This window comes from Luteimonas sp. RC10 (genome assembly GCF_014192745.1).
Taxonomy (GTDB): Bacteria; Pseudomonadota; Gammaproteobacteria; order Xanthomonadales; family Xanthomonadaceae; genus Luteimonas.
In genome coordinates this window covers 55,058-105,249 of record NZ_JACHYJ010000010.1, presented here as the reverse complement: position 1 = coordinate 105,249, position 50,192 = coordinate 55,058, and the positions used below count along the sequence as shown (strand labels likewise).

At 69.7% G+C, this 50,192-nt stretch carries 54 protein-coding genes (1 of these 54 cut by a window edge); 27 read left to right on the top strand and 27 right to left on the bottom strand.

Annotated elements, in window-relative coordinates; translation table 11 throughout:
* The first annotated feature begins 312 nt into the window (after positions 1 to 312).
* Entirely contained in the window at positions 313 to 1,662 is a 1,350-nt protein-coding gene (locus tag FHW73_RS16615; protein ID WP_183427873.1) for an NAD(P)/FAD-dependent oxidoreductase, read from the top strand.
* A 23-nt stretch (positions 1,663 to 1,685) separates the two neighbouring features.
* The gene (gene zupT / locus FHW73_RS16610; RefSeq protein WP_183427872.1) at positions 1,686 to 2,495 is read left to right on the top strand and encodes a zinc transporter ZupT; all 810 of its coding nucleotides are present in this window, start codon (positions 1,686 to 1,688) and stop codon (positions 2,493 to 2,495) included.
* 6 nt (positions 2,496 to 2,501) lie between these two features.
* On the opposite strand, the gene FHW73_RS16605 is transcribed toward zupT, so the two are convergent.
* The 4 genes from FHW73_RS16605 to FHW73_RS16590 all read right to left on the bottom strand — a co-directional run bounded on the left by FHW73_RS16605 (position 2,502) and on the right by FHW73_RS16590 (position 8,797).
* A complete protein-coding gene (locus FHW73_RS16605) occupies positions 2,502 to 3,155 on the bottom strand; it encodes a hypothetical protein (protein ID WP_183427871.1) in 654 nt (217 codons plus the stop codon).
* A gap of 93 nt (positions 3,156 to 3,248) precedes the next feature.
* Positions 3,249 to 4,127, bottom strand: a complete 879-nt coding sequence (gene rpoH / locus FHW73_RS16600) for an RNA polymerase sigma factor RpoH (protein ID WP_183427870.1) — start codon at positions 4,125 to 4,127, stop codon at positions 3,249 to 3,251.
* 187 nt (positions 4,128 to 4,314) lie between these two features.
* Positions 4,315 to 7,089, bottom strand: coding sequence for a bifunctional [glutamate--ammonia ligase]-adenylyl-L-tyrosine phosphorylase/[glutamate--ammonia-ligase] adenylyltransferase (gene glnE, locus FHW73_RS16595; RefSeq protein WP_183427869.1), 2,775 nt, complete (start codon positions 7,087 to 7,089; stop codon positions 4,315 to 4,317).
* A 553-nt stretch (positions 7,090 to 7,642) separates the two neighbouring features.
* Positions 7,643 to 8,797: a UDP-N-acetylglucosamine--N-acetylmuramyl-(pentapeptide) pyrophosphoryl-undecaprenol N-acetylglucosamine transferase gene (locus FHW73_RS16590; RefSeq protein ID WP_183427868.1), complete on the bottom strand. Its 1,155-nt coding sequence runs from the start codon at positions 8,795 to 8,797 to the stop codon at positions 7,643 to 7,645.
* Between the two features lie 118 nt (positions 8,798 to 8,915).
* Here FHW73_RS16590 and FHW73_RS16585 point away from each other — a divergent pair, with 118 nt between their 5' ends.
* A complete protein-coding gene (locus tag FHW73_RS16585; protein ID WP_183427867.1) occupies positions 8,916 to 10,436 on the top strand; it encodes an acetyl-CoA hydrolase/transferase family protein in 1,521 nt (506 codons plus the stop codon).
* Between the two features lie 55 nt (positions 10,437 to 10,491).
* Here the strand turns inward: FHW73_RS16585 and FHW73_RS16580 are convergent, their stop codons facing one another.
* Complete coding sequence (locus FHW73_RS16580) at positions 10,492 to 10,758, bottom strand: GIY-YIG nuclease family protein (protein WP_183427866.1); 267 nt, start codon at positions 10,756 to 10,758, stop codon at positions 10,492 to 10,494.
* Positions 10,759 to 10,803: 45 nt separating this feature from the next.
* On the bottom strand, positions 10,804 to 12,018 hold the full coding sequence (locus FHW73_RS16575; RefSeq protein WP_183427865.1) for an FAD-dependent oxidoreductase: 1,215 nt from the start codon (positions 12,016 to 12,018) through the stop codon (positions 10,804 to 10,806).
* 139 nt (positions 12,019 to 12,157) lie between these two features.
* On the opposite strand from FHW73_RS16575, the gene FHW73_RS16570 reads away from it, so the two are divergent.
* Positions 12,158 to 13,366, top strand: a complete 1,209-nt coding sequence (locus FHW73_RS16570; protein ID WP_183427864.1) for an NAD(P)/FAD-dependent oxidoreductase — start codon at positions 12,158 to 12,160, stop codon at positions 13,364 to 13,366.
* Positions 13,367 to 13,406: 40 nt separating this feature from the next.
* Here the strand turns inward: FHW73_RS16570 and FHW73_RS16565 are convergent, their stop codons facing one another.
* The 5 genes from FHW73_RS16565 to FHW73_RS16545 all read right to left on the bottom strand — a co-directional run bounded on the left by FHW73_RS16565 (position 13,407) and on the right by FHW73_RS16545 (position 19,928).
* Positions 13,407 to 14,480, bottom strand: coding sequence for a 3-deoxy-7-phosphoheptulonate synthase (locus tag FHW73_RS16565; RefSeq protein ID WP_183427863.1), 1,074 nt, complete (start codon positions 14,478 to 14,480; stop codon positions 13,407 to 13,409).
* Between the two features lie 229 nt (positions 14,481 to 14,709).
* Positions 14,710 to 16,911, bottom strand: a complete 2,202-nt coding sequence (locus FHW73_RS16560; RefSeq protein WP_183427862.1) for a hypothetical protein — start codon at positions 16,909 to 16,911, stop codon at positions 14,710 to 14,712.
* A 279-nt stretch (positions 16,912 to 17,190) separates the two neighbouring features.
* Entirely contained in the window at positions 17,191 to 18,831 is a 1,641-nt protein-coding gene (groL, locus tag FHW73_RS16555; protein ID WP_183427861.1) for a chaperonin GroEL, read from the bottom strand.
* Between the two features lie 133 nt (positions 18,832 to 18,964).
* Complete coding sequence (groES, locus tag FHW73_RS16550; RefSeq protein WP_183427860.1) at positions 18,965 to 19,255, bottom strand: co-chaperone GroES; 291 nt, start codon at positions 19,253 to 19,255, stop codon at positions 18,965 to 18,967.
* A gap of 226 nt (positions 19,256 to 19,481) precedes the next feature.
* Positions 19,482 to 19,928 (bottom strand): acyloxyacyl hydrolase, encoded by a 447-nt coding sequence (locus tag FHW73_RS16545; RefSeq protein WP_221187615.1) that lies wholly within the window; start codon positions 19,926 to 19,928, stop codon positions 19,482 to 19,484.
* Positions 19,929 to 20,145: 217 nt separating this feature from the next.
* On the opposite strand from FHW73_RS16545, the gene cutA reads away from it, so the two are divergent.
* From cutA to accC, 7 genes are all read left to right on the top strand, one after another.
* Positions 20,146 to 20,484, top strand: coding sequence for a divalent-cation tolerance protein CutA (gene cutA / locus FHW73_RS16540; RefSeq protein ID WP_183427858.1), 339 nt, complete (start codon positions 20,146 to 20,148; stop codon positions 20,482 to 20,484).
* 45 nt (positions 20,485 to 20,529) lie between these two features.
* Positions 20,530 to 22,935 carry a protein-disulfide reductase DsbD gene (locus FHW73_RS16535; RefSeq protein WP_183427857.1) on the top strand — a complete coding sequence of 802 codons (2,406 nt, stop codon included), beginning with the start codon at positions 20,530 to 20,532 and terminating at the stop codon, positions 22,933 to 22,935.
* Positions 22,932 to 23,537: a TlpA disulfide reductase family protein gene (locus tag FHW73_RS16530; protein ID WP_345776206.1), complete on the top strand. Its 606-nt coding sequence runs from the start codon at positions 22,932 to 22,934 to the stop codon at positions 23,535 to 23,537. Before FHW73_RS16535 ends, FHW73_RS16530 begins: the two co-directional genes overlap by 4 nt.
* A 102-nt stretch (positions 23,538 to 23,639) precedes the next feature.
* Positions 23,640 to 24,086: a type II 3-dehydroquinate dehydratase gene (gene aroQ, locus FHW73_RS16525; protein WP_183427856.1), complete on the top strand. Its 447-nt coding sequence runs from the start codon at positions 23,640 to 23,642 to the stop codon at positions 24,084 to 24,086.
* Positions 24,083 to 24,499, top strand: a complete 417-nt coding sequence (locus FHW73_RS16520) for a lysozyme inhibitor LprI family protein (protein ID WP_183427855.1) — start codon at positions 24,083 to 24,085, stop codon at positions 24,497 to 24,499. The genes aroQ and FHW73_RS16520 overlap by 4 nt, the downstream gene beginning before the upstream one ends.
* Before the next feature lie 38 nt (positions 24,500 to 24,537).
* A complete protein-coding gene (accB, locus tag FHW73_RS16515; RefSeq protein WP_183427854.1) occupies positions 24,538 to 25,014 on the top strand; it encodes an acetyl-CoA carboxylase biotin carboxyl carrier protein in 477 nt (158 codons plus the stop codon).
* Between the two features lie 10 nt (positions 25,015 to 25,024).
* Positions 25,025 to 26,392, top strand: coding sequence for an acetyl-CoA carboxylase biotin carboxylase subunit (gene accC, locus FHW73_RS16510; RefSeq protein ID WP_183427853.1), 1,368 nt, complete (start codon positions 25,025 to 25,027; stop codon positions 26,390 to 26,392).
* A 39-nt stretch (positions 26,393 to 26,431) separates the two neighbouring features.
* Here accC and FHW73_RS16505 read toward each other — a convergent pair whose 3' ends face one another.
* Positions 26,432 to 26,878: a hypothetical protein gene (locus tag FHW73_RS16505; protein ID WP_183427852.1), complete on the bottom strand. Its 447-nt coding sequence runs from the start codon at positions 26,876 to 26,878 to the stop codon at positions 26,432 to 26,434.
* 194 nt (positions 26,879 to 27,072) lie between these two features.
* Here FHW73_RS16505 and FHW73_RS16500 point away from each other — a divergent pair, with 194 nt between their 5' ends.
* A complete protein-coding gene (locus tag FHW73_RS16500) occupies positions 27,073 to 27,264 on the top strand; it encodes a hypothetical protein (RefSeq protein WP_183427851.1) in 192 nt (63 codons plus the stop codon).
* A 127-nt stretch (positions 27,265 to 27,391) separates the two neighbouring features.
* Here the strand turns inward: FHW73_RS16500 and FHW73_RS16495 are convergent, their stop codons facing one another.
* The 3 genes from FHW73_RS16495 to FHW73_RS16485 form a co-directional block, all read right to left on the bottom strand.
* The gene (locus FHW73_RS16495; protein ID WP_183427850.1) at positions 27,392 to 27,802 is read right to left on the bottom strand and encodes a hypothetical protein; all 411 of its coding nucleotides are present in this window, start codon (positions 27,800 to 27,802) and stop codon (positions 27,392 to 27,394) included.
* 169 nt (positions 27,803 to 27,971) lie between these two features.
* Positions 27,972 to 28,703, bottom strand: a complete 732-nt coding sequence (locus tag FHW73_RS16490) for an HAD family hydrolase (protein ID WP_183427849.1) — start codon at positions 28,701 to 28,703, stop codon at positions 27,972 to 27,974.
* 497 nt (positions 28,704 to 29,200) lie between these two features.
* Positions 29,201 to 29,563, bottom strand: coding sequence for an EF-hand domain-containing protein (locus tag FHW73_RS16485; RefSeq protein ID WP_255493067.1), 363 nt, complete (start codon positions 29,561 to 29,563; stop codon positions 29,201 to 29,203).
* Positions 29,564 to 29,943: 380 nt separating this feature from the next.
* Between FHW73_RS16485 and FHW73_RS16480 the strand changes: the two genes are divergently transcribed.
* Positions 29,944 to 31,128, top strand: coding sequence for a PQQ-dependent sugar dehydrogenase (locus FHW73_RS16480; RefSeq protein ID WP_183427847.1), 1,185 nt, complete (start codon positions 29,944 to 29,946; stop codon positions 31,126 to 31,128).
* Between the two features lie 76 nt (positions 31,129 to 31,204).
* On the opposite strand, the gene FHW73_RS16475 is transcribed toward FHW73_RS16480, so the two are convergent.
* Positions 31,205 to 31,939, bottom strand: a complete 735-nt coding sequence (locus tag FHW73_RS16475; protein ID WP_183427882.1) for a lytic transglycosylase domain-containing protein — start codon at positions 31,937 to 31,939, stop codon at positions 31,205 to 31,207.
* A 155-nt stretch (positions 31,940 to 32,094) separates the two neighbouring features.
* Here FHW73_RS16475 and FHW73_RS16470 point away from each other — a divergent pair, with 155 nt between their 5' ends.
* Positions 32,095 to 32,613 (top strand): adenine phosphoribosyltransferase, encoded by a 519-nt coding sequence (locus FHW73_RS16470; RefSeq protein WP_183427846.1) that lies wholly within the window; start codon positions 32,095 to 32,097, stop codon positions 32,611 to 32,613.
* Between the two features lie 76 nt (positions 32,614 to 32,689).
* On the top strand, positions 32,690 to 33,169 hold the full coding sequence (locus FHW73_RS16465) for a cupin (RefSeq protein ID WP_183427845.1): 480 nt from the start codon (positions 32,690 to 32,692) through the stop codon (positions 33,167 to 33,169).
* A 31-nt stretch (positions 33,170 to 33,200) separates the two neighbouring features.
* Here the strand turns inward: FHW73_RS16465 and FHW73_RS16460 are convergent, their stop codons facing one another.
* Positions 33,201 to 33,926 carry an SOS response-associated peptidase family protein gene (locus tag FHW73_RS16460; protein ID WP_183427844.1) on the bottom strand — a complete coding sequence of 242 codons (726 nt, stop codon included), beginning with the start codon at positions 33,924 to 33,926 and terminating at the stop codon, positions 33,201 to 33,203.
* 146 nt (positions 33,927 to 34,072) lie between these two features.
* On the opposite strand from FHW73_RS16460, the gene FHW73_RS16455 reads away from it, so the two are divergent.
* Complete coding sequence (locus FHW73_RS16455) at positions 34,073 to 34,276, top strand: hypothetical protein (protein WP_183427843.1); 204 nt, start codon at positions 34,073 to 34,075, stop codon at positions 34,274 to 34,276.
* A gap of 35 nt (positions 34,277 to 34,311) precedes the next feature.
* On the opposite strand, the gene FHW73_RS16450 is transcribed toward FHW73_RS16455, so the two are convergent.
* Positions 34,312 to 34,599 (bottom strand): DUF2188 domain-containing protein, encoded by a 288-nt coding sequence (locus FHW73_RS16450; RefSeq protein WP_183427842.1) that lies wholly within the window; start codon positions 34,597 to 34,599, stop codon positions 34,312 to 34,314.
* A 266-nt stretch (positions 34,600 to 34,865) separates the two neighbouring features.
* Between FHW73_RS16450 and rnk the strand changes: the two genes are divergently transcribed.
* Positions 34,866 to 35,291: a nucleoside diphosphate kinase regulator gene (gene rnk, locus FHW73_RS16445; protein WP_183427841.1), complete on the top strand. Its 426-nt coding sequence runs from the start codon at positions 34,866 to 34,868 to the stop codon at positions 35,289 to 35,291.
* A gap of 49 nt (positions 35,292 to 35,340) precedes the next feature.
* Positions 35,341 to 35,943 carry a DNA-3-methyladenine glycosylase gene (locus tag FHW73_RS16440; protein ID WP_183427840.1) on the top strand — a complete coding sequence of 201 codons (603 nt, stop codon included), beginning with the start codon at positions 35,341 to 35,343 and terminating at the stop codon, positions 35,941 to 35,943.
* A gap of 9 nt (positions 35,944 to 35,952) precedes the next feature.
* Here FHW73_RS16440 and FHW73_RS16435 read toward each other — a convergent pair whose 3' ends face one another.
* From FHW73_RS16435 to FHW73_RS16420, 4 genes are all read right to left on the bottom strand, one after another.
* Positions 35,953 to 36,276 (bottom strand): thioredoxin family protein, encoded by a 324-nt coding sequence (locus FHW73_RS16435; protein ID WP_183427839.1) that lies wholly within the window; start codon positions 36,274 to 36,276, stop codon positions 35,953 to 35,955.
* A 16-nt stretch (positions 36,277 to 36,292) separates the two neighbouring features.
* A complete protein-coding gene (locus FHW73_RS16430; protein ID WP_183427838.1) occupies positions 36,293 to 36,691 on the bottom strand; it encodes a host attachment family protein in 399 nt (132 codons plus the stop codon).
* A gap of 103 nt (positions 36,692 to 36,794) precedes the next feature.
* Positions 36,795 to 37,346 (bottom strand): hypothetical protein, encoded by a 552-nt coding sequence (locus FHW73_RS16425; protein ID WP_183427837.1) that lies wholly within the window; start codon positions 37,344 to 37,346, stop codon positions 36,795 to 36,797.
* An 86-nt stretch (positions 37,347 to 37,432) separates the two neighbouring features.
* The gene (locus tag FHW73_RS16420) at positions 37,433 to 37,753 is read right to left on the bottom strand and encodes a DUF6122 family protein (protein WP_183427836.1); all 321 of its coding nucleotides are present in this window, start codon (positions 37,751 to 37,753) and stop codon (positions 37,433 to 37,435) included.
* Positions 37,754 to 37,887: 134 nt separating this feature from the next.
* On the opposite strand from FHW73_RS16420, the gene FHW73_RS16415 reads away from it, so the two are divergent.
* A complete protein-coding gene (locus FHW73_RS16415; RefSeq protein ID WP_183427835.1) occupies positions 37,888 to 39,522 on the top strand; it encodes a diguanylate cyclase in 1,635 nt (544 codons plus the stop codon).
* Positions 39,523 to 39,624: 102 nt separating this feature from the next.
* Positions 39,625 to 40,335 (top strand): response regulator transcription factor, encoded by a 711-nt coding sequence (locus tag FHW73_RS16410; protein WP_183427834.1) that lies wholly within the window; start codon positions 39,625 to 39,627, stop codon positions 40,333 to 40,335.
* A 100-nt stretch (positions 40,336 to 40,435) separates the two neighbouring features.
* Here the strand turns inward: FHW73_RS16410 and FHW73_RS16405 are convergent, their stop codons facing one another.
* On the bottom strand, positions 40,436 to 41,068 hold the full coding sequence (locus FHW73_RS16405) for a hypothetical protein (protein WP_183427833.1): 633 nt from the start codon (positions 41,066 to 41,068) through the stop codon (positions 40,436 to 40,438).
* 303 nt (positions 41,069 to 41,371) lie between these two features.
* On the opposite strand from FHW73_RS16405, the gene FHW73_RS16400 reads away from it, so the two are divergent.
* From FHW73_RS16400 to FHW73_RS16370, 7 genes are read left to right on the top strand one after another with little or no spacing between them, the layout of a single operon-like run.
* Positions 41,372 to 42,796 (top strand): Do family serine endopeptidase, encoded by a 1,425-nt coding sequence (locus tag FHW73_RS16400; RefSeq protein ID WP_183427832.1) that lies wholly within the window; start codon positions 41,372 to 41,374, stop codon positions 42,794 to 42,796.
* Between the two features lie 55 nt (positions 42,797 to 42,851).
* On the top strand, positions 42,852 to 43,208 hold the full coding sequence (locus FHW73_RS16395) for a hypothetical protein (protein WP_183427831.1): 357 nt from the start codon (positions 42,852 to 42,854) through the stop codon (positions 43,206 to 43,208).
* 12 nt (positions 43,209 to 43,220) lie between these two features.
* On the top strand, positions 43,221 to 43,742 hold the full coding sequence (locus tag FHW73_RS16390) for a phage holin family protein (RefSeq protein ID WP_255493066.1): 522 nt from the start codon (positions 43,221 to 43,223) through the stop codon (positions 43,740 to 43,742).
* Positions 43,739 to 44,299, top strand: a complete 561-nt coding sequence (locus tag FHW73_RS16385; RefSeq protein ID WP_183427830.1) for a protein sip-5 — start codon at positions 43,739 to 43,741, stop codon at positions 44,297 to 44,299. The genes FHW73_RS16390 and FHW73_RS16385 overlap by 4 nt, the downstream gene beginning before the upstream one ends.
* A gap of 28 nt (positions 44,300 to 44,327) precedes the next feature.
* Positions 44,328 to 45,449 (top strand): AI-2E family transporter, encoded by a 1,122-nt coding sequence (locus FHW73_RS16380; RefSeq protein WP_183427829.1) that lies wholly within the window; start codon positions 44,328 to 44,330, stop codon positions 45,447 to 45,449.
* 22 nt (positions 45,450 to 45,471) lie between these two features.
* Positions 45,472 to 46,185: an HAD-IA family hydrolase gene (locus FHW73_RS16375; protein WP_183427828.1), complete on the top strand. Its 714-nt coding sequence runs from the start codon at positions 45,472 to 45,474 to the stop codon at positions 46,183 to 46,185.
* 12 nt (positions 46,186 to 46,197) lie between these two features.
* Positions 46,198 to 47,559 carry a leucyl aminopeptidase family protein gene (locus FHW73_RS16370; RefSeq protein WP_183427827.1) on the top strand — a complete coding sequence of 454 codons (1,362 nt, stop codon included), beginning with the start codon at positions 46,198 to 46,200 and terminating at the stop codon, positions 47,557 to 47,559.
* A 40-nt stretch (positions 47,560 to 47,599) separates the two neighbouring features.
* Here the strand turns inward: FHW73_RS16370 and FHW73_RS16365 are convergent, their stop codons facing one another.
* The 4 genes from FHW73_RS16365 to FHW73_RS16350 form a co-directional block, all read right to left on the bottom strand.
* Positions 47,600 to 47,998 carry a hypothetical protein gene (locus FHW73_RS16365; RefSeq protein ID WP_183427826.1) on the bottom strand — a complete coding sequence of 133 codons (399 nt, stop codon included), beginning with the start codon at positions 47,996 to 47,998 and terminating at the stop codon, positions 47,600 to 47,602.
* Between the two features lie 88 nt (positions 47,999 to 48,086).
* Entirely contained in the window at positions 48,087 to 48,707 is a 621-nt protein-coding gene (locus FHW73_RS16360) for a response regulator transcription factor (RefSeq protein ID WP_183427880.1), read from the bottom strand.
* An 18-nt stretch (positions 48,708 to 48,725) separates the two neighbouring features.
* Positions 48,726 to 49,913, bottom strand: a complete 1,188-nt coding sequence (locus FHW73_RS16355) for a sensor histidine kinase (RefSeq protein ID WP_183427879.1) — start codon at positions 49,911 to 49,913, stop codon at positions 48,726 to 48,728.
* A 76-nt stretch (positions 49,914 to 49,989) separates the two neighbouring features.
* Positions 49,990 to 50,192, bottom strand: the 3' portion of a protein-coding gene (locus FHW73_RS16350) for an ABC transporter permease (protein WP_183427825.1). The gene runs 580 nt beyond the window's last position; 203 of the gene's 783 nt are visible here — the last part of the coding sequence; the start codon falls outside the window, past its right edge — the gene reads right to left on this strand; it ends in the stop codon at positions 49,990 to 49,992.

The window sequence follows — 50,192 nt, the reverse complement described above, 5'->3', positions numbered from 1 at the left end:
GGTTCATCCGGGGCTCCTGGAGCATGGGTTGGCTTGGTAACCCCCATCTTCCAGAGATGCCCCGGGTGAACAACCTACTGAGAGATCACAGCTAGCGCGATCAAAACCGGGGTCAAAACCGGGGTCAGAGTCGAATACTTACCGCCGCCATCGGGCGGCGGCGAATCAAAGTCGACCCTGGCCCCGATGCCTTGAAAATTGCACTCTGACCCGGTGTCGGGTGAACGGGCGGTTCGAGGCGCGACCGAGCACGATCGTCCGTGCACGGCGTTCGACCTAGAATCGAAGCGTCCCCCGCTTCGAGAGGCCGCGATGCCCGCCGCTTCCGACCTTCCCCGCGTCGTCATCGTCGGCGGCGGCTTTGCCGGGCTCTGGGCCACGCGCGCCCTGGCGCGCGCGCCTGTGCGCATCACCCTGATCGACCGCGGCAATCATCACCTGTTCCAGCCGTTGCTCTACCAGGTCGCCACGGCCGGACTGTCGGCACCGGACATCGCCGCGCCGCTGCGCCACATCCTGCGGCGACAGCGCAATGTCGAGGTGCGCATGGCCGAGGTCGAAGGCATCGACCCCGAGGCCCGCACGCTCACCCTCGATGGTGGCATGACGCTGGGCTACGACCGCCTGATCCTCGCGGCCGGCGCCACCCATGCCTATTTCGGCAACGACCGCTGGGCGCCGCACGCGCCAGGCCTGAAGACGCTCGACGACGCGCTGCATCTGCGCCGCCGCATGCTGTTGGCGTTCGAGCGCGCCGAGGCCGAAACCGATCCCGACGCCCGCGCCGCGTGGCTGAGCTTCGCGATCGTCGGCGGCGGCCCGACTGGCGTCGAACTGGCCGGGACGCTGGCCGAAATCGCGCGCCACACCCTGCGTAGCGAGTTCCGGCATATCGATCCGGCGCTGGCCAAGGTTCGGTTGATCGAAGCCGGGCCGCGCGTGCTCGCCTCGTTCCCCGAGAACCTGTCGGCCAAGGCCCGTCGCCAGTTGGAAAAGCTCGGCGTCGAAGTGCTCACGGGCGAGCCGGTCGCCGAGATCGATGCCGACGGCTATCGAATCGGCGAGCGTCGCATCGCCGCCCGGACCGTGATCTGGGCCGCTGGCGTCGCGGCCTCGCCACTGGGCGCGCTGCTGGACGTGCCGCGCGATCGCGCCGGCCGCGTGCAGGTGGCCCCCGACCTCACCGTGCCCGGCCATCCCGAGATCTATGCCATCGGCGACATGGTCGCCGTTGAGAACAACGGGCGCCCGGTGCCGGGCGTGGCGCCCGCGGCCAAGCAGATGGGTGAACACGCCGCCGCCAACCTGCTCGCCGACCTGCGCGGCCAGCCCAGGACCGCGTTCGCCTATCGCGACTACGGCAACCTCGCCACGATCGGCCGCATGGCCGGCGTCGCCCACCTGGGGCGGATCAAGCTGTCGGGCGCGCCCGCCTGGTGGTTCTGGCTGGTCGCCCACGTGTTTTTCCTGATCGGCTTCCGCAACCGCGTCGTGGTGCTGCTGAACTGGACGCTCGCCTATTGGACCCACCGGCGCGCGGCGCGGATCATCTTCGGGCCGGCACCGGAAGTCGGTCCCGAAGCGCCGGTGCAGGACCGTTCGCTGCAGGCTTCGGATAGCATGGCCGCTCATCCGTCGACGCCAGACACGGCGCCGGACTGAGCCTCTTCGATCCGGCCATCTCCATGCTCGACATCTCCAGCCAGCACTTCCTGATCGCACTCGCGGTCACCACCGCCGCGGGCCTGGCCACCGGCCTGGGCAGTCTGCTGGTGATCTTCGCCAAGCAACCCAATGCACGCCTGCTCGCATTCGGGCTCGCATTCGCGGCCGGCGCCATGGTGTACGTGTCGCTGACCGAGATCCTCGACAAGTCGATCCTCGCCTTCACGGACGCCTACGGTCCGCAGCTCGGTTTCACCTGGGGGACGTTCGCGTTCCTCGGTGGCCTGCTCTTCATCGTGGCCATCGACAAGCTGGTGCCCAACCCGCATGAGCGCCTCGAAGTCGACGACCCCTACTTCCGCGAGCACAACGCCAGCTACGTCAAACGCGTCGGCTTGCTGACAGCCATCGCGATCACCGCGCACAACTTTCCCGAAGGCCTGGCGACGTTCTTCGCGACGCTGGAGAACCCCGGCGTCGGCCTGCCGTTGGCGTTCGCCATCGCGATCCACAACATCCCCGAAGGCATCGCGATCGCGGTGCCGGTGTACTTCGCGACCAACAACAAGACCTACGCTTTCCTGGCCTGCCTGCTGTCGGGCCTGGCCGAGCCGCTGGGTGCGCTGATCGGCTACGCCCTGCTGCGCCCGTTCCTTTCCGAACCGGTGTTCGGCACCGTATTCGGCCTCATCGCCGGCGTCATGGTCTTCCTCGCACTCGACGAACTGCTGCCTGCCGCCAAGCGCTACGCCAAGGGCCACGAGACCGTCTACGGCCTGGTCGCCGGCATGGCCGCCCTGGCATTGAGCCTGGTGCTGTTCAAGTGGTGACGTCACTCAGGGCCGGCGCGGGATACTCGCACTGACGATCTGATCGCGACGAAGAATCAACACCCCGCCGCGCATCAGATAGGCGCAGGTCGTTTCGTCGCAGACGAGCACTCGCCCGACGTGGAGCCGCGCACCATTGCGCAACCTCAGAATGGCGCGGGCTTGTCCATCGAAGTCGGCGATCACGTCGCGTCCGTGCTTTCGTCCCATCGACTCGGCGCAGATCAGCGCCAGCAGAATCGCCAGAAACAAGAACGCGACAGCAGGGACCGCAGATGCGAACTTGTCGATCGTCTTGAACGCGGGCATCGCCTCGATATGGCGTCGCCGTATTCGACGGCGAGCTGGGTGCCTGAGCCGTTGGATTCGCTTGGCCCGCAACCTGACACGGAACCACGGGATCGCGCCGATCAGCGCCCACGTGCCGATCGCAACGAGGAGCACATACATCACCACGACTCCGACAAACATGTACTCGATCCCGCCGAAGACACCCGCATGGAATCCAAAAAGGATCAGCGCGTCGCCGCCCTTGGCGAACTGTTCCACGCTAAGACCCAGTTCTCCGAGCAGGCTTTGTCGGTAGTAGTGACCACAGGCATAGAGAAGCCCCGTGCCCAACGCAAGGCCGGCGGCGGCGTCGAGCCAACGCGGTTTCATGGTGTCGCTCCTTGAACCATCGAAATATGAATTCAAACAGAAACGGCCCGCTTGCGCGGGCCGTTGATCCACATCCAACGATGGCGGCAAGACTCAGGCCGCGAACAACGCCTTCATCTTCTTCAGCGCGTTGGCCTCGACCTGGCGGATGCGCTCGGCGGACACGCCGTACTCGTCGGCCAGTTCCTGCAGCGTCACCTTGTGCTCGTCGTCGAGCCAGCGGCGACGGATGATGTCGCGCGAGCGGGCGTCGAGCTTGGCCATGCCTTCGCGCAGCAGTTCGAGTTGGTCGGCCTCACTGTCGCTGCGCTCGTACGCCTGCGCCGGATCTTCGTCCTGCGCGACGAGGTAGGCGACCGGCGCCGGCGGCGCGTTGTCGTCGTCCTCGCCAGTGGGCGCATCGAAGCCGATGTCGCGGCCCGACAGGCGCGACTCCATCTCCAGTACTTCGCGCTCGGAGACGTTGAGGTCGGCAGCGACGGTGCGCACTTCTTCGGCGTTGAGCCAGCCCAGCCGGGTCTTGCTCTTGCGCAGGTTGAAGAACAGCTTGCGCTGGGCCTTGGTCGTGGCGACCTTCACGATGCGCCAGTTCTTGAGGATGAACTCATGCATCTCGGCGCGGATCCAGTGCACGGCAAAGCTCACCAGCCGCACACCGACGTCCGGATCGAAGCGCTTGACGGCCTTCATCAGGCCGATGTTGCCTTCCTGGATCAGGTCGCCCAGCGGCAGCCCGTAGCCGTTGTAACCGCGGGCCACATGAACGACGAAGCGCAGGTGCGAATGGACCAGCTCGCGCGCGGCATCGAGATCGTCGTGATCGCGATACCGCTGCGCCAGCGCCTGCTCCTCTTCGACCGTCAGCACCGGAATCTGGTGCACGGCGCCGATATAGGCATCGAGCGAACCGAGCGGGCTGGGGATCGGCAGGCTGTTGGCAACCAGGGCGTGGGTCATGGTCTGCGTGCTCATGGAAGGATGGTAGCAGTCTCCAGATATGACTGCTAAGGCCGCCGGAAGTTCCCGAGTGTTCTGGCCGTGGAACGTCCAGGGCTTTGTGGACAGGGATCGTTCACCTAGGCGGATAGCTGGGTCGCCGCTGGGGGACCGGCTTAAGATGGCCAATCCTGCGCCTCCTCAGGCGAATCCACGATGAAGATCAGGCCCAGCCGGCGATGCCTGCGATCGTCTCCCGAGCCGATGCCAGGGCAGGCGAGACCGATGTGATGCGCGGCCGTCGGTCGAGCATGCAGGCCAGCGCCGCGTCCAGCAGGCAGGCATGGCTTTGGCGAAGCGACTGACACTGGTCGGCCGGCAACAGGCCCGCCGCCGCTGCGGCCTCGAGTAACGCCGGGGTGGCCCGGGGCGCGAGCAGCCCGGGGTGCGTCGCCGCGCCCTGCAGGACCAGCGACTGGGCCAGGAACTCCAGATCCACCAACCCGCCCTCGCCCTGCTTGAGGTCGAACCGGTCGGCAGTCGAACGGTCGAGCTCGCCGCGCATGCGCCGGCGCATCGCGGCGATCTCCTCCCGCAGCGCCGCGGGCTCGCGAGGCCGGGCCAGCGTGTCGTTGCGGACAGCCTCGAACGCCTCGCGCGTCGACGCATCGCCCGCGACCACCCGCGCACGCACCAGCGCCTGGTGTTCCCAGGTCCACGCACGCTCGCGCTGGTACTCCGCGTAGCTGGCCAGCGACGAGACCAGCAGCCCTTTGCCGCCGTCCGGGCGCAGGCGCACGTCGACGTCGTAGAGTCGGCCGCCGCCGGTGACCGTGCCCAGCAGCGCAACGATCTTCTGCGCCAAACGCGCCGCCCAGCGCTGGGCATCGAGCGGCCGGGCGCCATCGGACTGAGCGTCGGCGGGCGCGTCGTAGAGGAAGACCAGGTCGAGATCCGAGCCGAACCCCAGTTCCTCGCCGCCCAGGCTGCCGTAGCCGACCACCACGAAACGGGCGTCGGGCAGCCGACCATGGGCGCGTTCGAGTTCGCGCATCGCCAGCGCGAGCACCACCGCGACCACCGCGTCGGCCAGCCATGCCAGTTGCCGGGTCGCGGTCGGCGGATCGAGCCTGCGATCGAGCGTGGCCAATGCGATCCGGAAGCTCAATTGCTGGCGGATCTCGTTGAGCGCGAGCAACGCCGATTCCAGATCGCGCTGCTGCAGCACGCGATTGCACTGGGTCGCCAGACCCTCGCGCTCGGGCAGTGGACCCTCGACCCGGGCGTCGAGCAGTTCGTCGAGCAGCAGCGGATGCGCGGCGAGGCGCTCGGCGAGAAACGCGCTGCGGGTCACCGCCTCCACCAGCCGTGCCAGCGCTGCGGGCTGCTCATCGAGCAGGGCCAGGTAGCTGGCACGTCGCAGGATATTGTGCAGCAGCGCCAACAGGCGGCGCACCGCCTGCAGCGGCCGATCCGCCGGCGCGGAGGCCTGCAGCAACACCGGCATCAGCCGGTCGAGCCGCGCGCGTGCGTTGTCCGACAGGTCGCGCACGCTCGGCGAGCGGGCGAAGTCGCGCAGTGCCTCGGCGACCTCGCGCGCATCGGCAAAGCCGGCCTCGGCCAGCGTCTGCGCATCGCCGCCATCGGGCAGCGCGCGCCACCAGGTCGCCAGATCGCTGTCGGTGTCGACGCGGCGCTGCTTGCTGCGTACCGCCAGCAGCGCATCGAACTCGTGCGCGACGTGGCCGCGCTCGCGCCGCAGATCCGCCTCGAGCGCCGCCCAGTCGGCATGGCCCAGGCCGGACGCGATCCGCAGCCGGTCGAGCGGATCGGCCGGCAGCAGATGGGTTTGCGCATCGCGCAGCATCTGCAAGCGGTTCTCGACGCGGCGCAGGAACAGGTAGGCCGCCTGCAACCGCGTCAGCGCCTCGTCGGACAACTGCCCGGCCGCATGCAGCGCCCGCAGTGCCGGCAACAACCGTCGTTCGCGCAATGCCGGCTCGCGCCCACCCCGGATCAATTGCAGCGCCTGGGCCAGGAACTCGACTTCGCGGATGCCGCCGTCGCCGCGCTTGATGTCGTCGGCCAGTTCCCGACGCGCGACCTCGGCCGCGATCATGTCCTTCATCTGCCGCAGGCCGTCGAGCGCACCGAAGTCGAGATAACGGCGGTAGACGAACGGCCGCAAGAGGTCGAGGAAACGCGCACCTGCGGCGAGGTCGCCGGCCACGGGCCGCGCCTTCTGCCAGGCGTAACGTTCCCAGTCGCGGCCCTCGCGCTGGAAGTACTGCTCCATCGCCGCGAAGCTCAGCGCGATCCGGCCCGCGTTGCCGAACGGCCGCAAGCGCAGGTCGACGCGATGGCAGAAGCCGTCGCCGGTGATCTCGTCGAGCAACCGCGCCAGTTGCTGGCCCAGCCGGGTGAAGTAGTCCTCGGCCGCCAACGACCGCGCGCCGTCGCTCTCGCCCGCCGCTTCGAAGCCGTAGACCAGATCGATGTCGGAGCTGAAGTTCAACTCGCCGCCGCCGAGCTTGCCGAGCCCGAACACCACCAGGCGCACCGCGCGGCCTTCGCTGTCGCGCACGACGCCGTGGCGGCTGGCGAAATCCTGTTCGAGCGCGCCCAGCGCGACCTGCAGGCAGGTCTCGGCCAACTGGGTGCTGCCAGCGAGCGTCGCTTCGACATCATCCAGTCCATGCACGTCGCGCCAGATCAGCCGTGTCGAGCAGGCCAGGCGGTAGCGCCGCAGCAGCATCGGCCAGTCATTGCGATTGCCCGCCTCCAGCGACGGTAGTGTGGGCGACGTGTCGCCGTCGTCGGCCAGCAGTTGCGCTAGCAGGTCGGGCTGGCGCTGCAGCACATCGATCGCGAGGTCGCTGGCGACCGCGACGGGACGCAGCCGCGCCATCGCCGCGGGGTCGGCGTGTACCTCATCTGGCAGGCGGGCCAACAGGCGGGCGACATGCGCATCGAGCGCTGCACGGGGATCGTCGGTCATCCCATCATCATGACAGCGGCCGCCGGTGCGAAACAGGACACGCTCACTCCGCGACCGGTAAGACGAGCCAAGCTAAGTCTTTCTGAGGCGCGCGAGCTGAAGCGGGCTCACCCCTGGCGCGCTTGACGCGGTCGCCAGTCGTTAGCCCGCCGCATAGACATGTGCAACCCCACTTCGGGTGGACGCAAAGTCGCCCGCTGGAAGAAGTTGCGCACTGTCAGCCTCAGTGCGTCGTGCTAGTCGGGGATTGCGATAGCGGGCCAGGGATGGCCCGCGGCGGCGAGTCAGCCATGGATGGCTGACCGAGCCGGGGAGCAGTCCCCGGCTGGCGCGACGCGCGCTCCGAAGAGGAGCCCCTGATCGAGCGAAGAGAAACAGGTTTCCCCGGATGTCGGCGAAGAACCAAAAAAAAAGCCCGCTTCCGGCGAACCGGTTACGGGCTTGCTCCCTCCCCCACGTCGGGTGCGGGGCGATATTGGAAGACTGGTCGACGGGATGCACGCTGCAGTGCAAAACGATACTGGCCGGTTCACCAACCCGCGCGCATTCAGTCTCAGGCCGCGGAATGGGCGTCCCGCGGGCCGCTGTCACGCGCAAGGCCCAGCGTCGTCTGGACGAGATCGGCGAGCGCCGACGCGGCGTCGGGTCGCCCGAGCACGGCAGCCGCGCGTGCCGCAGCGGGCAGCACCGTCGGTGACGCGAAGGCCTCTTCGAGCAACGCGGTGAGCCGCTCGGCGCTCAGCTCGGCCTCGGGCATGCACCAGCCCACACCCGCGGCGGCCAGCGCCTCGGCATTGCGGCGCTGCTCGTCGCGCGAGCCGCCCTGCGGAATCGGGACCATCACCGCGGGGCGGCCGACGGTCAGCAGGTCGGCAGCGGTTGTCGCACCGGCGCGGGTGACGACGAGATGTGCATCGCGCAGCCGTACGCCCATGTCGTCGAAGAATGGCCGCACGGTCGCCTCGATACCCGCCGCGCGCAGCGTCGCCTCGACTTCGTCAACGCCCTCGCCCTTCATCTGCAGCGAGACGTGCAGCCGGCGCCGCATCGTCTCGGGCAGCCGCAGCAGTGCAGGCGGCACGACCTCGCCGAACACCCGCGCACTCTGGCTGCCGCCCACGACCAGCAGCCGCAGCGGCGCATCGCCGCCGAGCGCAGGGTAGTCGCCACGTGCAGCCAGGATCGCGGCGCGCACCGGATTGCCGGTGTCGACGACGCGCGCCGGATCGAAGCCGTCGAGTCCGGCGGTCGCCGGGAACGAGGTCGCCACGCCGGCGGCCAGCCGCAGCAGTTTCTGGTTGGCCAGGCTCAACCGCGCGCCCTGCTCGTGCAGCAGCAGCGGGCAGCCCAGGCTTCGGGCCGCGAGTGCGGGCGCGAAGCTGGGATAGCCGCCGAAGCCCACCAGCAGGCCGACGCCGCGCCGGCGCATGTCGCGGCGCGCCTGCCAGGCCGCACGCAGGATCGTGAGCCCGGCGGCGAACTTGCCGGTGACGCCGCCTTCGAGGCTGCGCGCCGGCAGCACGACATGGTCGAGCCCAGCCAGCGCCTGGGTGTAGGCCGCGCCGCGGCGCTCGGTGTAGATCACCACCGGATGCCCGCGCCGCTGCAGCTCCCGCGCCAGCGCCTCGGCCGGAAACAGATGGCCGCCGGTGCCGCCTGCGGCGCAGGCGACGGCGGGAAGCGAGGTGCGGGCGACGGGCGAGGACATGGCGAATCCGGGAACGGACGGGGGCACGACTATAGCGAGCGCACGCGCCGCCGCGCGGGCCCTGCACGATCCGGCTGCCCACGCGATAATCGGGACTTCACGTCCCCCTGTGCCCGTCATGACCGAAGACCGTATCCGCAACGCCGCCCTGCGCAGCCGCATCGTCACGCCCGAGCAGGCAGCCGCGCTGATCGAACCGGGCCAGACCGTCGCAATGAGCGGCTTCACCGGCTCGGGCTATCCCAAGGCGGTGCCGGTGGCGCTGGCCGCACGCATCGAGCAGGTCCATGCCGCGGGGCAGCCGTTCCAGATCCGACTGCTGACCGGCGCCTCGACCGCGCCCGAGCTCGACGGCGCACTGGCCAAGGTCGACGGCATCGCGTTGCGCCTGCCGTTCCAGAGCGATCCGGAGGCGCGCCGCCGCATCAACGACGGCAGCCTGGCCTATATCGACGCACACCTGAGCCACGTCGCCCAGCATGCGTGGTTCGGTTTCTACGGCGACATCGACGTGGCGGTGATCGAGGCGGTGGCGATCCGCGAGGACGGCACCATCGTGCCGTCGACCTCGGTCGGCAACAGCAAGACCTGGTTGGACCTGGCCAAGCGCGTGATCGTCGAGGTCAACGAGGTGCAGCCGCTCGCGCTCGAAGGCATGCACGACATCTACTACGGCACCGCGCTGCCGCCGCAGCGCCGCCCGATCCCGCTCGAACACGCCGACGATCGCATCGGCGACACCGCACTGCGCTGCGACCCGGACAAGATCGTCGCGATCGTGCGCACCGCGGCCCCCGACCGCAACAGCCCATTCAACCCGCCCGATGAGGCCAGCCAGCGCATCGCCGCGTTCCTGGTCGAGTTCCTGCAGCACGAGGTCGCCAAGGGCCGGCTGCCCAAGGGGCTGCTGCCGCTGCAGTCGGGTGTGGGCAACATCCCCAATGCGGTGCTCGCCAACCTTGCCGACAGCGGCTTCCGCGACCTGACCGCGTTCACCGAGGTCATCCAGGACGGCATGCTCGATCTGCTCGAATCCGGCGTGCTGCGCAGCGCCTCGTGCACAGGATTTGCGCTGAGCCCGGAGGCCAGCCTGCGCTTCGAGGCCAACCTCGGCTTCTTCCGCGAACGCATCGTGCTGCGCACCCAGGAGATTTCCAACCATCCCGAACTCGTCCGCCGGCTGGGCTGCATCGGCATGAACGGCATGGTCGAGGTCGACATCTACGGCAACGTCAACTCGACCCACATCATGGGCAGCCGCATGCAGAACGGCATCGGCGGCTCGGGCGACTTCGCCCGCAACGGCTTCCTGTCGATCTTCATGAGCCCGAGCACGGCCAAGAACGGCACGATCTCGTCGATCGTGCCGATGGTCAGCCACGTCGACCACACCGAGCACGATGTGTCGATCGTGGTCACCGAGTACGGCCTGGCCGATCTGCGCGGGCTCTCGCCCAAGCAGCGCGCGCGGGTGCTGATCGACCGCTGCGCGCATCCGGACTATCGCGACGCGCTCGAGGACTACTTCGCGCGCGCGCTGCGCGAGAGCTACGGCAAGCACACGCCGCATCTGTTGCCCGAGGCGCTGTCCTGGCACCAGCGCTGGCTCGACACCGGCGACATGCGCGCGACGCGCTGAGGCAGCGAACGCTGGCCTGCCGCAGGTCGCGCAACAGACCGGACCGCGTGCCAGGTCAGGCCTCGGGCTGCGCCTGCAGCCAAGCCAGCTTGCGCGCGCGGGGCTGGCGCTTGAGTTGCCATTCGGCGCGCGAGGCGCTGGCGCGGTCGGGATAGACGCGACTGGCGAGGATGCGCACCGGTGGGTTGCCGCGCGTGTACTTCGCGCCGCGACCGGCCGCATGCGCTTTGAACCGCGCGTCGAGATCGTTGGTGATGCCGGCGTACCAGCTGCCGTCGCGGCATTCGAGCAGGTACAGGTGCCAGAGTGCGGGCGCGGTCATCGCACCGATTATCCATGCGCAGGCAAATGCGGATGCGGCGCGCCGTCAGCGGTCGAGGCGGTCGAACGCGAACAGCCGGGTCAGTGGATGCCGGCGACGCTCGATGCCGGCGCGTAACAGGCCGGCACCGAGCATCGAATAGGTGATGCCGTTGCCACCGTAGGCCATCGCGTAGTGCACACGCGGCCCGGTCGCTGGATGCGGACCGAAGAACGGCAGGCCATCCTCGGTTTCGGCAAACGTGCCGGCCCAGGCGAAGGTCGGTTGCAGGTCGAGCTCGGGCCAGAGCGCATGGACCCGCTTCATCAACCGGCGTGCCTTCTTGTCGACGCGCGCATCGCGGCGGGCCGGCACGTCGATACTGTCGTCCTCGCCGCCGATCAGCAAGCGACGGTCGCCGGTCGTGCGCAGGTACAGGTAGGGTCGCGCGGTTTCCCAGACCAGCAACCGCGCCAGCCGCTCGGGCAGGTCGTCGTCCAGGGGATCGGTGACAAAGGCGTAGCTGCTGCGATTGCGCGCCACCCGTTTGGGCAGCCAGTGCTGGCTGGCGTAGCCGGCCGCGACGACGACATGGCGGGCGCGGACCTGGGCGCCGGCATCGGTCGTTGCGAGCACGTCGCGGCTGCGCGCCTGCAGGTCCACGATCGTGCTGCGGTCGTAGACACCGGCACCGCGCCGGGCCAGCCGCGCCAGCAATCGCGAGGCGAAGCGGTAGGGATCGACCTGGGCGGCCTGCGCGCTGAGCAGCGCGGCCGGTGCCTGGAAGCCGTAGCGCGCCTGCACCGTGGGCTCGTCGAGATACTCGATATCGAACCCGTGCCGGCGACGCGCGACGTACTCGTCCCGCAGCGCCGGAACGTCGTGCTGCCGGCTGGCGTAGTAGAGGCTGCCGGTGCGCTCGAAGTCGACATCGCGCACCTCGCGGGCGATGCCGGCGAGCAGGTCGATCGCCTCGCCACAGGCGCGATAGGCCAGCGCCGCGTCGTCCTCGCCGTAACGCTGTGCCAGGTCCACCAGGTGCGTGTCGATCTCGTATTGCAGCAGGGCGGTGCTCGCCGCGCTGCTGCCCCAGGCGACATCGCGCTGCTCGAGCACCACGACGTCGTGCCCGTGCGCGACCAGTTCGTCGGCGATCAGCGCACCGGTGATCCCGCCGCCGAGCACCAACACGTCGCAGCGCAGGTCTCGGTCGAGCTTGGGAAAGGCATGCATCAGGCCGTTGCGGACGGCCCAGAACGGATAGCCGCTCTTGAGATCCATGGCTGCATCATCGAGGAAGATGGCGCAGCCTATTCAGGGCCATGTGAGCGCCATGCAGAGACCACGCCCGACCCACCGCGGAGGCATCGAGGCGGCAGACGGCCTAGACTGCGCCCCCGCTCACCGCCGTGCCGTCCCGATGCCCGATGCCGTCGTCGCCTCCCCACCCCGCCAGAATCCGGACGTGATCGTCCTGGGGGCGGGCGCGGCCGGACTGATGGCCGCGATCGCGGCCGGTCAGCGCGGTCGCCACGTGCTGGTGCTCGACCACGCCAACAAGGTCGGCAAGAAGATCCTGATGTCGGGCGGCGGCCACTGCAACTTCACCAACACCGGCACCACGCCGGCGCAGTACCTGTCGTCGAACCCGCACTTCTGCAAGTCCGCGCTGGCGCGTTACACGCCGCAGGACTTCATCGATCTGGTCGACCGCCATGGCATCGCCTGGCACGAGAAGGAACTCGGGCAGTTGTTCTGCGATGGCGCCTCGAAGCAGATCGTGCGCATGCTGCTCGACGAGGCGCAGGCGGTCGGCGTGCAGGTCCGCACGCATTGCGCGGTGCAACTGCCGCGGGCCGTCGAGGGCGGCTTCCGGCTCGAGACCGCGATCGGCACGCTGCAGTGCGCGTCCTTGATCGTGGCGACCGGCGGGCTGTCGATCCCGAGCCTGGGCGCGAGCGGATTCGGCTACGAGATCGCACGCGCATTCGGGCATGCCCTGCTGCCCACGCGGGCCGGGCTGGTGCCGCTGACCCTCAGCGGCAAGCACCAGGAACGCCTGGCCGAGCTGTCGGGCGTCGCGCTCGATGTCGAAGCCAGTTGCAACGGCGCCGCGTTCCGCAACCGCATGCTGATCACCCATCGCGGCCTCAGCGGCCCGGCGATCCTGCAGATCTCTTCCTACTGGCAGCCCGGCGACGACCTGCGCCTGGACCTGCTGCCGGGCCGCGACGCGCTGGCGTGGCTGCAGGCACAACAGGCCGAGCGCCCGGCGTCGGAACTGCGCACGGTGCTGGCCGAGGTCATGCCGCGCCGCTTCGCACAGCGGCTATGCGAGGTGTGGCTGGCGAGCCGGCCGATGCGGCAGTACACCCCGGCGCAGCTGCACGACACCGCGGCGCTGCTGCAGGCCTGGCCGCTGGTCGCCAGCGGCACCGAGGGCTACCGCACCGCCGAGGTCACGCTCGGCGGCGTCGACACCCAGGCGGTGTCTTCGCGCACGCTCGAATCACGGCATGTGCCAGGGCTGTACTTCGTCGGCGAGGTGCTCGATGTGACCGGCTGGCTGGGCGGCTACAACTTCCAGTGGGCCTGGGCATCGGGCATGGCGGCCGGCAGCGCGGCCTGAGCGCACCACGCGCGGCTGCGCCACCGCCCCCCGGCAATGGTCACGCCGCCTGCGCGTCGGCCCGGCTCCGGCGGGTCCGGACCGCATCGGCCAGCCGGTCGAGCACGTCGACCGTCGTTGCCCAGTCGATGCAGCCGTCGGTGATGCTCTGGCCGTAGGTCAGTGCCCGGCCGGGGCCGAGCGCCTGCTTGCCGGCAACCAGATGGCTTTCGATCATCGTCCCCACGACGCGCCGTTCGCCGCCCGCAATGCGGTCGGCGATGTCGGCGATCACTGCGGGCTGGTTGTCCGGATTCTTGCCGCTGTTGGCATGGCTGGCGTCGACCATCAGTGCCGGACGCAGGCCGTTGCCGACGAGCACCTGGGCGGCGGCCTCGACGCTGGCCGCGTCGTAGTTGGGGCGAACGCCGCCGCGCAGGATCACATGGCAATCCGGGTTACCGGCGGTGGCGGCGATCGCGCAGCGCCCATCCTTGCCCACGGCAAGGAAATGATGCGGGTGCGACGCGGCGCCGACCGCATCGACCGCGATGCGCACATCGCCGCCGGTGCCGTTCTTGAAGCCGACCGGGCACGACAGCCCCGACGCCATCTCGCGATGCACCTGGCTCTCGGTGGTGCGGGCACCGATCGCGCCCCAGGCGACGAGGTCGGCCAGGTACTGCGGACTGATGATGTCGAGGAACTCCACGCCGGCCGGCAGCCCAAGGGCGTTGACATCGCGCAGCAGGCTGCGCGCGAGCCGCAGCCCGCGGTCGATGCGGAAACTGCCGTCGAGATCGGGGTCGTTGATCAGCCCCTTCCAGCCGATCGTCGTGCGCGGCTTCTCGAAGTACACGCGCATGACCAGCTCCAGCGCATCGCCGTGCGTGTCGCGCAGCGCACGCAGCCGCTGCGCGTAGTCCATCGCCGCGACCGGATCGTGGATCGAACACGGGCCGACGACGACGATCAGCCGGTCGTCATGACCGTGGAGGATGGCGTGGCAGGCCGCGCGGGCCTCGGCGACGGTCGACGACATCGCCTCCTCGCAGGGCAGTTCGGCCAACAACTGCATCGGGGGCGTGAGCGGCTGCAGGTCGCGGATACGCAGGTCGTCGGTATCGGGGGGCATGCGGAACATCCTGGATGGGAGCGTAAGTGCGGGCATGAAAAAAGCCGCCAGGGTCGCTGGCGGCTTTCGGGGATGCGTGTGAACCGAGATCGTCAGGGTACGCGCAGGCCTTCCACCGCCGGGGGCGTGGGAAACCAATACCAACGATAGAAAGCGGCGACGCGGTTCATGGGGGCATTGATAGCACGTCGTTCCGGGCGATGCGACGGTTGCATCTGCGACCATCCCCTCAACGGGCGGACCTGGGCAGCAACGGCGGCCGCCCCTCGTACCAATCGCGCGCGCCTGCGATATGCAGCGTGCGCTCGCCACCCTGCAGCTCCACGCCCAGGCCCAGCACCCCCCAGCGCGCGTACAGATCGCCGGCCGGACGGCCGTCGTCGATCCGCAGCTTGGCCTTCAGGTCGACGCGGTCGTTGCTCGCCTCGATGTGATCTAACACCAGTTCCTTGTTGCGCATGCGCAAGTCGCCCGTCGCATGGACCTGGCCGGCGTCGACCAGGTTGCCGATCCAGCGCGGCAGCACCCGCCGCTCGGCGAACAGGCCCAGCAGCACGCTGATGTCGCGCATGTCGACTTGGCCGTGACCCGCCACCTCGAACGGCTCCTTCCACTGCAGCGTGCCCTGCTCGAGCGCCAGGCGTGCCCACCACGGGGCAGCCGCCTGGCTCGCCTCGCCCTCCAGGCGCACGCCATCCAGGCGCGCGGCCACCGAGTCGATCGTGTAATGGCGCCCCACCTTCTGTGCCCGCGTCAGGTGGCTGTCGAGCGCGACATCGCCGGTCAGCCGCGAGGGCCCGAGCGCGAGCCGGACACCGCTGCCGCGCACCTGCAGCCGTCCGCTGGCCATCTCGCCGGCATTGTCCAGACGCAGATCGCCACTCGCCTGCCCACTGCCGCCCAGCAGCCGTGCGCTGTCCCCAGGCAGATAGCGGTTGAAGCTGCGCAGATCCGGCACCTGGGCATCGTCGAACCGCAGCCGCGCGTCCAGGTGCTCGTGGAATTCGGCCAGCGGACCGCTGGACGCGAGCTCCAGGCGCAGGTCGCGCCCGCGCAGATCGATGCGTTCGGGCGAGGCCTCGGGCGCCAAGGTGAAGCGGTCCATCTCGATCGCGATGGTGGTCCGCGGCGCATCGTTCTCGGCCTCTTGCATGCGCATCGCGGCATGCGCGGCGCCCTCGAGCCGGTTGTCGAGCACGCGGGCGCGCACGCGTGCGTCGCGCACGTCGATCCGGCTCCCGGGCCGCAAACGGCCCTGCTGCAGGGCGAGCGCGGCATCGACGTCAGCCCGGCCGTCGAAGGACAGCCAGTCGACATCGTCGAGCAGCACATCGACCCAGCGCAGCGGGACCGCCGGCCACTGCGTCTCGACGGTCCCGCCGAGTGCACGAAGAGGACGGAGCCAGTCGCCCGGCCCGATCCGGCGGTCGTCGACGTGCAGGTCGGCGCGTAGCCAAGGCGTGCTGGTCGCCGGCGCCGGCACCCGCGCCGCGAGCGCGATCGTATCGGGCGCGGTGCGCAGCGCCACGCCGAGCGGATGGCGCAGCGGCGCGCCGTTGGCGCCGCGCGAGAACACCGGCGCCGACCAGTCGAGCCGGCTGCCGGGCATCAGCACGCCGCGCTGCAACTGCAGGTCGGCACGCAACTTGCCGGATGTCGCGGCTGTCCCGATCGGTAACGCATTGTCGTTGTGGGCCACCAGATCGACACCCGGCGCCGGGCCGTCCACCCACAGCCGCAGATCGACCAGCACCAACTTCTCCACGCCCTGCGCCTGCTCGCGGATATGGCCGGGCATCGCGATCTCGAAGTCCAGCGTGCCCTTGCGCAGCAGTTCCACGCCCCCGACCTGCAGGGTCGCATCGGGCATGTGCAACGTCGAGCGCCCGACCTCCATCGGCCCGCCCTCCAGCTGTTTTTCGAACACGAACTTCGCGTCGCCGTGCCCGGTCACCTGCGCCTCGTAGAAGTCGAAACGCAACAGGCTCGGCGTGGTGATCGCATCGAAGCGCAGCGTCCAGGGCTTGCGTCCCGGACGCTGGGTGGTCGGCATGTCGTGCGGCGTACGCGCGACATGCACCGAGACGTCCTGCGCGCGGATGGTGCCGAACGCGACCTCGTGCCACAGCAGCGGCAACAGCTTGATCCGGCCATTGGCACGCGGCGTGGCGGCCGTCCACAGGTTGGTGCGGGCATGTCCGCCCATCACCACATCGCGCGCGTGGATGTGCCCGGGGTACAGGCTCATCGCCCAGGACCACTGCGCGTGATAGCGCTCGGGCTTGCGATTGACCAGGCGTTCGCCGAGCGCGCTGTTGAGCAGCACGTTGGCGGTGATCAGGTACAGCAGGTACAGCACCACGAGCAGGACCACGCCCAGGCGCAGCCCTCGCCGGTGCGCGCGGATCCAGGAGGCAGGCGTGGTCGTCATGGCGACAGCATCGCCGATGATCGGTGACGGCGCCGAACACGCCTCGGCAGCCCCACCCGATCGTTCAGCACGCGGCTCAGCATGGCGCAGGCGCGACGCCTGCGCTGATCGCGTCGCGCCTCACAGGATGGGTCGATGCCCCGGCAGGCCCCGCCCGCCATCCATCCAGTGCCCATCACGCGCACCGAGAACAGGCCGCCCCGGCGCCCGCCTGTCACAAAAAACAAGACCCCCGCTTGCGCGGGGGTCCTGGGTGTTGCGGTCAAGCGGAGGGCTGGATCAGAAATCCATACCGCCCATGCCGCCCATGCCACCGCCCGGCGGCATCGCCGGCTCGTCCTTCTTCGGCAGCTCGGCGACCATCGCTTCGGTCGTGATCATCAGACCGGCGATCGACGCGGCGTTCTGCAGCGCGGTGCGGGTGACCTTGGTCGGATCCAGGATGCCGAACTCGACCATGTCGCCGTACTCCCCATTGGCAGCGTTGTAACCGTAGTTACCGGTGCCGCCCTTGACGTTGTTGACGATGACCGACGGCTCTTCGCCGGCGTTGGTCACGATCTCGCGCAGCGGGGCTTCCATCGCACGCAGTGCGATCGCGATGCCGTGATTCTGGTCTTCGTTGGCACCCTTCAGGTCGGAGATCGCAGCCAGCGCGCGGATCAGCGCGACGCCGCCGCCCGGGACCACGCCTTCCTCGACCGCTGCGCGCGTGGCGTGCAGGGCGTCTTCGACGCGGGCCTTCTTTTCCTTCATTTCGATCTCGGTCGACGCGCCGACCTTGATCACCGCAACGCCGCCGGCCAGCTTGGCCACGCGCTCCTGCAGCTTCTCGCGGTCGTAGTCCGAGGAGGTCTCCTCGATCTGCGCCTTGATCTGCTTGATGCGCGACTCGATCGAACCGGTGTCGCCGGCGCCGTCGATGATCGTGGTGTTCTCCTTGGAGACCTGCACCTTCTTGGCGCGGCCCAGGTCGTTGATCGTCGCCTTCTCGAGCGACAGACCCACTTCCTCGGAGATCACGGTGCCGCCGGTCAGCACGGCCATGTCTTCGAGCATCGCCTTGCGACGGTCGCCGAAGCCCGGGGCCTTGACGGCCACGACCTTGACGATGCCGCGGATGGTGTTGACGACGAGCGTGGCCAGGGCCTCGCCCTCGACTTCCTCGGCGACGATCAGCAGCGGCTTGCCGGCCTTGGCCACGCCTTCGAGGACGGGCAGCAGGTCACGGACGTTGGAGATCTTCTTGTCGTGCAGCAGGATGAACGGATCGTCGAGGTCGGCGGTCTGCGACTGCTGGTTGTTGACGAAGTACGGCGACAGGTAGCCGCGGTCGAACTGCATGCCCTCGACGACGTCGAGTTCGTTCTCCAGGCCCGAGCCTTCCTCGACCGTGATCACGCCTTCCTTGCCGACCTTCTTCATCGCGTCGGCGATGATCGTGCCGATCGACTCGTCGGAGTTGGCCGAGATCGTACCGACCTGGGCGATCGCCTTGTCGTCGGCCGTCGGCTTGGACAGCTTCTTGAGCTCGGCGACGGCGGCCTGCACGGCCTTGTCGATACCGCGCTTGAGGTCCATCGGGTTCATGCCGGCGGCGACGGCCTTCGAGCCCTCGCGGATGAACGCCTGGGCGAGCACGGTCGCGGTCGTGGTGCCGTCACCGGCGTTGTCGGACGTCTTGGAGGCGACCTCCTTGACCATCTGCGCGCCCATGTTCTCGAACTTGTCGGCCAGTTCGATCTCCTTGGCGACGGACACGCCGTCCTTGGTGATCGTCGGCGCGCCGAAGCTCTTCTCGAGCACGACGTTGCGGCCCTTCGGGCCGAGGGTCGCCTTGACGGCGTTGGCGAGCACGTTGACGCCGCGCACCATCTTGGAGCGTGCGTCTTCGCCGAAGCGGATTTCCTTAGCAGCCATTGAAAACTCCGGAATTGGGATAGGGGATTAGGAATTTGGAAACGCGCAGGACACAGCTGAGTCGCAAGGAACGGGGTGGGCGCTGACGCCTCGATTGCCCGCTCGCGAACGCCTTGACGTCCTTAGCTTTCGATCAGCCGACGATCGCGAGGATGTCGTCTTCCTTCACGATCTTGTATTCGATGCCTTCAGCCTTGTAGGCGCTGCCCGAGTACTGACCGTAGATCACGATGTCGCCGACCTTGACCTTCGGCGCGCGCACGCTGCCGTTGTCCAGGGCCTTGCCCTCGCCGACGGCGACGACTTCGCCCTTGGTGGGCTTTTCCTTGGCGTTGTCCGGGATCAGGATGCCGCCGGCAGTCTTCTCTTCGGCCTCGACGGGCTTGACCACGACGCGGTCGTACAGCGGCTTGAGATTGCTCATTCCAACCCTCTCTAAGTGATTGATTGTGAAGAAAACGGGCCCGAATTCTAGCACTCGCCCTTGGGGACTGCTAGAACGCGCGGCGCACGCACCCCGGCAACCCGGGACGCGAGGGGAGATGGGTGCGCGTGCCGGCTTTACAAGGGGGCGCGCAGAAAAATCATCAGATCGCCCAGACGCACTGCCCCGGCACAGGGCCGGGGCAGGCAGACACGCTGGCGGTGGCTCAGCGGAAGCGCCAGGCGGCGACCAGCATGGTCTCGCCGTCGTTGGGCTGCTTGATGCTGGCGTTGGAGATGTGCCGGGCCAGCAGCGAGAAGCGCTGCCAGCGCCAGCCGATGGTGCTGACGAACTGCGGATTGCCCGACAGCGCATCGGTCTGGCCGATCTGCGCGCCGACGCCGAAGCCGGCGGTGAATCCGTTGTCGCGCTCGTAGCGGGCGCCGCCGTGGACGACACCGACATCCTCGTCGAGATCGAAACGGGTGTTGTCGCGGGCCCGGACGTAGATCGCACCCAGCTCCCAGCGCAGGACGCCGTGGGCGGTGCGCCGCCACTCCGGCATCCAGGCCGCGGTCGCGACCACGGTGGTCTCGTTCTCGCGCGTGGCCGAGACGCCGACGCCGACATCGATGGGAGAGGCCGCCTGGGCGGCAAGCGGCGCGGCCAGCATGAGACCGGCAGCGAGGACGAAAGACGAGCGAAGGCGCATGGGGACCGCCAAGACAGCGTAGGGGAAGGAAAGTTAAGTATACCGGCGAGTTCACTAATCGTTGAACGCGTGAACTGCCCACCGGCGGGATAGACCATCCCCAACGGGCCGGCGCAGCGTCGCGCCGAAGTTGTGCACACCGCGTGCACATTGGGCGCTGAGCCGATACCTTGGCTAAATGCCTGTTCTGACTTGCCTGAACACCTGCCCCGACAACGCCACGGCCCAGCACATCGCCCGCGCGCTGGTCGAAGCCCGGCTGGCCGCCTGCGTGAATCTGGTGCCGGGCGTGACCTCGATCTATCGCTGGCAGGGCCAGGTCCAGAGCGATGCCGAGGTCCTGCTGGTGATCAAGACGACGGCCGACCGGCTGGAAGCGCTGACCGAACGGCTGCGGGCGCTGCATCCTTATGACACCCCTGCGCTTGTCGCGCTGCCGGTCGCCGGCGGGCTCACCGATTACCTGCGGTGGGTCGATGACGAGACCGCACCGATCGAGACCGGCGAGGCGGACTGAAATCCCGGTTGGGCAGCGCAAGGGGCGGCCTGCGATACTGCCGCGATGCGTACGTTCTTCTCCGCCTCGTTCCTGACCCAGGCTGCGCACCTCCGCCGCCAGGCCTGTCGCCCCTGGTATGGCCTGCTCGCGGCCACGTTGTTGGGCGCGGTGGCGCCTGTCGCCGCCGTCGACTTCGACGATGTGCTGCCGGTCGACGAGGCCCTGGCGCTTTCGGCCACAGCGGTCGCGCACGACCGCATCGAGATCCGCTGGAAAATCGCAGACGGTTACTACCTGTATCGCCACCGCACCGCGGCCCAGGTGGCCGACGGCAGCTTCGGGGCCACCACGCTGACCCTACCCGACGGCCACCGCCACGTCGACGAGTTCTTCGGCGAAGTCGAGACCTACCGCGATCGCCTGGTCGCGACGCTGGACGGACACCCCAGCGCCGACACGCGCCGCGTCGCACTGCAGGTCAAGTACCAGGGCTGCGCCGACGCCGGCATCTGCTACCCCCCGCAGACCCGTACCCTCCAGGTCGCCCTGCCCCCCGCAAAACCGGGGTCAGCGTCGCTTTTCTCGCGCCCTGACGCGACGGCGCCTGCGGCAACAAGCGACGCTGACCCCGGTTTTGCGGCGTTGGGGCGGGCGCTGTCGGGGACGGGCGATGCGTTGCCTGCCGAGCGCGCGTTCGCGTTCGAGGCGATCGCGCAGGACGGCAATACCCTCCTGATGCGCTTCACCCCGGCGCCTGGCTATTACCTCTATCAGGACCGCAACCGCTTCACGGTCGAGGGCGCGGCAGGCATCCGCGCCGGCGAGCCGCGCTGGCCCGCCGGCAAGGCGCATCACGACGATCATTTCGGCGCGGTGACCGTGTACTTCGACCAGGTCGACGTGCCGCTGCCGGTGCTGCGCAGCCGGCCCGATGCCGCCGAGGTCGAGGTGGTGGCGACTTTCCAGGGCTGCCAGACCGATGGCATCTGCTACCCGCCGATGACGCGTCGTGTGCAGGTGACGTTGCCTGCCGGCACGATGACGACCGCTGCGACCGCGCCCGACACGTCCACGCCTGAAGCCGCTCCAGCAGGCACCGCCGACGCCGCGCCGGCACCTGCCGACGCCAATGCCACCACACCGCGCTCGCCTGAGGCCGCCCCGGATGGCGCCGTCGCGGTCGCGGCCGGCAGCGATGCGGTCGCCGACAACGCCGCGCGCACCCGCCCGCCCACCACGCCGCGCACCAGCCTGCTGGCGGCGCTCGTCCTGGCATTGCTCGGCGGCCTGGTGCTGAATCTGATGCCCTGCGTACTGCCGATCCTGTCGTTGAAGGTGCTGGGCCTGGCCCAGAGCGGCGGCAGCCGTGCGCGGGCCCGGGCGCATGCGCTGTGGTACACGGCCGGCGTGCTGGTCGCGTTCGCCGCGGTCGGCCTGCTGGTGCTGGCGCTGCGCGCCGCCGGCCAAGCACTGGGCTGGGGCTTCCAGTTGCAGCAGCCCTGGTTCGTGGCCGCCCTGGTGTACCTGATGTTCGCGGTCGGGCTGAGCCTGTCGGGCGTGTTCACGCTCGGCGGCCGGGTCGGCAACCTCGGCCAGGCGCTGGCCGCACGCACCGGGCCCAGTGGCGACTTCTTCACCGGTGTCCTGGCCTGCGTGGTCGCGAGCCCCTGCATCGCGCCGTTCATGGGCGGGGCGCTGGCCTACGCATTCGCTGCGCCCGCCGCGCTGGCGCTGGCGGTGTTCCTGATGCTCGGTCTGGGCCTGGCACTGCCGTTCCTGCTGATCGGGCTGGTGCCGGCGCTCGCCGACCGCCTGCCCAAGCCCGGCGCGTGGATGGAGACGTTCAAGCAAGCGCTGGCATTCCCCATGTACCTCACGGCCCTTTGGCTGCTGTGGGTGTTCGGACGGCAGGCGGGCGTGAACGCGATGACGTTGCTGCTCGCCGGCTTGGTGTTGTTCGCACTCGCGCTGTGGTGGTTCGAACGCCGTCGCTGGACTGGTGGCGGAATCTCGCGCGCACTGGCGCTGGCGCTGCTGGTGGTGTCGCTGCTGCCGGCTGCCTACGCAGTCCGCAATGCGCAGGCCGACACGCCCCGCGCAATCGCCGCCGACACGGACGATGAGATCGCGTACTCGGCGCAGCGCCTGCAGACGCTGCGCGAGGCCGGCACGCCGGTGTTCGTCAATATGACCGCCGACTGGTGTGTGACCTGCAAGGCCAACGAGCGCCGCGTGCTGTCGCAGCCGCCGTTCCGCGAGGCCCTGGCGCGCGCGGGTGCGACCTACATGGTGGGCGACTGGACCAACGTCGATCCGCAGATCGGCGCATTCCTCGAGGCGCACGGTGCGGTCGGTGTACCGCTCTATGTGGTCTACCCACGGGGCGGCGGCGAAGGCGAGGTGCTGCCGGCGCTGCTGAGCGAGGCGGTCGTGACCGGCGCACTCGAACGCGCGGGTGCCCCGCAGTGAAGCGGCTTGGTGGCACCCTTGGGATCGTCGCGGTCGCCCTCGTGGCCGGCGGACTGGGCGTGCTCGCCAGCCTGTTCGTCTCCGGCCCGGGTCCACTGCTCGGCACCGAGGCCGGCCAGCGCCTGTACAACGATGCCTTGGTCGCCGCCGCGGAGCCGCCGCCCACCGGCGTGACCATGGCCCGGCGCGGCGAGCCGGTCCCCCGCTTCGAGATCGCATTGCTCGACGGCAGCCGCCTGCCACTGCCCGACGCCTATGCCGGGCGCCCGGTGCTGGTGAACCTCTGGGCCAGTTGGTGCGCCCCCTGCATCGAGGAAATGCCCGAACTCGAGCGCTTCGCCCGCGAACAGGGCGCAGATGGCGTGCAAGTGCTCGGTATCGCGCTCGACGACGCCGACGCCGTACAGGCGTTCCTGGCGCGCATCCCGGTGACCTACCCGATTGCGATCGACGCGCCCGGCCCGGCCGATGCCGGTGTGCGCCTGGGCAACCCGCGCGGGGTGCTGCCCTATACCGTGCTGATCGATGCACAGGGCCGGGTGCGCAAACAGCGGATCGGCCCGTTCGCGCACGGAGAGACCGAGGACTGGGCGACGCGCTGAGCGGGAAAATCAAACGGCCGTTTAAAATCGCCGAACGTCTGCGAACTGGACAGCTATGGAGACATCCCGCAGACTTCGCGCACCTCCCGTACCCGGTGCCCGATGGCGTCGATCCTCGTCCTGCATGGTCCCAACCTCAATCTGCTCGGCACGCGCGAGCCGGAGGTCTATGGCCATGCGACGCTCGCCGACATCGACACGATGTTGCGCGAGGGCGCGGCCGCGGCCGGCCACACGCTCGAGAGCCTGCAGTCGAATGCCGAGCATGTGCTCGTCGACCGCGTCCAGGCGGCCCGGGCCGACGGCACGGCGATGATCCTGCTCAACCCCGCGGCCTTCACCCATACCTCGGTCGCGCTGCGCGACGCCCTGGCCGCGGTCGCGATCCCGTTCATCGAGATCCACCTGTCCAATCCCCACCGTCGCGAGCCGTTCCGGCACACCAGTTATTTCAGTGACCTGGCGATCGGCGTGGTCTGCGGTTTCGGTGCCGACAGCTACCGCTACGCGCTCGATGCTGCGCTGCGCAGGCTGGAGCCGGTCGCATGACGCGCCGCGGTCCCGTCTCCGCCTGGTGGCTGGCAGGCATCGCGGCGGCCTGGCCGCTGGCGGCCTCGGCCGACCCGCTGACCGAGGCCGATTGCGTCGCGCCGCTGTCGACCGACACCGCTGCGCTGTGCATGTCCGCCGAGTACACGCGCCTGGACGCCGAGCTCGAGCGGGCCCAGGCCGCCGCCGTCGCCGCGATGGCCGATCCCGACGGATGCGGCGGCGCCTGCGACGCTGCGGCCGCCGCGCTCGCGGACGCACACGCTGCCTGGCAGCGCTTCCGCGCCCGGGATTGCGACGCCATCTTCGCCCTCGCCATCGGCGGCAGCGGTCGCAACGACGCCCGCCTGACGTGCCTGATCGACCACACCCGTCTTCGCATCGGACAGTTGCAGCAGCTACGCGCGCTGTAAGCCTGTCCGCCATTCCGCCGACAACCACGAGGCCCGCCATGGACCTGAGAAAGATCAAGAAGCTCATCGACCTGCTCGAGGAGTCCAACCTGACCGAAATCGAGATCAAGGAAGGCGAGGAATCGGTCCGCCTGTCGCGCACCTCGGTCGCGGCCGCGCCGGTGGCCTATGCCCCGGCCCCGGCTCCCGCCGCGCGCGCGCCCGAGCCGGTGATGCCGATGAGCTCCCCGGTCGACGCCGCCACCGGCGGCACGCCCAAGGCCGGCGACGACCTGCCGCCCGGCCAGGTCACCAAGTCGCCGATGGTCGGCACGTTCTACGCCTCGCCCGCACCGGACAAGCCGCCGTTCGTGTCGGTCGGCCAGCAGGTCAAGGCCGGCGACACGCTGGGCATCATCGAGGCGATGAAGATGTTCAATCCGATCGAGGCCGAGACCTCGGGCACGGTCGTCGCGATCCTGTGCGAAAGCGGCCAGCCGGTCGAGTTCGATCAGCCGTTGTTCGTGATCGGCTGAGGCCGCCCCGATGCTTGAAAAAGTCGTCATCGCCAACCGGGGCGAGATCGCGCTGCGCATCCTGCGCGCGTGCCATACGCTCGGCATCCGCACGGTCGCAGTGCATTCCACCGTCGACCGCAACCTCAAGCATGTGGCCATGGCCGATGAGTCGGTCTGCATCGGCCCGCCACCGTCCAACCGCAGCTATCTCGACATGCCGGCGATCATCGCCGCCGCCGAGGTCACCGACGCCCAGGCAATCCACCCTGGCTACGGTTTCCTCAGTGAGAACGCCGACTTCGCCGAACGCGTCGAGCAGTCGGGCTTCGTGTTCATCGGCCCGAAGGCCGAGACCATCCGCTTGATGGGCGACAAGGTCGAGGCGATCCGCGCGATGAAGGAGGCCGGCGTGCCCTGCGTGCCCGGTTCCGGCGGCCCGCTCGGCGACGACCCGGCGACCAACGTCAAGATCGCCCGCGAAATCGGCTATCCGGTCATCGTCAAGGCGGCCGGCGGCGGCGGCGGGCGCGGCATGCGCGTGGTGCACACCGAGGCCGCGCTGGTCAACGCGATCGCCACGACCAAGCAGGAAGCCAAGGCCGCGTTCGGCAACGACATGGTCTACATGGAGAAGTTCCTGGAGAACCCGCGCCACGTGGAGATCCAGGTGCTGGCCGACGGCCAGGGCGGCGCGATCCATCTGGGCGAGCGCGATTGCTCGATGCAGCGCCGGCACCAGAAGGTCGTCGAGGAAGCGCCGGCGCCGGGCATCACGCCCGAGGCGCGCGCACAGATCGGCAAGGTCTGCGTGGACGCCTGCATCCGCATCGGCTATCGCGGCGCGGGCACGTTCGAGTTCCTGTACGAGAACGGCCGCTTCTACTTCATCGAAATGAACACCCGCATCCAGGTCGAGCATCCGGTGACCGAGATGGTGACCGGCATCGATCTGGTGCGCGAGCAGCTGATGATCGCCTCGGGCCACAAGCTGTCGATCCGCCAGGAGGACGTGGTGCTGACCGGCCACGCGATCGAATGTCGCATCAACGCCGAAGACCCCGAAAGCTTCCTGCCCTCGCCCGGCACGATCCTGCATTTCCACGCGCCCGGCGGCCCGGGCGTGCGGGTCGACACGCACGTCTACGAGGGCTATGCGGTCCCGCCGAACTACGACTCGATGATCGGCAAGCTGATCGTGCACGGCGCCGACCGCGAGCAGGCGATCTGCCGGATGCGGGTGGCGCTGTCGGAGATGGTGGTCGACGGCATCAAGACCAACATCCCGCTGCAGCAGCGGATCATGCGCGACCAGGGGTTCCACGCGGGTGGTCAGAACATCCATTACCTGGAAAAGCGCCTGGCCGAGCGCAAGAACAAGACGCTGGCGATCGGCTGAAGTCGCCGCCGGCGCGCGCAGATTGCGCGCCGGCGGTCATCAGGGCTCGCGGTCGGGAAACGCCCGTCGCAGGGACGCATCGAGCTGGATCGGCCGCGCCCAGCGGTCATAGCTCGCCACCAGGCCACGCTTGACCCGCACGATCGGCTCGCCGCCCTGCGCCACGCCCAGGCGCTCGAGCACGCCGACCCAGCCGCCGCTGCGATCGCGTCGCCAGTGTGCGGCGATCTCGCGACAGGGCCGACCCAACGCCCGGCCCACGGCACAGGCGAAATAGACATCGCCGGCACGCATGCCCGCCTCGTCGAGCAGTTGTTCGACCAGCGCCCGCGGCGCGACCTGGTAACGCGCGACCTCATCGACGAACGCGTCCCGGTAGCGCGCCGCATACAGATCGACATCCTCAAGCCAGGTGTCGAGCCAGGCATCGCCGGTCCCGGGATCGGGCACGGTGTCTTCGCCGGCCGCAGCAGCGTCGGTAGGCACGGCGCCGTCCTGGGCCGATGCCGGAGACACGACGGCAGCCAACAGCAGACACGACAGGCATACGGCAGCGGATAGCGGACGCATCGGGCAATTACTCGGGGCAGAACCAGGTCGGATCCCATCGCGGCTTCGACGCCGCCGCGACGCGCAGAGGCCGACGATAGCCCAACCCCGCAAGCGAGGACACCCGGAAGATGGAGCCGCATCGAACCACCACGCGCGCGCCGCGCATGCTGCGCTGGGGCATCGCGGCCGGCGTCATCGCATTGGGACTGGGGGCCTACTGGATCGCGCTCGACCACGTCGCCACGCGCGTCGGCCAGGACGCCGAGAACAGCCTGCGCAACGTGCCGCGCAACGACGACACCCGGCACCGCGCCGACTGATCGCAGTCTCGGCGACGCCGCCGCATCGTCGCGCACGCCCCTGCGGCGATCCCGAAACGCGAATCGCCGCCCGAAGGCGGCGATTCGCTGGACTGACATTCGGCTGGGTGGACGCCCGATCGCGTCCTCAGCGCCACCCGCCTCGACGCCCCCGGTCCTCGCGCGGATCGTAGTAGTGCGTCGTGCAGCGGCCGCGGCGGTCGCATTCGGTCCTGCCGCGCGCACGCTCGTGGTGGCGATGGCGCTCGGCGGCATAGCGCGGCGGACCATGATGAGGGCGACCATGGCTGCGCGGCGCAGTGCGGTAGTACACCGGCCGGCCGTGGCGATCGTAGGACACGCGCAGGCGATCGTCGTAGCCATAGCCGCCGCGCCGGTCGTAGGCGGTGTCACCACGCATCACGACGTCGGCAATGTCCACGATCACCTGCACGAGGTCGTCGCTGGCCCGGGCCGGCGTCGGTACTGCGAAGGTCGTGGCCAGGCCGGTGGCCAACGCGGCCGGCCACATCCAGCGGGTCAGAGTGTTGGATGTCATCGGACTCTCCTGCGACGCGGCCACCACCGCGGCGGCCTGTGCCCCCAACATGCCGTGCCCGAAATGAATCGTCGTGCAATATTTCCCGCGTCGCACCGATGCAGCCACGCCGCGTAAACAGCGCATTCAAATTGGAAACGGTTACGCGCGCTCAACGCGTTTCTGGCGCTCAACCCAGCGCGATCGCCTGCGCCGCCAGTTCAACCACCGCCTCGGGCAGGCGGTCCGGCGTGGCGACTTCGCGCATGCGCTCGCTGCCTTCGACGATGTCGGCCTGCGTCTCGTGCACCCAGGTCGTCCGGTAGGGCATGTACACACCCCAGCCGCCGAGGGCCAGGACCGGCGCGATGTCCGAGCGCAGCGAGTTGCCCACCATCAGGAAGGCCTGCGCGTCGACGTCGAACTCGCCCAGCACGCGTGCATAAGTCGCCGCATCCTTCTCGCTGACGATCTCGATGCGGCCGAACAGGTCCGACAGCCCCGAGTCGCGCACCTTGGCTTCCTGGTGGAACAGATCGCCCTTGGTGATCAGCACCACATCGAAGCGTTCGGCGACCGCCGCGACCGCGTCGCGGATGCCGGGCAGCAGCTCGACCGGGTGTCGCAACATCGCCTTGGCCATCTCGACGATGCGATGCAGATCGGCTGCGGCGATCCGCCCGCCAGTGATCTGGGTCGCCGATTCGATCATCGACAGCGCCATGCCCTTCACGCCGTAGCCGAACACTGCGATGTTGGCGGTCTCGACCGCGTACAGCGCTTCGGCGACACGACCATCGGCCAGGTCCACATAGCGCCCGACGATTCGCTCGAACTCCAGCTGCGCGTCGTCGAAGTAGTCCTGGCTGCGCCAGAGCGTGTCGTCGGCATCGAAGCCGACCAGTCGGATGCCTTGGGTCATCGGCGCATTATGCCGGCCGCCATCACCCTTCGTCGCGGAGATCGCTGAGGGGATCGACTCGCGAAAGCGAGATAGGAGTTTCTACTTCGAATGGGCAGCGGCCTGCCGCCCGGAAGCCGCTCTTCCCTCGGCAAGGCCGCTTCGCGGTCCGGCCACGCGAAGCACGCGTGGCCTTCGCATGGAGGCGCCGCAGTGCCGCGCACGCCATCCATGCTCACCCTGCCTTGCCTCGGGCGCGCGCCCGCTCCGCTTCGCGGATCGGTCCGGCCCGGCGTAGCACGCCGGGCGTTCGCCCGCTCGCGCGGCATGCCGCGCAAACAGAGCGGGCTCACCCATGGCGCGCTGACGCGGCCACCGGCCGCCAGTCCGCTGCTGGGAACGTTTGCAACCCGACTTCGAGTGAATAAGGATCCCGTGCCAGAAAAAAGCGGTCCCGAAGGGGACCGCTTTGGTCTGGACTGCAGGCCGCGGATACCGCGGCCTGCGAGGGGCGTAACTCAGTTCTCGCTGGCGCCCGCACCCGAGGTCTGGGCGTTGACGTAGTTGCGGTACTCCTCAGGCGTGATGAAGCCATCGCCGTCGGCATCGACGTCACTGAAGACCTGCGCCAGGCCCTCGAGGCCGGCGGCCTCGGTCTGGCTCAGACGGCCGTCACCGTCGGTGTCCAGATCGGCCCAGGTGACCTGGCCCTGCTGCGCCTGCGGCGCCTCGGCCGTCGCATCCTGCGCATAGTCCTGCGTGGTCGCCTCAGTGGTCGGCGGCGCCTGCTCCGCGGTCGGATCCTGCGCGAATGCCATCGGCATGGCCATCGCGGCACCCAGAGCAATGGCGGCGATCAGCGGCTTGCGAGCATTCTTCATCATGGTCTCTCCTGCGTTTCTTTGGGGAAGTGGGCGCGGGGGTCTTTCATCCTCGTCAGTGGATACCGCACGGTCCCTACCCTGCCTGCGCCGAAATGAACCGCCCCGACATCTGAATCCCACCTGATTACGGCCCCTTAACCACACGCTCGGCGATGCCGGGTAAACCGATGTTCCCGAATGGTGAACGCTGCACCGCCAGCCCCGCCACGATGGGCTTTCAGTGTGGCGCCGCCCGAACTCAGACACATCGCAATGCGATGCCGCCGACTGAACAAAAACACAATATTTACGAACCACAGCGGATTCGCCGCGTTATCAGCCCGCACGCGGACGTATGCCACACTCGGGTTTTCCCCGATTGTTTCCTGGAGACCCGCATGCCACGACTGCTCGCGCTCGCCCCGCTCGCCGCCTCGCTGTTGTTGACGATCGGCTGCGATGGCACCGCCGCCAACACCGCACCGACGTCAGCGCCAGCGTCGAGTGGCGAACAGACCGAGCGCGACACCGTTGGCGCGGACGCGATCGAGGGCCTGCCGTTCGCGAGTACCGCGGTTGCCAGCTTCGACGAACCGTGGGCGCTGGCCTTCCTGCCCGATGGCCGCCTGCTGGTGACCGAGAAGGCCGGGACGCTGAAGCTGGTGACGCTGCCCGACGGGCAGGCGCGCGAGATCACCGGTGTGCCGGACGTCGCGTACGCGGGCCAAGGCGGCCTGGGCGATGTCGAGCCGCACCCGCAGTTCGCGCAGAACGGCCTGATCTACCTGAGCTATGCCGAAGACGGCGATGGCGGCCGCGGCGCGGCGGTGGCGCGCGGACGTCTGGACGCCGAGGCCGGCACGCTCGAAGACGTCGAGGTGATCTGGCGCCAGGTGCCCAAGGTCTCGGGCAACGGCCATTACGGCCATCGCCTCGCGTTCGACGGGAACGGCAAGCTGTGGATCTCGTCCGGCGAGCGGCAGAAGTTCGATCCCTCGCAGGACATGGCCTCCAACCTGGGCAAGATCCTGCGGCTCGAGGACGACGGCCGCGTGCCGGCCGACAATCCGTTCGTCGACCAGGGCGGCGTCGCGGCGCAGGTCTGGTCGCTCGGCCATCGCAATCCGCTGGGCATCGCCTTCGATGCCCAGGGCCGGCTGTGGAACAGCGAGATGGGCCCGGCCGGCGGCGACGAACTGAACCTGGTCAAGCGCGGCGCGAACTACGGCTATCCGATCGTCTCCAACGGCAACCACTACGACGGTCGGCCGATCCCCGACCATGACACCCGCCCCGAGTTCGAGAAGCCGGCGATCACCTGGACGCCGGTGATTTCGCCCTCAAGCCTGATGTTCTATTCGGGCACGCTGTTCCCGGCGTGGACCGGCAACGCCTTCATCGGCGGCCTGTCGGGCCAGACGCTCGTGCGCGTTGAGATCGACGGCGACAGCGCGCGCGAGGCCGAACGCTTTGCGATGCGCGCGCGCATCCGCGGCGTTGAACAAGGCCCCGACGGCGCGTTGTGGGTCATCGAGGATGGCAAGGACGGCCGACTGATCCGGCTGGCGCCGCGCGAAGGGTGAGCGCGGCGGCGTCGCCGCAAATCTGATGCCCGTCACCGGCCCGCAGGCCGCACAATCGCGGCCTGCGGGCGGCAGGTCAGAGCGCCGGGCGCTCGACCGGGCGGCCCATCGCCGCCCGATAGCGCACGTACAGCGCCTGCACTTTCGCGATGTAGGCCTGCGTCTCGGGGTAAGGCGGCACGCCGCCATAACGCGTCACCGCGCCGATCCCGGCGTTGTAGGCGGCCAGCGCCAGCGTGCGATCGTCGTCGTAGCGGCGCAGCAAGGCACGCAGATGCCGCGCGCCGGCGCGGATCGATTCGGTGGGCGCGTGCGGATCGACAACGCCATAGTCCGCGATCACGTCCGGCATCAGTTGCATCACCCCGCGCGCGCCCTTGGGCGACACCGCGTCGGCATCGAAGCCGCTCTCGGCATGCGCGATCGCGCGCAGCCAGGCCTCGTCCAAGCCATAGGCCTTCGCAGCCGCCGCGAACACCGCCGAATGCGGCTGCAGCCTGGGCGCCCCCACCGCGCCCAGGCCCTCGTGCGCGGGCTCGCCCGGTGGCGTGTGGGCAGTGAAGCGCAGATACTCGCGCGCGCCCGGCAACCGACGCGTGCCGTAGACCCGTTGCCCGTCCTGCTCGCGCTCGTACAGCACACCGCTGAACACCCCCATCGCACCCCACAGGTTCGGCGTCTGCACCGCATCGTCGGCGATCTGGCGGGCCTCGCACTTCGATCCGGGCTCGGGCGCTGTCGACAGGCTCACCGTGCCGTCGCGCACGCAGCGCCAGACCGTGCGCGCCTGCGCAGGCGCGGCGCACAACATGGCGGCCAGGACGAGGCCGCAGGCGGCAAGTGAGGGACCGGGGACGGGCATACGCGCTCCGCAGGAAATCCCGGCCAATACGCCCGGCGCGGTGAACATTGTGTCGGCGGCACGATTGCGGTGATCATCCCCGCCCCTTGCTCGAGCCCCCTTCGATGCCGCACTGGTCGACCCTGATCCGCGAGATCCCCGATTTCCCCAAGCCCGGCATCGTCTTCAAGGACATCACCCCGGTGCTGGCCGAGGGTGCCGCCTTCGCCGCTGCGATCGAGGCGATGGCCGCGCCGTGGCGCGACACGCCGCCGACCGCGTTCGTGGGCATCGAATCGCGCGGTTTCATCTTTGCCGCCGCGCTCGCGCAGGCGCTGGGCACCGGCTTCGTGCCGGTGCGCAAGCCGGGCAAGCTGCCCGCGCGCGTGCTGCACCACGATTACGCGCTCGAATACGGCCAGGACCGGCTGGAGATGCATGCCGACGCGTTGCCTCCCGGTGCGCGCGTGGTCCTGGTCGACGATGTGCTGGCGACCGGCGGCACGCTGCGTGCGGCCTACGCCCTGGCGCGGGCGCAGGGCGCCGAGGTCGTCGGGGCTGCGGTCCTGGTCGAACTGGCAGCGCTGGGTGGGCGCGCGCGCTGGGACAGCGCCGTGCCCTTGCACGTCGCGTTGCCGGGGTGACGGGCGCACGCCGTCGTCGCGGCGCTTCGACGGGGATCGACCTATGGTGCGGGCCCCCACCCGCTGTCCCCGCCCCATGCATGAGGAACGCCTGACCCTGAGTCGCAACGACTGGATGCCGAACAATCCCCGGCTTGCGGTGCGGATCTACCGTGGCCTGCGCATGGCGACCGATGCGCCCTTCGACGCCGCGGCTTTCGAAGCCCGCTTCTCGGCCAACGGCTGGCCGCCCGACTGGCGCGGCGGGGTCTACGACTACCACCACTTCCATTCCAGCGCCCACGAGGTACTCGGCGTGGCAGCCGGGACCGCCACGCTGATGCTCGGCGGCCCCGACGGCACGATCGTCGAGGTCGGCGCGGGCGATGCGCTGCTGCTGCCGGTCGGCACCGGCCACTGCTGCGTGCGGGCCGATGCGGCGTTCTGCGTCGTCGGCGCCTACCCCCGCGGCCAGGACTGGGACATCCAGCGCAGCGCGCCCGATGCGAAGACGCTCGAGCGCATGCACGCCGTGCCCGACCCGCGTCGCGACCCGGTGACCGGCAAGCGCTTCTGATCCGCGCCGCCACTGGCGCTGCGGCTGCGCGTCAGTCGTCGTCTTCTTCGTCGAAGGCGTGCGCCAGCCAGTCGCCGTCCGTCTCGTCGTCCTGGCGCGCGTGCGGCGCGGGCTCGAGCAGCGTGTAATCGTCGACATCGGGGCTGCGGATGCGCCGCGAGACCGGATAGGCCTCCAGCAATGGCTGCGGCATGGTCTCCAGAAAGCGCAGCGCCGCGGGCGGGCCGGCCAGCCAGTCGCCGATCGCCGCAGCAGGCATGAACACCGGACCGTCGGGCACCAGCGGCGCCGGGATCGCCGGGTTGGGATGGGTCAGCACCGCGAACGTATACAGCTCGGGCGTGTCCTTGGCCCAGTGGTCCCACAGCCCGGCAGCGAACAACGGCTCACCGTCCTGCGCCTGGATGAAGTACGGCACCGGCGTCTCGCCGCTGCGGTCCCATTTGTAGTAGCCGTTCATCGGCACCACGCAGCGCCGGGTCTCCCAGGGCCGGCGGAAGATCCGGCTGCGCGGGGCCCGCGCCAGCCGCGCGGTCACCGTGGTGTAGGGCGTCTCGGGCAACGCCGACCAGCGCGGCACCAGGCCCCAGTCGAAGTCCTCGACGACCGCACCGTCGCCGCGATCGAAGATCACCGCGGCCGGACGTCGTTTGCCGATGTTGTAGCGCGGCGGGGTGGCCGACAACGTCTCGCCCACGTTGCCGGGCAGCGCCGGCGGCCACGGCGCATCGCCAAAGGCCTGTACGAACCTACGCATCGCTCGGACCGGGCGCCACCGGCGCGGGTTGTCGGCTGGACATGCGTGCATTCTCTCCATGGCCGCGTGAAGCGACCGCGCCGATCTTCACGTGCTGCCCCCGCGCCGCGGGCCAGGGTCGTGCGCTCTTCAACGAGGATGACGACATGCAGCGCACGCCAGATCCGCAGGATGCCCCGATGCCCGACGGTGATGTGCCCGGCTCGGCACCGCATCCGATGCATGACCCGATGCCCGACCGGCCGATCGATCCGCCTGTGCCGACGCCGGGCGATCCCGAACGCGACCCGCAGCCGCAGCGCGATCCACCGTCGCCCACCCGCCCGCAGGATCCGCCGCGACCGGCCTGACGCGATCCTGTGCCGAGCCGCCTGCCGACGGCGCGTCACGCCATCGCAGGCGCCCGCGGCTGCCAACAGGCGTCGGGCTCGCGCCGGGGAAGCGGCGATGCCGGCGCAATCGCAGGGACCACGCGTTCGCCCTCAAAACCGCCATCCACGCTGTGGATGCGCACAATGGCGCCGCACAGCAGCACCGAGGCGTCGCTCGCCAGTTGCCGGAACGCGGCATCGCGCGTGGGGTGGTGCGAAAGCGTCCGTCCGGAGCCGGCGTCGAGCAGGGTCCAGTCGAGCGAAGCCGCGCAGTGGCGCAGCAGATAGCGGATCGGCGTCATGGCGGCCTTCAGTCAAGGAGAAGCGACGACCGGGGTGACCGGCGACAACGCATCATGAATGTCGCCCGATGAGGGCCCGGTGTGCAGCCCGTCGATGGACTGCACTATCTGCACGAACGCCAACCGGTGCACCCACTGGGACAGGGGTGGGATCGCCAGCACGCGCGCGGCGGGGCACAATCGACCCCGGGGCGACGCGAGGGCGTCGCCTTTCGTCTGTGTCTTGCCGGCACGCCCGTTGCCGGCCCTTCTTGATGGAGAACCTGATGTCCACGCTTCCCCGCAGCGGCCTGCCGCCGTCCGATGCTGGCGCCACGCCGGCGATCACTGTGTCCAGCATCGACCTGGCGCGGCTCGAAGCCATGCTGCAGTCGCCCGCGCTGCGCAACCACCCGACGGCCGAACTGCTCCAGCGCGAGCTCGACCGCGCCGAGGTGCTGCCCCCCGACGCCATGCCCCCCGATGTCGTGCGCATGCACACGGTCGTCGAGTGCGAGGACGCCGACGGTGCGCCGCGCCACCTCACCCTGGTGTATCCCCAGGAGGCCGATGTCGCCAAGGGCCACGTCTCGGTGCTCGCACCGGTCGGCGCCGCGCTGCTCGGCCTGTCGATCGGACAGTGCATCGACTGGCCGACGCCCGGCGGCGTCCTGCGCCTGCGCGTCACCTCCGTGCAGCCGTTCGAGGGCTGACCGGCCCGGCTTCGCGCGCCGGCGATGCCGGCAGCGGCAAGCTCGCCCCATGCGTCCCCTGCCCCGATCGTTCTACGCGCGCGACGCCCGCAGCGTCGCCCCGGACCTGCTCAACAAGTGCCTGGTGGCCCGCGATGGCCGCCAGGCTCGCATCGTCGAGGTCGAGGCCTACTGCGGCGCCGAGGATGAAGCGGCCCATTCGTTCCGTGGCCCCACGCCACGTAACCAAGTGATGTTCGGACCGCCCGGCCATCTGTACGCGTACTTCATCTATGGCATCCACTGGGCGATCAACGCAGTGTGCGGCGACCGTTGCGGCCATGGCGTGCTGCTGCGCGCGGCCGAGCCGTTGCTCGGCCTGCCCCAGATGGCCGCCGCACGCGGCACCGCCGCCCCGACCTTGCTCGCCTCAGGGCCGGGACGTCTGGCCCAGGCCTTCGGGGTCTCGGGCGCGGATGGCGGGCTGGACCTGACCTCGCGCCGCGCTCGCCTGTGGATCGGCGACGACGGTACGCCGCCGCCTGATGCGCCCATCGCCACGCCGCGTATCGGCATCCGTCGCGCCGCCGACCGCCCCTGGCGCTGGGCCGTGCCGGACCATCCGCATGTCTCGCGGTTCCGGTCGCTGCCGCGCAAGCGGGCACCACGCTGACCGCTCGACTCAGTCGGATGCGGCGAGCGCAGCCTCCACGTCCTCAACCGAATCGGGCCGGGTGACCCGCGCGACCTCGACGCCGTTGCGCAGCACGACCAGGGTCGGCCACAGTTTCACGCCGAAGCTGCGGCCCAGCGGCCGGCCCTTGCCGTCTTCGACCTTGATGTGGGCAAGATCCGGACGCCGCTCGATCGCAGCGCGCAGCAGTGGCTGCGCGGCCTGGCAGTGGCCGCACCAGTTGGTTCCGAACTCGAGGGCGAGCACGCCTGTCGTCGCATCGATGTCGTCGCGCGTGGGCGCGTCGGCGGAATAACGGGTGGTCCAGGCCATGATCAGCCGCTCCGGCTCAAGACAATGCACGCTCGATCGCGTCGAGCGGCAGGTTGGTGTAGTCCTTGGCCAGATCCGCGACCAGGCGCTGGGTGGTCTCCTTGTGCAGCAACGGACGCACCCGTCCCAGCGTGTGCGGGTCGGCGATCAGCACCAGATCGGTGAACTTGTTCTTCAGCGCGCCTTCGTTGAGCCCCAGGGCCAGCTGCTTGGCGAATGTGGCCTCGTCGAGCTGCGATGCGCTCGACTCTGCAGGCATCGCGCCGGCCGGGCCATCGTCGTCGAGGTTCATGCCTTCGAGCAACGCTTCCTGGCGCAAGGCTAGCGTGCCAGCCTCGCCGACGTTGGTGAACACGCGCGCCGCGCCCCCGTTGGCCACCACGATCATCGCGCCCTGGGGAATCTTCATCGTCATCGTTTCGCCTCCACTTCGCTGCATCGCGCCGGATGGCGCCGAGCCAATGTAGGCAGGCGGATGTGAGCGCGATGCAATGTGGCGCGGCTCGAGCGCGGCACGCTCAGCGCCAGGGCCGACGCCCCTCGGTCCACGAGCCCGAGCGCGTCCGCCCGGCCGGCCACGGGTCGTGGATGTCGCGCCAGGTCGGCCCGAATGGCGTGTCGAACGCGTCGTACATCCCGTCGCCGGGCAGCAGGCCCAGGCCGCGGTAGCCCATCGGACCGTCCGAGCGCGCCACGCGCAGATTGAGATTCACGGTGCCGCCTGCCTCGCCTTCGCGCTCGCGGCACAGATTCAGATCGGCGGCGTTCCAGTGACTGGTGCCTCCGCGCGAGGAATGGCCGATGCCGGTGCTGACGCTGCCGGTGACCGCGCGCTCCTGGCAGTCGGGCGCCGTCGGGCAACCGCCGCGCCGCACCAGGGCGTCGTCGTGGCGCTGACGCCAGGCCGGCGTCGCGGTGCGCGGCCCGGTGTATTCGCCCTCGCCGAAGGCGGCCTCGCCGGTGAACATCGGCGTTTCGGGCAGGCGCAGGTCGGCGCGTCCATCGCTGGCATGGGCCAACGGCGGCGCCAGTGTGGCCGCAAGCAGCCAGGTCAGCATCGAAGTGCGCATGGCGCAGGTCCCGTTTTACGCCCGAGGGCGACGGCCCACGCTACCAGTGTTTCGTTGAATCGCCGCTGGCCGCGGCCCGACCCTTGTCAGCCGTGACGCATCCACACACAGTCGATCGCATCGAGCGCGATGTGCACCAGCAGACCGATCGCCAGCAGCCGCGTGCGCCGCGGCACCACCAGGACGCCGTAGAGCGCGACCGCAGGCGCGGTGTGCAATGGATGGAATCCGATGCTGCAGCGATCGGGCTGATACACCGGGTCGGCGACCAGATGATCGAGATCGATCAGCCAGCCGAGCAACAGCAGGCCCCAGGCGTGCAGGAACCGCTTGCGCCAGAACATCCAGGCCAGCAGCGCCGGCACGGCGGCGTGGAGCAGGAGGTGGACGATGGCGCGCGTACCCATCGTGCGGATCCGGCGGGGCGCGACAGGGTACGCCAACTCGGACGACGGCTGATCCCGCCCATCCCGTACCATGTCGTCCCTTCCTTGGGAAGGCGCAGGGGCTGCTTCGACGCGAAGCGGTGGACGAGGCAGGCATGAAGGCAGGATCGGGGATGCGCAAGGCGGGGCTGCTGACGATCTGTGCAGGCGTGCTGTCGCTGGCAGCCTGCGTCGGGTGGCATGACGATGCCCCTGTGGTCACGGGCCAGCCGACGACGGCGGTCGAGGCCTCACAGACTTGCGACCATGCGCACACCGGGCCGCATGTCGCACTGCGCCTGCCGGCCCCCGAGGGCGGCTGGTCCGGCGCGCCGCAGGCCGTGGTGGTCATGAACACCTTCGCCGGCTCGGTCGACATCCGGCACGGCACGCGCATCCGTTGTGGCTCGCCCGAAGACGCCCGATCGCTGGATTCGCGGTTCCGCGCCGGGGTCGGTGCAGTGATCGTGCCCGAGGCGGGTGACACCGCGCCGATCGAGGTCGGCTTCGACGACAACGCGCTGCCGCTGTGGCGGCCGATCGTCCAGTTGGGCGAGCCAGCGCCGATCCAGCGAGCCGACATCGCCCGCTTCGCGGTCCGCATCGCGTCGATCGCCGTGGTGCTGACCTTGCTGGTCTCGGCACTGCTGGCGTTCTTCGCCACCCGCGAGCGTGCATTCGCCAGTTATGCAGTTGCCGCATCGCTGTTCGCACTGTGGCAGGCGTTGCTGTCCGGCTTGTGGGCCTGGCCCCGGCCCTGGCTTCCGGTGGCCGGCATGACCGTGCAGGCCCTGGTCGGGCTGGGGCTGGGCATGGCCGGACTGACCACCAGCGCCTTGCTGCGCCAGTCGGGCCTGCGACGACGACACCCACGGCTCGACCGCGCCGCCACGTGGGGCGCGCGCGGCCTGATCGCGATGGCCGTCGTGGTCCCCTGGCTGCCGGTGCAGGCAGTGGCGGGCCTCTCGGTTGCGATCGAGCTGGGTTTCTATCTGCTGTGTCTGGCGTTCGCGATCGCGGCACTGACCGCACTGACGCAGCGCCGCGGCGACGGCTTGCTGCTGCTGGCCGGCGTCATCCCGTTCCTGCCGATCGCCGGCCTGCAGGCGGCCTGGCCCGATGCGCTGGCGCTGTGGAAAGTCGAGGCGTTCATGCTGGCCGGCGGCTGGCTGGCCCTGACCTGCAGCATGACCCTGACACTGCGCCTGGGCCGCTTGCGTCGACAACGCGACGAGATGCGCATGCTCGCGCAGACCGATGCCCTGACCGGCCTGCCCAACCGGCGTGCCGCGCTGGAACGACTCGAGCAGTGCATGGCCGATGCGCGCGATACCCGCACACCACTGACGATCGCCTTCCTCGACGTCGACCACTTCAAGCGCATCAACGATGTCCATGGCCACGAGACCGGCGATCGTGTCCTGCGTCATGTGGCCCGCGCGTTGCGACACGCCTTCCGGGATGCCGACCACATCGCGCGCATGGGCGGCGAGGAATTCCTGGCCATCCTGCCCGGCGCCGAGCCGGTGCATGCGCAGACCCGCATCGACGTGCTCCGCGTCTCACTGCAGGACATCGGCAGTGCGCTGGGCATCGCCGGCCTCCAGGTCACCCTGAGCGCCGGCGTGAGTGCCTTGCACCCGCTCGACCGGGACACCGCGGCCCTGCTGCGCCGCGCGGATTCGGCGATGTATGCGGCCAAGCGCGGCGGCCGCGATCGGACCGAAACGGCCGCGGCCGCGGTCGCCTGACGACGCTGCACGACCGCCTGACCGGGGCGCCGCCGCGTTCACCGGACCTGCACCGATTTGATGCGACCTTCGCGGACCTTAACTGCAGTCGGAGTTCGTTGGATGGCGCATCACAGCCCCGGAGGCCTCGTCCTTCTGGTCGAGGACAACCGCAATATTTCCGAGCCGGTCGGCGAGTATCTGGAAAGCCGTGGGTTCGAAGTGGACTATGCCGCCGACGGCCTGGACGCCTACAACATCGCCTCCGAAAATCCGTTCGACGTCATCGTGCTGGACCTGATGCTGCCGCGCCTGGGTGGCATCGAGGTGTGCCGCCGCCTGCGTGCGGACGGCCGCAATGCGACCCCGATCCTGATGCTGACCGCGCGCGACTCGCTGGAGGAGAAGATCGAGGGCCTGGAGGCCGGCGCGGACGACTACCTGACCAAGCCGTTCGACATCAAGGAACTCGAGGCCCGGATCCGAGCGCTGATCCGCCGCGATCGCCGCGAGGTCGGCGCTGCGGTGCTGGAGGTCGGCGACCTGCGGCTGGACCCGGTCTCGCTGCGTGTCCAGCGCGGCGGACGCGAGCTCAATCTCGCGCCGATCGCGATGAAGATTCTGACCATCCTGATGCGCGAAGCGCCACGGGTCGTGACCCGCCGGGAGATCGAACAGGAGATCTGGGGGCTGAGCCTGCCCGACTCCGACACCCTGCGCAGCCACCTGTACAACCTGCGCAAGATCATCGATCGCGACCAGCCGGTCCAGCTGTTGCACACGATCACCGGCGCCGGCTACCGGATCGCGGATCTGAGCCAGGCGGTCGCCTGAGCCATCGCCGCCATGCCGTCACGGCATGGCGGTCGAGCAGCCCGTTCGGTGCGGCCTGCGCCGCGCCGCAGGGCGTCCAGCAAAACCGACGCGCGAGTGCCTAACGCGTCTTGGCGACCGACTTGCGCGGGGCCTTGGCCGCCGTGCCGGTACGCGCTGCCTGGGTCGTCGTCGCGCCGGCGGTCTTCTTGGTCGCCTTCTTGGTCACCTTTTTGGCGGTCTTCTTGGTCGCTGTCTTGGCGGTCTTCTTCGCCGCCTTCTTGACGACGTTGCCGGCGTCGGTGAGCTGCCGGGCGGCCTTCTTGGCGACCTTGCGAACGGCGGTCTTGGCTGCCGGCTTGGCGCCCGGACGCGCAGCCGTCTTCTTGGCGGCGTCTACCGAACGCGTCTTCGCAGCTGCACGCTCGGTCGCGGTCCGTCCGACGCCCTTGCGCTTGAGCACGGCGATTTCGGACGCGGCGGCCGATTGCGCGCTCTCCAGCGTCTCGCGCGCTGCGGCCACGCGCCGACTCACCGCATCGGCGGCCTTGGCCACGATGCGGCTGGCGCGATCGCCCAGCGTGCGCGCGCCGTCCGCCACGGCCGCCTCGGCCTGCCGGGCGGCGGTCTCGACCGATGCGGCAGCCGTGCGGACCCGCTTGCGCACGACAGCGACCACGTCGCCGGCGCGTCCGGCGGCTTTCCCCTTGTCCTTGCCCATGCTGCTGCCCCCGTCCTGTGCGTACGGGCCCATCGCCCGCACTCGGCAATGTAACGCGCGCAGCTGCGGTCGAGTAGCGGCGCGCCATGGGTGGCGGGCCTTGGTGGCCATGCCTGGTCGCCGCACTGGCAGGGCGCCCGACCTGATCGGGTGGCGCGCAACGGCGGACGCATGAATGCGGACTTCAACACCGATTCAAGCGAATGCAGCGACACTGCGCGGGCGCTGGCCGCCGCCGGTCTTGCAGACGCTTGAGCAACGCCGCCGCAGCCACTACGTTCGATCTCCGACCCGATTCGTTCCGCCACGGCCACGCCGACAGGGGATGCCACCGCCATGCGAGCCAAGACCACGCTTCTCGCCCTGACCCTTGCCGCCGCATTCGGCGGCTTCGCCGCCACTGCGATGCGCGACGCGCTGCAGCAGCCTGCGGCGGCGACGCCACCTGGCACCGCCGCGGTGCCGATGGTCGCCCTGCCCGCCGCCGTCGATGGCCAGCCGCTGCCGTCGCTGGCGCCGATGCTGCGCCAGGTCACGCCCTCGGTGGTCTCGGTGCACACCAAGCAGCGCGTGCGGGTGAGCCCGTTCGGCAACGATCCCTTCTTCCGCCGGATGTTCCCCGAGCTGTCGCAGGAACGTATCAACGAATCGTTGGGCTCGGGTGTCATCGTCGATGCCGCGCAGGGCTACGTGCTCACCAACCACCACGTCATCGAAGGCGCCGACGATGTTTCGGTGACGCTGTCGGACGGGCGCACGCTCGAGGCCGAGTTCATCGGCTCGGACGTCGACACCGACGTGGCGCTGATGCGGGTCAAGGCCTCGGGCCTGACCGCGATCCCGCTGGCGCAGGACAGCAATCTGCAGGTCGGCGATTTCGTGGTCGCGGTCGGCAACCCATTCGGATTCGGCCAGACCGTGACCTCAGGCATCGTCTCGGCGGTCGAGCGCAGCAACGTGCCGGGCGTGGGCTTCCAGAACTTCATCCAGACCGACGCGTCGATCAATCCCGGCAACTCGGGCGGCGCGCTGGTCAACCTGCGCGGCGAACTGGTCGGCATCAACACCGCCAGCTTCAACACCCAGGGCAGCATGGCCGGCAACATCGGCTTGGGGTTCGCGATCCCGATCGGTCTGGCGCGCAACGTGATGACCCAGCTGGCGACCACCGGCAGCGTGCAGCGCGGCACGCTCGGCGTCGACACCCAGACCGTGGATGCGCGCATCGCGCAAGGCCTGGGCCTGGAGACCCCGCGCGGCGCGGTGGTCACGCGCGTCTACGGCGGCTCGCCGGCCGCCGACGCCGGGCTACGGACGGGCGATGTGGTGATCGCCGCCAACGGACAGCGCATCGACAACAGCGAGGCCCTGCGCAACTTCCAGGGCCTGCAGACGCTCGATGCGCCGGTCACGCTGGAGGTGCTGCGCGACGGCAAGCCGCTGAAGATCGACACCCGCCTGCGCGCATTGCCCCGCGACGGCGCAAGCTTCGATCCGCGCCTGGCCGGCGCGACCCTGGCCGACCTGCCCGAGGCGATCCGTCGCCAGAACAACCGCATCGGCGGTGTGCGCATCGAAAAGGTGGCACCGGGCAGCCGGGCGTTCGAAAATGGCCTGCGCGAAGGCGACCTGATCCTGGCAGCCAACAGTGGCGAGTTCCGCGACCTCGCCGGATTCCGCGATTCGCTGGCCAACCGTCCGACCGATCTGGCCATGCGCATTTCACGCGGCGGACGCATCTACAACGTGATCATGCGTTGACCCCATCCGCGCCGTGCGCATCCGCACGGCACGTCCCACACAGGAGTGAGCGAACATGAGCCCCACCTCGACCGAAGCGGTGAAGTCCAATCTCGGCGAAGCCGGTAACCACCTGGCGCAGGCTGCGCGTGACGCGACCTCGGCCGTCAAGAATGCGGCCGGTGTCGCGGGCGAGGAGCTCAAGCTCGGCAAGGCCAGCGTCAAGGCCGATCTCGCCGGCTCGGCCTCTGCCGGGCTGGCCGCCGTCGAGGAAGGTACCGCCGCAGCGAAGGAACAGGCCGACCTGCTCATGGAGAAGGGCCGCGATCTGATCGACAGTGCCGCCGACCTGATCCGCGAGCGTCCCATCGCCGCGTTCGGCACGGCGTTCGCGGCGGGCTGGATCATCGCCAAGCTCGCCCGTACCAAGTAATCGCGGATCGACATGACCGAGCGCGTGACCGGGGAAGACCCGCGCGAGGGGCAACCGGCCGGCAGCGCAACCCGCGCGCCCGGCGAGGTACCGAACCTGGATGAGAGCGTCCGCCGCGTCCGCGCGGCGGCCAAGGAGACGCTGGGCTCGGGACTCGATACCGGGCGCGCCCTGCGCAAGCTGGTCTCGGCCGACTTCGCCCTGGCCCGCAGCGCACTGGGGCGGGCCCTGGCATGGTCGGCAGTCTCCGTGGTGTTCGGCGCCTCGGCCTGGCTGCTGGCCATGGGCGCCGCGATCGCGTTGCTGCAATCCTGGGGCCTGTCGTGGCTGGCCTCGATCTCGATCGCGATGGCCATCAGCCTGTTGGTGACCGCGCTGGCGGCCTGGCGGGTCTCGGTGTTCTTCGATCATGCCGGCATGCACGCGACCCGGCGCCAGTTGACGCGGCTGGGACTGTTCTCCGAAAGCACCCCAGACGAGGACGACGAGGCCACCCCGCCCCCGCGGCCAACGCAGCAATCGAGGACGCCATGAACTTCGAAGGGCTCAAGACACGGGTCGAACGTGCCGAGGCGCTGGTCGATGGGCGCGTGGTGCAGACCCTCGACCGCCACGCCGCGTTGCGTTCGAGCTGGCGCGAGGCCTGGACGCCGTCCCGGATCGTGATTGCCGGCCTGATCGGCGGATTCGCGATGGGCGTCTCGCAGCCCAAGCGGGCGCTGCGGCGGCTGGGCAAGATCGGCGGGCCGAAGTCGTTGCAGATGATCAGCGCGCTGTCGGGCCTGGCGTCGTCGATCCAGGCGACGATCGCCGCGGTCAGTGCCAAGCAGGCGGCCGAAGCCGCCGACGCCTCCGAAGACGCCGCAGCCGACGCCGCCACCGAGGCGGCATCGCCCACCGCAGGCGCTGCTGCGACGGCCCCACCCGTCGATCCTGCCGCCGCATCGGCCCATGTCGCGACCGGCGCAGACGACACCGTGACCGTATCGGTCCCGTCCCCTCGCGCCGACCGCCGTCGCCCCGAGCCCACCTACGACGCCCAGCCCCGACCTGCCGAGGCGGCCACCGAAATCTCGGAATCCGGACGCTGAGCGCGTCCCCGACGCGCCCTTTCCTTCGATGAGCACCCCGACCACGCCGCCTCCGCCGGAGGATGCACCGCCGCCGGTGCCCACGCCTGTCGCTCCCCGTCCACGCGCATCGACTGCGCTGGTGGTGCTGACCACGCTGGTGGTGCTCGCCACGCTGTGGGCCGCGCAAGGCGTGATCCTGCCGGTGCTGCTGGCGATGTTCTTCGCGCTGGTCGGCAATCCCGTGCTGCGCGGCCTGCGTCGGCTGTGGATCCCACGTTTCCTCGGCGCCCTGCTGGTGCTGACCGCCGGGCTCACTGCCACCGGGCTGCTCGGCACCCAGCTCTACGGGCCGGCCAGCGAATGGGTGCAGCAGGCGCCCAAACAGCTGCGGGCGCTGGCGCCGCGCCTGAAGCAGATGACCCAGCCGGTGCAGCAGGCGAACCGGGCGGCGGAAACCTTCGCGCGTGCGACCGAGGACCGCCCACAGCGTCGCGTGCAGGTGGTGCGGATCCAGGACGACAGCTCGTGGCGGACGCTCGTCGCCACGCCGCGCATGCTGGCCTCGGTACTGGCAGTGGTGCTGCTGACCTTCTTTTTCATGGTCTATGGCGAGAACCTGCAACGCAATGCGATCGCTCTGCTGCCCGACCGGCAGCGCCGTAAGCTCACGGTCGACATCCTGCAGTCGATCGAGCGCGAGATCTCCCGCTACGTCCTGACCATCTCGATCATCAACACGCTGCTGGGCGCGCTGTTTGCCGGCATTCTGCTGTGGATGGGGCTGCCCCTGCAGGATGCGCTGCTGTGGGGAACGGTCGTTGCGCTGTTGAATTTCGCCCCCTATGTCGGTCCGCTGATCGGCGTGCTGCTGATGCTGCTGATGGGCTTCGTCAGTTATGAGGGCACCTGGCCGACCCCGGCCTGGGCGCCGGTGATTCCGGCGGCGATCTATCTGGCCTTGCATACGCTTGAGGGCCAGTTCGTCACTCCGATCGTGCTGGGCCGGCGGATGGCGTTGTCGCCATTGATGCTGGTGCTGGCACTGCTGTTGTTCGGCTGGATGTGGGGCATCGTCGGCCTGCTGCTGGCGGTGCCGTTGCTGGTATGTGTGAAGCTGGTGCTCCGGCGCGTGGAGGGCTTCGAGGGCTGGGCGCGGCTGCTCGCCTGAGCGCGCCCGCTACAATGGCCGCATGCGATTTCCCATCCGCGCCATCACCATCGATCTCGACGACACCGTGTGGCCGTTCGCACCGATCGGCACCCGCATCGAACAGGCGCTCGACGCCTTCCTGCGCGAACACAGCCCGGCGACCGCCGAGCGCTACCCGATCGAACGCATGCGCGCGTTGCGCGCGCAGGTGTTCGCCGACAACGCGCACCTGGCGCACGATGTCGAGGCCCTGCGCCAGCTCACGATCGAGCACGCGCTGCGCGACAGCGGCGGCGATGTCGGCCTGCTCGACGCGGCCTATCGGGTGTTCCACGCCGAGCGCAACCGCATCGAGTTCTATCCCGACAGCCTCGATGCGCTGGCACGGATCGCCGCGCGCGTGCCGATGGCGGCACTGACCAACGGCAATGCCGACATCGAACACATCGGCCTGTCGCATCTGTTCAAGTTCAAGCTGGCCGCGCGCGAGCACGGCGCGGCGAAGCCGGAAGCGAGCATCTTCCATGCCGCCTGTACGCGGCTGGGCTGCGCGCACGGCGACGTGCTGCATGTCGGCGACCACATCGAGATGGACGTCGCCGGTGCCGCACGCGCGGGGCTGCGCAGTTGCTGGATCAACCGCGAAGGCCGCCGCTGGGAGCACCCCGAGCTGACGCCCGATCTCCAATTCGACACCCTCACCGCACTCGCCGACTGGCTCGACACCGTGCCGACCGCCGCCGACGACGCCTGACCGGACCCGTTCATGACCCACAACATCACCGACATCTTCGCCGCCGATGCGCGCGATGCCCGCCCACTGCACATCGTCTCGCGCAAGCACTACGCCGCCTGGCGCGACAGCCAGCCGGCCGCCATCGGCCATTGGCTCGATGCCCAGGCATTCGACGGCGCCGCGGGTGCCTTGACCCTGCTGCCCGGCGACGACGGCCTGGCCGGCGCGGTGATCGGCATCGGCGATGCGCACGACCCTGACAGCTATGCGCATGCCGTCTACGGCCTGCCCGAAGGTGACTGGCACCCGGTCGGCCACGACGCCCCCGATGCGCTGCAGCTGGGCTGGGGCCTGGGCGCGTATCGCTTCACCCGCTACAAGGCCACCGCGCGCAAGCCGGCGCGCCTGGCGGTCGAGCCGGACCCGGCGATCGTCGACCTGATCGCCGCGACCGCGCGCGTGCGCGACCTGGTCAACACGCCGACCGAAGACATGGGGCCCGAACAGATGGAAGCGGTGGTCGGCGACATCGCCGCTGCCCACGGCGCCACGTTCGAGAGCATCGTCGGCGACGCCTTGCTGGCACGGAACTTTCCGGCCATCCATGCCGTGGGCCGTGCCTCGCACCGCGCACCGCGCCTGTTGCACCTGCAGTGGGGTGACGCCTCGCATCCGCATGTGGCGATCGTCGGCAAGGGCGTGTGCTTCGACACCGGCGGGCTGGACATCAAGCCGGCCGACGGCATGCGCAACATGAAGAAGGACATGGGCGGCGCGGCACACGCGATCGCACTGGCCGAACTGGTCATGGCGCGTCGGTTGCCGCTGCGGATCACGCTGCTGGTGCCGGCGGTCGAGAACGCGATCGGTCCCGATGCATTGCGTCCGGGTGAGGTCATCGCCACGCGCAAGGGCCTGAGCGTGGAGATCGACAACACCGATGCCGAGGGCCGTCTGGTGCTGTGCGACGCACTCGCGTATGCGGCCGAGCAGTCGCCCGACACGCTGCTCGATTTCGCCACCTTGACCGGGGCGGCGCGCATCGCGCTGGGCCCCGACCTGCCGGCGCTGTTCGCCAACGACGACGCGCTGGCCGCCGCCTGGATCGCCGGCGGCGAGGCCACCCGCGACCCGGTCTGGCGCATGCCGCTGTGGCGGCCGTACCTGCGCTATCTGACCAGCGGCATCGCCGACATCGCCAACGCCGGCTCGCGCATGGCCGGCAGCGTCACCGCGGCGCTGTACCTGGAGCGCTTCGTGCCCGGCGACCTCCCCTGGGCGCACCTGGACACCTACGCCTGGAACGACAGCAGCCGTCCGGGCCATCCGCAGGGCGGCGAGGCACTGGGCCTGCGCGCGGCCTGGGCGATGCTGCAGGCGCGCTGCGGCTAAGGCACCGCCGGGCCGACGGCGCGGCGGCAACGTCGCGTCGTCAGCGCAGCCAGCCGCGCCGTGCGGCCGAGCGGGCGAACAGCCAGATCGAACCGACCACCAGCACCAGCAGCACCGGCATCGCAGGCCCGGTGGGAAACAGTGCGGGTTGCAGCGCCAGGCCGGCAGCAACCAACACGGCGACCGCGACGAAGGCCGCCAGCAGCATCGGCACCGCCCAGCGTCGGGCCAGCAACAGCGCGACCGAGCCGGACGTCCCGGCGACCACGGCCAGGCCGGAGACGAGATCGAACCACATCGGGAGCGCGGTCGTGGCGACCTCGGTCTGCGCCGGCAGCGTGGCCAACCGCAGCATCAGCAGCAACAGCCCGAACAGGTACCACAGCAATGCGATGAGGGCGACGACACGGCCGCCCAGCGGCATCGAGGATCGGATCACAGGGCCTTCCGGCAGGCGTGCACAGGGGGGCACGGGCAACCGAGGCTAGCAGCCCGCCGCCGCCGCGCACAGCCGCATGGAGCTGGCGCTACAGCCAGCCCTTCTGGCGTGCGAGCCGATAGGCCTCGATGCGATTGCCGGCGCCGAGCTTGCCGATCGCCTCCGACAGGTAGTTGCGCACGGTGCCATGGGAGAGCTGCAGCCGCGCCGCGATCTGGGTCGCATCCAGACCCTCACCGGCAAGCCGCAGGGCCTGGCGTTCGCGCTCACTCAGCGGATCGGGTTCGCTCCAGGCCTCGAGCGCGAGTTGCGGATCGATCGCGCGGCCGCCGTCGTGGACACGGCGCAGGGCCTGGGCGAGTTGCTCGGGCGGCGCATCCTTGAGCAGATAACCGCCGACGCCGGCATCGAGCGCGCGGCGGAGGTAGCCCGAGCGCGCGAACGTGGTGACGATGACCACGCGCACCGGCAAGCCATGGCGCTGGATGCGCTGCGCAAGCTCCAGGCCGGTGAGGCCCGGCATCTCGATGTCGGCCACCAGCACGTCCGGGGCAAGGCGCTGCAGCGCGCGCCACGCCGATTCGCCATCCCCCACCGCACCAACGACCGCCAGGTCCGGTTCCAGATCGAGCAGCGCGGCCAGCGCACCGCGCAGCATCGCCTGGTCCTCGGCGATGAGGATGCGCAACGGCGCGTCGGCGGTGGGCATGCGCGGCATGGCGCGACGTTAGCAGGCCCCGGCGCGCAGGCGCGTCCCAGGCGACCATGCCGGGACGGGCTGCAGCGGGACGCGCGCATCGACGCGGGTGCCTTGGGCGCCGCCTTCGACATGCAGACGGCCGCCGAGCGCTTCGATGCGCTCGCGCATGCCCGACAGGCCATTGCCCGGCACGATCGCACCGCCGCGGCCGTCATCGACCACCTGCAGGCGGATCGCATCACCTTCTCGCGAGAACGTCGCCTGCGCGGTACGCGCGCCGGCGTGGCGCTGCAGATTCATGACGGCCTCGCGCAGCGTCATCGCCAAGGCCGTTTCCACCTCGGGCGGCAGGCCTGCGCCGGCGACGTGGTCGTCGAGCACGTAGTCGAACGCGATCCCATCGGTCTCGAGCAGCAAGCGCGACGATGCGAGCTCGGCGGCGAGCCCGGCGGCGCGGATGCCGCTGACCGCCTGGCGCACCTGCGCGAGCGCATCGCGTGCGATGCCGCCGACCTCGCCGATCTCGCGGCGGGCGCCATCGGGATCGCGGTCGACCAGCCGCGACGCGAGATCGGCCTTCAGCGCGACCATCGACAGCGTATGCCCGAGCAGGTCGTGCAGGTCGCGCCCGATGCGCTCGCGCTCGGCAACCGCGGCCAGGCGCCGGACCTCGTCGTGCGACAGCCGCAGTGCCGCATCCTGCGCATGCCGCAGGCGGTCGACATGCACCAGCATGCCGATCACCCCGGTGGTGAGCGGCATCCAGGCCAGTGCCGTCCACGGATAGCCGAGCCAGCGCGCCCACACCAGCAACACCGCGTTGAGCGCCGCCAGCACCAGGGCATAGCGCCACACCGACCCACGCGACAGCGTGCCGAGAAAGACGCAGCCGAACACGAAGTAACTCAAGCCCGAGACGTACCAAGGCAACAGGCCTAAGCACATCGCGATCATCGCCGCCGCGCACCAGGGCGCGCGGCGCGGTGGCAGGACCAGCGCACCGACGAACAGCGCCAGGAATATCGGATACGACAGCAGGGTCAACAACAGCCAGCGCAGGTCGTAGCCGCGCTGCGAGAACATCGGCACCACGAACACCCAGACCGACCACAGCGCGTGGATGCCTTCGCTCCATGCCGGCCGGCCCTGGCGCAGAGCCATCCCGAGCACCGAATCGGGCGCCGGGCGCAGCCCGGCGATGGGACGAAGCGGAATCGGGTCTGGCGTGTGGGCGCTCACGGCCGCCAGCGTAACCGGCCCCACGGGCGGCAGGCGATCTGCGTCCATGCGCTCAGCCCACCCGCGCCAGCCGGCGCAGCGCAAGCCCCGCGCAGACCACCGTCGTCGTCGCCAGCACCGCGACGTGCCCGCCAGCGGCGCCCCCGGCATCTGCGCCCAGCACCGCGAGCGCGAGCTGGCCGTGGTGATAGGCCGGCCACAGCGGCGCCAGCTGCGCGAGCGCGTCGGGCAGCATCGACAGCGGCAGCCACAGAC

Excerpts from the sequence above, each read along its gene's own strand:
- FHW73_RS16465 (WP_183427845.1), top strand. The coding sequence starts at position 32,690 with ATGCATGAGGAACGCCTGACCCTGAGTCGCAACGACTGGATGCCGAAC.
- FHW73_RS16470 (WP_183427846.1), top strand. The coding sequence starts at position 32,095 with ATGCCGCACTGGTCGACCCTGATCCGCGAGATCCCCGATTTCCCCAAG.
- rnk (WP_183427841.1), top strand. The coding sequence starts at position 34,866 with ATGTCCACGCTTCCCCGCAGCGGCCTGCCGCCGTCCGATGCTGGCGCC.
- FHW73_RS16535 (WP_183427857.1), top strand. The coding sequence starts at position 20,530 with ATGCGTACGTTCTTCTCCGCCTCGTTCCTGACCCAGGCTGCGCACCTC.
- FHW73_RS16375 (WP_183427828.1), top strand. The coding sequence starts at position 45,472 with ATGCGATTTCCCATCCGCGCCATCACCATCGATCTCGACGACACCGTG.
- FHW73_RS16565 (WP_183427863.1), bottom strand. The coding sequence starts at position 14,480 with ATGCCCCCCGATACCGACGACCTGCGTATCCGCGACCTGCAGCCGCTC.
- FHW73_RS16545 (WP_221187615.1), bottom strand. The coding sequence starts at position 19,928 with ATGCTGGCCGCGCCGCTTGCCGCCCAGGCGGCCTCTCCCATCGATGTC.
- FHW73_RS16410 (WP_183427834.1), top strand. The coding sequence starts at position 39,625 with ATGGCGCATCACAGCCCCGGAGGCCTCGTCCTTCTGGTCGAGGACAAC.
- FHW73_RS16450 (WP_183427842.1), bottom strand. The coding sequence starts at position 34,599 with ATGACGCCGATCCGCTATCTGCTGCGCCACTGCGCGGCTTCGCTCGAC.
- FHW73_RS16460 (WP_183427844.1), bottom strand. The coding sequence starts at position 33,926 with ATGCGTAGGTTCGTACAGGCCTTTGGCGATGCGCCGTGGCCGCCGGCG.
- groL (WP_183427861.1), bottom strand. The coding sequence starts at position 18,831 with ATGGCTGCTAAGGAAATCCGCTTCGGCGAAGACGCACGCTCCAAGATG.
- rpoH (WP_183427870.1), bottom strand. The coding sequence starts at position 4,127 with ATGAGCACGCAGACCATGACCCACGCCCTGGTTGCCAACAGCCTGCCG.
- FHW73_RS16480 (WP_183427847.1), top strand. The coding sequence starts at position 29,944 with ATGCCACGACTGCTCGCGCTCGCCCCGCTCGCCGCCTCGCTGTTGTTG.
- FHW73_RS16415 (WP_183427835.1), top strand. The coding sequence starts at position 37,888 with ATGAAGGCAGGATCGGGGATGCGCAAGGCGGGGCTGCTGACGATCTGT.
- FHW73_RS16400 (WP_183427832.1), top strand. The coding sequence starts at position 41,372 with ATGCGAGCCAAGACCACGCTTCTCGCCCTGACCCTTGCCGCCGCATTC.
- FHW73_RS16615 (WP_183427873.1), top strand. The coding sequence starts at position 313 with ATGCCCGCCGCTTCCGACCTTCCCCGCGTCGTCATCGTCGGCGGCGGC.
- FHW73_RS16435 (WP_183427839.1), bottom strand. The coding sequence starts at position 36,276 with ATGGCCTGGACCACCCGTTATTCCGCCGACGCGCCCACGCGCGACGAC.
- glnE (WP_183427869.1), bottom strand. The coding sequence starts at position 7,089 with ATGACCGACGATCCCCGTGCAGCGCTCGATGCGCATGTCGCCCGCCTG.
- FHW73_RS16570 (WP_183427864.1), top strand. The coding sequence starts at position 12,158 with ATGCCCGATGCCGTCGTCGCCTCCCCACCCCGCCAGAATCCGGACGTG.
- FHW73_RS16440 (WP_183427840.1), top strand. The coding sequence starts at position 35,341 with ATGCGTCCCCTGCCCCGATCGTTCTACGCGCGCGACGCCCGCAGCGTC.
- FHW73_RS16520 (WP_183427855.1), top strand. The coding sequence starts at position 24,083 with ATGACGCGCCGCGGTCCCGTCTCCGCCTGGTGGCTGGCAGGCATCGCG.
- FHW73_RS16490 (WP_183427849.1), bottom strand. The coding sequence starts at position 28,703 with ATGACCCAAGGCATCCGACTGGTCGGCTTCGATGCCGACGACACGCTC.
- FHW73_RS16605 (WP_183427871.1), bottom strand. The coding sequence starts at position 3,155 with ATGAAACCGCGTTGGCTCGACGCCGCCGCCGGCCTTGCGTTGGGCACG.
- accC (WP_183427853.1), top strand. The coding sequence starts at position 25,025 with ATGCTTGAAAAAGTCGTCATCGCCAACCGGGGCGAGATCGCGCTGCGC.
- FHW73_RS16370 (WP_183427827.1), top strand. The coding sequence starts at position 46,198 with ATGACCCACAACATCACCGACATCTTCGCCGCCGATGCGCGCGATGCC.
- FHW73_RS16425 (WP_183427837.1), bottom strand. The coding sequence starts at position 37,346 with ATGCGCACTTCGATGCTGACCTGGCTGCTTGCGGCCACACTGGCGCCG.
- FHW73_RS16420 (WP_183427836.1), bottom strand. The coding sequence starts at position 37,753 with ATGGGTACGCGCGCCATCGTCCACCTCCTGCTCCACGCCGCCGTGCCG.
- FHW73_RS16585 (WP_183427867.1), top strand. The coding sequence starts at position 8,916 with ATGACCGAAGACCGTATCCGCAACGCCGCCCTGCGCAGCCGCATCGTC.
- FHW73_RS16495 (WP_183427850.1), bottom strand. The coding sequence starts at position 27,802 with ATGACATCCAACACTCTGACCCGCTGGATGTGGCCGGCCGCGTTGGCC.
- cutA (WP_183427858.1), top strand. The coding sequence starts at position 20,146 with ATGCCTGTTCTGACTTGCCTGAACACCTGCCCCGACAACGCCACGGCC.
- FHW73_RS16405 (WP_183427833.1), bottom strand. The coding sequence starts at position 41,068 with ATGGGCCCGTACGCACAGGACGGGGGCAGCAGCATGGGCAAGGACAAG.
- FHW73_RS16430 (WP_183427838.1), bottom strand. The coding sequence starts at position 36,691 with ATGACGATGAAGATTCCCCAGGGCGCGATGATCGTGGTGGCCAACGGG.
- FHW73_RS16380 (WP_183427829.1), top strand. The coding sequence starts at position 44,328 with ATGAGCACCCCGACCACGCCGCCTCCGCCGGAGGATGCACCGCCGCCG.
- FHW73_RS16560 (WP_183427862.1), bottom strand. The coding sequence starts at position 16,911 with ATGACGACCACGCCTGCCTCCTGGATCCGCGCGCACCGGCGAGGGCTG.
- FHW73_RS16590 (WP_183427868.1), bottom strand. The coding sequence starts at position 8,797 with ATGTCCTCGCCCGTCGCCCGCACCTCGCTTCCCGCCGTCGCCTGCGCC.
- FHW73_RS16580 (WP_183427866.1), bottom strand. The coding sequence starts at position 10,758 with ATGACCGCGCCCGCACTCTGGCACCTGTACCTGCTCGAATGCCGCGAC.
- FHW73_RS16385 (WP_183427830.1), top strand. The coding sequence starts at position 43,739 with ATGAACTTCGAAGGGCTCAAGACACGGGTCGAACGTGCCGAGGCGCTG.
- FHW73_RS16475 (WP_183427882.1), bottom strand. The coding sequence starts at position 31,939 with ATGTTGTGCGCCGCGCCTGCGCAGGCGCGCACGGTCTGGCGCTGCGTG.
- FHW73_RS16360 (WP_183427880.1), bottom strand. The coding sequence starts at position 48,707 with ATGCCCACCGCCGACGCGCCGTTGCGCATCCTCATCGCCGAGGACCAG.
- FHW73_RS16575 (WP_183427865.1), bottom strand. The coding sequence starts at position 12,018 with ATGGATCTCAAGAGCGGCTATCCGTTCTGGGCCGTCCGCAACGGCCTG.
- FHW73_RS16500 (WP_183427851.1), top strand. The coding sequence starts at position 27,073 with ATGGAGCCGCATCGAACCACCACGCGCGCGCCGCGCATGCTGCGCTGG.
- FHW73_RS16395 (WP_183427831.1), top strand. The coding sequence starts at position 42,852 with ATGAGCCCCACCTCGACCGAAGCGGTGAAGTCCAATCTCGGCGAAGCC.
- FHW73_RS16390 (WP_255493066.1), top strand. The coding sequence starts at position 43,221 with ATGACCGAGCGCGTGACCGGGGAAGACCCGCGCGAGGGGCAACCGGCC.
- FHW73_RS16455 (WP_183427843.1), top strand. The coding sequence starts at position 34,073 with ATGCAGCGCACGCCAGATCCGCAGGATGCCCCGATGCCCGACGGTGAT.
- groES (WP_183427860.1), bottom strand. The coding sequence starts at position 19,255 with ATGAGCAATCTCAAGCCGCTGTACGACCGCGTCGTGGTCAAGCCCGTC.
- zupT (WP_183427872.1), top strand. The coding sequence starts at position 1,686 with ATGCTCGACATCTCCAGCCAGCACTTCCTGATCGCACTCGCGGTCACC.
- accB (WP_183427854.1), top strand. The coding sequence starts at position 24,538 with ATGGACCTGAGAAAGATCAAGAAGCTCATCGACCTGCTCGAGGAGTCC.
- FHW73_RS16485 (WP_255493067.1), bottom strand. The coding sequence starts at position 29,563 with ATGAAGAATGCTCGCAAGCCGCTGATCGCCGCCATTGCTCTGGGTGCC.
- aroQ (WP_183427856.1), top strand. The coding sequence starts at position 23,640 with ATGGCGTCGATCCTCGTCCTGCATGGTCCCAACCTCAATCTGCTCGGC.